At 69.5% G+C, this 55389-nt stretch carries 55 protein-coding genes and 2 pseudogenes (2 of these 57 only partly in view); 33 read left to right on the forward strand and 24 right to left on the reverse strand.

Annotation, left to right across the window (positions count from 1 at the left end):
- Positions 1-852, forward strand: partial view of a GNAT family N-acetyltransferase gene (locus CDO52_RS04365; protein WP_152471862.1) — the final stretch only. Its footprint begins 1029 nt before the window's first position; only the last 852 of its 1881 coding nucleotides appear in the window; the start codon falls outside the window, past its left edge; it ends in the stop codon at positions 850-852.
- Positions 853-963: 111 nt separating this feature from the next.
- Here CDO52_RS04365 and CDO52_RS04370 read toward each other — a convergent pair whose 3' ends face one another.
- Entirely contained in the window at positions 964-1212 is a 249-nt protein-coding gene (locus tag CDO52_RS04370) for a GntR family transcriptional regulator (protein WP_083920109.1), read from the reverse strand.
- A gap of 86 nt (positions 1213-1298) precedes the next feature.
- Positions 1299-1547, reverse strand: a complete 249-nt coding sequence (locus tag CDO52_RS04375) for a GntR family transcriptional regulator (RefSeq protein WP_017621320.1) — start codon at positions 1545-1547, stop codon at positions 1299-1301.
- A gap of 170 nt (positions 1548-1717) precedes the next feature.
- On the opposite strand from CDO52_RS04375, the gene CDO52_RS28025 reads away from it, so the two are divergent.
- The gene (locus CDO52_RS28025; RefSeq protein ID WP_017621319.1) at positions 1718-1861 is read left to right on the forward strand and encodes a hypothetical protein; all 144 of its coding nucleotides are present in this window, start codon (positions 1718-1720) and stop codon (positions 1859-1861) included.
- A complete protein-coding gene (locus tag CDO52_RS04380; protein ID WP_017621318.1) occupies positions 1861-2097 on the forward strand; it encodes a hypothetical protein in 237 nt (78 codons plus the stop codon). Before CDO52_RS28025 ends, CDO52_RS04380 begins: the two co-directional genes overlap by 1 nt.
- Before the next feature lie 155 nt (positions 2098-2252).
- Here the strand turns inward: CDO52_RS04380 and CDO52_RS04385 are convergent, their stop codons facing one another.
- Together CDO52_RS04385 and CDO52_RS04390 are read right to left on the reverse strand one after the other, a co-directional pair.
- A complete protein-coding gene (locus tag CDO52_RS04385) occupies positions 2253-2708 on the reverse strand; it encodes a MarR family winged helix-turn-helix transcriptional regulator (protein ID WP_017621317.1) in 456 nt (151 codons plus the stop codon).
- Positions 2709-2835: 127 nt separating this feature from the next.
- Complete coding sequence (locus CDO52_RS04390) at positions 2836-3435, reverse strand: short chain dehydrogenase (protein WP_026126324.1); 600 nt, start codon at positions 3433-3435, stop codon at positions 2836-2838.
- 70 nt (positions 3436-3505) lie between these two features.
- On the opposite strand from CDO52_RS04390, the gene CDO52_RS04395 reads away from it, so the two are divergent.
- Together CDO52_RS04395 and CDO52_RS04400 are read left to right on the forward strand one after the other, a co-directional pair.
- Positions 3506-4360 (forward strand): LysR family transcriptional regulator, encoded by an 855-nt coding sequence (locus CDO52_RS04395; RefSeq protein ID WP_017621315.1) that lies wholly within the window; start codon positions 3506-3508, stop codon positions 4358-4360.
- A 96-nt stretch (positions 4361-4456) separates the two neighbouring features.
- Positions 4457-4789: a putative quinol monooxygenase gene (locus tag CDO52_RS04400; RefSeq protein WP_017621314.1), complete on the forward strand. Its 333-nt coding sequence runs from the start codon at positions 4457-4459 to the stop codon at positions 4787-4789.
- Positions 4790-4932: 143 nt separating this feature from the next.
- Here CDO52_RS04400 and CDO52_RS04405 read toward each other — a convergent pair whose 3' ends face one another.
- Positions 4933-5400: a DoxX family protein gene (locus CDO52_RS04405; protein ID WP_017621313.1), complete on the reverse strand. Its 468-nt coding sequence runs from the start codon at positions 5398-5400 to the stop codon at positions 4933-4935.
- 156 nt (positions 5401-5556) lie between these two features.
- Positions 5557-5922, reverse strand: coding sequence for a DUF6463 family protein (locus tag CDO52_RS04410; protein WP_017621312.1), 366 nt, complete (start codon positions 5920-5922; stop codon positions 5557-5559).
- A gap of 209 nt (positions 5923-6131) precedes the next feature.
- On the opposite strand from CDO52_RS04410, the gene CDO52_RS04415 reads away from it, so the two are divergent.
- Entirely contained in the window at positions 6132-6485 is a 354-nt protein-coding gene (locus tag CDO52_RS04415) for a YciI family protein (protein WP_017621311.1), read from the forward strand.
- Entirely contained in the window at positions 6482-7765 is a 1284-nt protein-coding gene (locus CDO52_RS04420; protein WP_017621310.1) for an RNA polymerase sigma factor, read from the forward strand. The genes CDO52_RS04415 and CDO52_RS04420 overlap by 4 nt, the downstream gene beginning before the upstream one ends.
- On the opposite strand, the gene CDO52_RS04425 is transcribed toward CDO52_RS04420, so the two are convergent.
- Positions 7762-9054 (reverse strand): ROK family transcriptional regulator, encoded by a 1293-nt coding sequence (locus CDO52_RS04425; RefSeq protein WP_017621309.1) that lies wholly within the window; start codon positions 9052-9054, stop codon positions 7762-7764. The genes CDO52_RS04420 and CDO52_RS04425 overlap by 4 nt on opposite strands.
- Before the next feature lie 407 nt (positions 9055-9461).
- Positions 9462-10169, reverse strand: coding sequence for a TetR family transcriptional regulator (locus tag CDO52_RS04430; protein WP_152471861.1), 708 nt, complete (start codon positions 10167-10169; stop codon positions 9462-9464).
- 137 nt (positions 10170-10306) lie between these two features.
- On the opposite strand from CDO52_RS04430, the gene CDO52_RS04435 reads away from it, so the two are divergent.
- The 5 genes from CDO52_RS04435 to CDO52_RS04455 all read left to right on the forward strand — a co-directional run bounded on the left by CDO52_RS04435 (position 10307) and on the right by CDO52_RS04455 (position 17011).
- The gene (locus tag CDO52_RS04435) at positions 10307-12148 is read left to right on the forward strand and encodes an ABC transporter ATP-binding protein (protein WP_157745414.1); all 1842 of its coding nucleotides are present in this window, start codon (positions 10307-10309) and stop codon (positions 12146-12148) included.
- Positions 12139-13986 carry an ABC transporter ATP-binding protein gene (locus tag CDO52_RS04440; RefSeq protein WP_232524382.1) on the forward strand — a complete coding sequence of 616 codons (1848 nt, stop codon included), beginning with the start codon at positions 12139-12141 and terminating at the stop codon, positions 13984-13986. Before CDO52_RS04435 ends, CDO52_RS04440 begins: the two co-directional genes overlap by 10 nt.
- A 270-nt stretch (positions 13987-14256) precedes the next feature.
- The gene (locus CDO52_RS04445; RefSeq protein ID WP_232524383.1) at positions 14257-15264 is read left to right on the forward strand and encodes an ABC transporter permease; all 1008 of its coding nucleotides are present in this window, start codon (positions 14257-14259) and stop codon (positions 15262-15264) included.
- 68 nt (positions 15265-15332) lie between these two features.
- Complete coding sequence (locus CDO52_RS04450) at positions 15333-16178, forward strand: ATP-binding cassette domain-containing protein (RefSeq protein WP_017621304.1); 846 nt, start codon at positions 15333-15335, stop codon at positions 16176-16178.
- Positions 16175-17011, forward strand: coding sequence for an ABC transporter ATP-binding protein (locus CDO52_RS04455; RefSeq protein WP_017621303.1), 837 nt, complete (start codon positions 16175-16177; stop codon positions 17009-17011). The genes CDO52_RS04450 and CDO52_RS04455 overlap by 4 nt, the downstream gene beginning before the upstream one ends.
- Before the next feature lie 327 nt (positions 17012-17338).
- Here the strand turns inward: CDO52_RS04455 and bldC are convergent, their stop codons facing one another.
- Together bldC and CDO52_RS04465 are read right to left on the reverse strand one after the other, a co-directional pair.
- Entirely contained in the window at positions 17339-17542 is a 204-nt protein-coding gene (gene bldC, locus CDO52_RS04460) for a developmental transcriptional regulator BldC (protein WP_017621302.1), read from the reverse strand.
- A gap of 682 nt (positions 17543-18224) precedes the next feature.
- A complete protein-coding gene (locus tag CDO52_RS04465; RefSeq protein WP_026126321.1) occupies positions 18225-19151 on the reverse strand; it encodes a hypothetical protein in 927 nt (308 codons plus the stop codon).
- Between the two features lie 419 nt (positions 19152-19570).
- Between CDO52_RS04465 and CDO52_RS04470 the strand changes: the two genes are divergently transcribed.
- A complete protein-coding gene (locus CDO52_RS04470; protein ID WP_017621300.1) occupies positions 19571-19843 on the forward strand; it encodes a DUF3073 domain-containing protein in 273 nt (90 codons plus the stop codon).
- Between the two features lie 257 nt (positions 19844-20100).
- Here CDO52_RS04470 and purM read toward each other — a convergent pair whose 3' ends face one another.
- The 3 genes from purM to CDO52_RS04485 all read right to left on the reverse strand — a co-directional run bounded on the left by purM (position 20101) and on the right by CDO52_RS04485 (position 23384).
- Positions 20101-21156: a phosphoribosylformylglycinamidine cyclo-ligase gene (gene purM, locus CDO52_RS04475; RefSeq protein WP_017621299.1), complete on the reverse strand. Its 1056-nt coding sequence runs from the start codon at positions 21154-21156 to the stop codon at positions 20101-20103.
- A 93-nt stretch (positions 21157-21249) separates the two neighbouring features.
- Complete coding sequence (gene purF / locus CDO52_RS04480; RefSeq protein WP_026126320.1) at positions 21250-22725, reverse strand: amidophosphoribosyltransferase; 1476 nt, start codon at positions 22723-22725, stop codon at positions 21250-21252.
- A gap of 191 nt (positions 22726-22916) precedes the next feature.
- Positions 22917-23384, reverse strand: coding sequence for a sterol carrier family protein (locus tag CDO52_RS04485; RefSeq protein WP_094932214.1), 468 nt, complete (start codon positions 23382-23384; stop codon positions 22917-22919).
- A 641-nt stretch (positions 23385-24025) separates the two neighbouring features.
- On the opposite strand from CDO52_RS04485, the gene CDO52_RS04490 reads away from it, so the two are divergent.
- Together CDO52_RS04490 and CDO52_RS04495 are read left to right on the forward strand one after the other, a co-directional pair.
- Positions 24026-24643 (forward strand): DUF47 domain-containing protein, encoded by a 618-nt coding sequence (locus tag CDO52_RS04490; RefSeq protein WP_017621296.1) that lies wholly within the window; start codon positions 24026-24028, stop codon positions 24641-24643.
- Between the two features lie 115 nt (positions 24644-24758).
- Positions 24759-25760: an inorganic phosphate transporter gene (locus tag CDO52_RS04495; protein WP_017621295.1), complete on the forward strand. Its 1002-nt coding sequence runs from the start codon at positions 24759-24761 to the stop codon at positions 25758-25760.
- A gap of 246 nt (positions 25761-26006) precedes the next feature.
- On the opposite strand, the gene CDO52_RS04500 is transcribed toward CDO52_RS04495, so the two are convergent.
- Positions 26007-26342 (reverse strand): serine protease inhibitor, encoded by a 336-nt coding sequence (locus CDO52_RS04500; RefSeq protein WP_017621294.1) that lies wholly within the window; start codon positions 26340-26342, stop codon positions 26007-26009.
- A 777-nt stretch (positions 26343-27119) separates the two neighbouring features.
- Here CDO52_RS04500 and CDO52_RS29655 point away from each other — a divergent pair.
- The 3 genes and pseudogenes from CDO52_RS29655 to CDO52_RS04510 all read left to right on the forward strand — a co-directional run.
- Positions 27120-27314: pseudogene (locus CDO52_RS29655) on the forward strand (hypothetical protein); the annotation flags it as partial.
- A gap of 332 nt (positions 27315-27646) precedes the next feature.
- Positions 27647-29599, forward strand: a complete 1953-nt coding sequence (locus CDO52_RS04505) for an HNH endonuclease (RefSeq protein WP_157745418.1) — start codon at positions 27647-27649, stop codon at positions 29597-29599.
- A gap of 7 nt (positions 29600-29606) precedes the next feature.
- Entirely contained in the window at positions 29607-30056 is a 450-nt protein-coding gene (locus CDO52_RS04510) for an SMI1/KNR4 family protein (RefSeq protein WP_017621292.1), read from the forward strand.
- Between the two features lie 235 nt (positions 30057-30291).
- Here CDO52_RS04510 and pstB read toward each other — a convergent pair whose 3' ends face one another.
- From pstB to CDO52_RS29370, 6 genes are all read right to left on the reverse strand, one after another.
- Entirely contained in the window at positions 30292-31071 is a 780-nt protein-coding gene (pstB, locus tag CDO52_RS04515) for a phosphate ABC transporter ATP-binding protein PstB (protein WP_017621291.1), read from the reverse strand.
- Between the two features lie 81 nt (positions 31072-31152).
- Complete coding sequence (gene pstA, locus CDO52_RS04520; protein ID WP_017621290.1) at positions 31153-32247, reverse strand: phosphate ABC transporter permease PstA; 1095 nt, start codon at positions 32245-32247, stop codon at positions 31153-31155.
- On the reverse strand, positions 32248-33216 hold the full coding sequence (gene pstC / locus CDO52_RS04525) for a phosphate ABC transporter permease subunit PstC (protein WP_017621289.1): 969 nt from the start codon (positions 33214-33216) through the stop codon (positions 32248-32250).
- Positions 33217-33478: 262 nt separating this feature from the next.
- A complete protein-coding gene (gene pstS, locus CDO52_RS04530; RefSeq protein ID WP_017621288.1) occupies positions 33479-34624 on the reverse strand; it encodes a phosphate ABC transporter substrate-binding protein PstS in 1146 nt (381 codons plus the stop codon).
- A 258-nt stretch (positions 34625-34882) separates the two neighbouring features.
- Positions 34883-35854, reverse strand: coding sequence for a mycothiol synthase (gene mshD / locus CDO52_RS04535; protein ID WP_017621287.1), 972 nt, complete (start codon positions 35852-35854; stop codon positions 34883-34885).
- 587 nt (positions 35855-36441) lie between these two features.
- Positions 36442-37173: a hypothetical protein gene (locus CDO52_RS29370; protein ID WP_394296740.1), complete on the reverse strand. Its 732-nt coding sequence runs from the start codon at positions 37171-37173 to the stop codon at positions 36442-36444.
- A gap of 54 nt (positions 37174-37227) precedes the next feature.
- Between CDO52_RS29370 and CDO52_RS29375 the strand changes: the two genes are divergently transcribed.
- Positions 37228-37455 (forward strand): ArsR/SmtB family transcription factor, encoded by a 228-nt coding sequence (locus CDO52_RS29375; RefSeq protein ID WP_394340786.1) that lies wholly within the window; start codon positions 37228-37230, stop codon positions 37453-37455.
- Between the two features lie 39 nt (positions 37456-37494).
- Here the strand turns inward: CDO52_RS29375 and CDO52_RS04545 are convergent, their stop codons facing one another.
- On the reverse strand, positions 37495-38652 hold the full coding sequence (locus CDO52_RS04545) for a hypothetical protein (protein ID WP_026126318.1): 1158 nt from the start codon (positions 38650-38652) through the stop codon (positions 37495-37497).
- A gap of 221 nt (positions 38653-38873) precedes the next feature.
- Entirely contained in the window at positions 38874-39659 is a 786-nt protein-coding gene (locus CDO52_RS04550) for a winged helix-turn-helix transcriptional regulator (protein ID WP_017621285.1), read from the reverse strand.
- A 114-nt stretch (positions 39660-39773) separates the two neighbouring features.
- Here CDO52_RS04550 and CDO52_RS04555 point away from each other — a divergent pair, with 114 nt between their 5' ends.
- The 8 genes and pseudogenes from CDO52_RS04555 (at position 39774) to CDO52_RS04590 (ending at position 47664) form a co-directional block, all read left to right on the forward strand.
- Positions 39774-40034: a MoaD/ThiS family protein gene (locus CDO52_RS04555; protein ID WP_017621284.1), complete on the forward strand. Its 261-nt coding sequence runs from the start codon at positions 39774-39776 to the stop codon at positions 40032-40034.
- 95 nt (positions 40035-40129) lie between these two features.
- Positions 40130-40399 (forward strand): glutaredoxin family protein, encoded by a 270-nt coding sequence (locus CDO52_RS04560; protein WP_017621283.1) that lies wholly within the window; start codon positions 40130-40132, stop codon positions 40397-40399.
- A 289-nt stretch (positions 40400-40688) separates the two neighbouring features.
- Positions 40689-41382, forward strand: a pseudogene (locus CDO52_RS04565) (redox-sensing transcriptional repressor Rex).
- A gap of 73 nt (positions 41383-41455) precedes the next feature.
- Entirely contained in the window at positions 41456-42949 is a 1494-nt protein-coding gene (locus tag CDO52_RS04570) for a glutamyl-tRNA reductase (RefSeq protein WP_017621281.1), read from the forward strand.
- Between the two features lie 2 nt (positions 42950-42951).
- Complete coding sequence (gene hemC, locus CDO52_RS04575) at positions 42952-43956, forward strand: hydroxymethylbilane synthase (RefSeq protein ID WP_017621280.1); 1005 nt, start codon at positions 42952-42954, stop codon at positions 43954-43956.
- A gap of 245 nt (positions 43957-44201) precedes the next feature.
- Positions 44202-45857, forward strand: coding sequence for a bifunctional uroporphyrinogen-III C-methyltransferase/uroporphyrinogen-III synthase (locus CDO52_RS04580; RefSeq protein ID WP_017621279.1), 1656 nt, complete (start codon positions 44202-44204; stop codon positions 45855-45857).
- 79 nt (positions 45858-45936) lie between these two features.
- Complete coding sequence (gene hemB, locus CDO52_RS04585; RefSeq protein ID WP_017621278.1) at positions 45937-46920, forward strand: porphobilinogen synthase; 984 nt, start codon at positions 45937-45939, stop codon at positions 46918-46920.
- Between the two features lie 87 nt (positions 46921-47007).
- The gene (locus CDO52_RS04590) at positions 47008-47664 is read left to right on the forward strand and encodes a bifunctional DNA primase/polymerase (protein ID WP_017621277.1); all 657 of its coding nucleotides are present in this window, start codon (positions 47008-47010) and stop codon (positions 47662-47664) included.
- A 100-nt stretch (positions 47665-47764) separates the two neighbouring features.
- On the opposite strand, the gene rraA is transcribed toward CDO52_RS04590, so the two are convergent.
- Complete coding sequence (gene rraA, locus CDO52_RS04595; protein WP_017621276.1) at positions 47765-48256, reverse strand: ribonuclease E activity regulator RraA; 492 nt, start codon at positions 48254-48256, stop codon at positions 47765-47767.
- Between the two features lie 199 nt (positions 48257-48455).
- Here rraA and hemL point away from each other — a divergent pair, with 199 nt between their 5' ends.
- The 5 genes from hemL (at position 48456) to CDO52_RS04620 (ending at position 53081) form a co-directional block, all read left to right on the forward strand.
- The gene (hemL, locus tag CDO52_RS04600; RefSeq protein WP_051060928.1) at positions 48456-49751 is read left to right on the forward strand and encodes a glutamate-1-semialdehyde 2,1-aminomutase; all 1296 of its coding nucleotides are present in this window, start codon (positions 48456-48458) and stop codon (positions 49749-49751) included.
- Positions 49752-49838: 87 nt separating this feature from the next.
- Positions 49839-50738 (forward strand): LysR family transcriptional regulator, encoded by a 900-nt coding sequence (locus CDO52_RS04605; protein WP_094932217.1) that lies wholly within the window; start codon positions 49839-49841, stop codon positions 50736-50738.
- 129 nt (positions 50739-50867) lie between these two features.
- A complete protein-coding gene (locus CDO52_RS04610; RefSeq protein ID WP_094932218.1) occupies positions 50868-51503 on the forward strand; it encodes a histidine phosphatase family protein in 636 nt (211 codons plus the stop codon).
- A 336-nt stretch (positions 51504-51839) separates the two neighbouring features.
- Positions 51840-51938, forward strand: a complete 99-nt coding sequence (locus CDO52_RS04615; protein WP_017621272.1) for a 30S ribosomal protein bS22 — start codon at positions 51840-51842, stop codon at positions 51936-51938.
- Positions 51939-52040: 102 nt separating this feature from the next.
- Complete coding sequence (locus CDO52_RS04620; RefSeq protein WP_017621271.1) at positions 52041-53081, forward strand: NAD-dependent epimerase/dehydratase family protein; 1041 nt, start codon at positions 52041-52043, stop codon at positions 53079-53081.
- 93 nt (positions 53082-53174) lie between these two features.
- Here CDO52_RS04620 and CDO52_RS04625 read toward each other — a convergent pair whose 3' ends face one another.
- Positions 53175-53993, reverse strand: a complete 819-nt coding sequence (locus CDO52_RS04625) for an HAD family hydrolase (protein ID WP_017621270.1) — start codon at positions 53991-53993, stop codon at positions 53175-53177.
- Positions 53994-54178: 185 nt separating this feature from the next.
- On the opposite strand from CDO52_RS04625, the gene CDO52_RS04630 reads away from it, so the two are divergent.
- Positions 54179-55389: the 5' portion of an antibiotic biosynthesis monooxygenase gene (locus CDO52_RS04630; protein ID WP_017621269.1), read on the forward strand. It continues 34 nt past the right edge of the window; the window shows 1211 of its 1245 coding nt (coding positions 1-1211); the start codon lies at positions 54179-54181; its stop codon lies off the right edge, out of view.

Genomic DNA, 55389 nt, shown 5'->3' on the forward strand with positions numbered 1-55389 from the left:
CTCTGCAGCCCGACAACGGCGGCCAAGCCCGCGCGTTCACCTGCGGCGACTCCGAAGTGCCGTAAGCGAATGGCCGCGGCTGGCGATGAGACGGCGCGGTCTGACACGAGGATCACCACGTTCGCCGAGCGGCCCGAGCTGGTGCAGTCCGGCATCGAACGCACGCCTCCGGGGCCCGGGTTTCTCCAGCGCTCCCTCGCCGACCGATGGGAGGTGGCGAAACGCCTCTGTGGGCGTTTCCCGCAGTTCGGCGTGGCCGCGACGAGAGCGGTCGACGGCTCGGTTGTGGGACATGGCATCGGCGTGCCGCTCGCGCTTTCCGCTTCCGGTCGCGGTCACCTGCCCGGCGGGGGTGGCCAGGAGATGCTGGCCTGGGCACTGTGCGATGAGCGACGGGGCGTCCACCCCGACACTCTGGGGCTCCTTGGCATGACCATCCACCCCGAGCATCGTGGCACGGGCCTGAGCAGGTCCTTGCTGCAGGCCCTGAAGGAGGCGGCGCGGTCAGCCGGTCTGAGGGAGGTGGTCACGTCGGTGCGGCCAACCGCGAAGCATCGCCGCCCGGCGGAGCCGATGGCCCACTACGCCCGAAGGACCCACCGTGACGGCCTGCCCTGCGACCCCTGCCTGCGCGTCCATGCCCAGGCGGGTGGGCGAATCACGTCGGTGGCTCCGTCTGCGCTGGTGGTGTCCGGCCCCCTGGCCAAGTGGCGGCAATGGACGGGGTTGCCCTTCGACGCCCCTGGCCCAGTGCACGTGCCCCTTACGCTGGCTCCGGTGCGCTGCGACCCTGCCCAGGACCGTGCTGTCTACGTCGAACCGCACGTCTGGGTGCGACACGCGTTGGACTGAAGTGGCGCAGAGCAAGGCGGAAGATGTCGATGGCTACCTGATCGAGGTGCCAGAAGACCGGGGGAGGTCCCGTCCGAGCTGCAGCAGGTGTGCCGTTGACAGTGACTGGCCCTATCTGTTGCCGTCCGCCTTTGGAGCGACATAGGTCCCCTTGCCTGGAGCTGTGACCACAAGCCCTTGTTCGGCGAGAACCTGGTATGCCGACCGTGCGGTTCGGCGCGAGACCCCGAACTCTTCACACACGGCTGCTTCGGATGGGACAAGCCGGTTCGCCTCATGGGTCCCGTCGGAGATCCGACCTGCGATGACAGCAGCGATCTGCCGATACATCGGTTCGGGTCCGTCAAGGTCGGCATTCATGATTAACGACCCTAGGGATTCGCGATGATTCTGGTGCGCTTTTGGTTAACCGCCCTCTGCGACAAGCGCACCTGACAGGGGTAGGGCTACGCGTCGGTGCCGGGTTGCAGCGCGACGAAGGTTCCTCGCTGAGGCAGCGTGATCACCCATCCCTCTGAGCGCAGGAGGGCGACCGCCTGTCGCGCGGTGTCTCTCGCGATGCCGTACTCAGCGACCATCTGAGACTCGGATGGAATCCGATCTCTCGGCTTGAGCTCGCCGGACTTGATCCGCCCGCGGATAACTCGCGCCACCTGCTTGTAGATGGGCGTCGGGTCGAAGTGATCGATGTCCATGTCTAGGACGTTAGGTACGTAGGCCATGCTGCGCATATGGCCTACGTCGCCAACGTCCTAGACATGGTAGACAAGTTCCGGCTATGATCAAAGGTCCACAGCAACAAAAGACCCCGGCGAGGTGCGAACTCCCGGGGCGTGGCCACCAGCTACAAGGGAGCTGATGACAGATGCAGACTAACCGTCTGTCGGAGCGGTCCGCGAACCGAGTCCGTCCCTACATCACCGTGCTGGAACACCAGCGCGCCGTCCAGGACCGCCTCTTCCGGTGGTTCGCCGCGCAGGTCGCCCGCTCCTCCACGGAGGTGGGCTGATGAACAGCGACAACGACCCGTTGCTGCGGCTACTGCGGGAGCGCTACGGGGACCAGTGGGCGATCCGGCGCACCGAGCACCTGTGGATCGCGGTCACTCACGACACCGAGGCCGACCACGCGCCGACCATCGTGCAGCCCGACATGAACGTCTTCCTCTCCGACTTGGAGAACCCGCCGCCGCGCGCGTGCTGTCCCCGGTCACTGATGTCGGCCGAGTTCTTCTCTGCCCAGTAGGACCAGGTCGACGACGGCGTGTGGCGCAACAACAAACCGCCCGAGGGCTGACCCCCGGCCCTCCGCGGTCGATCAGCCAATAGAGCCCCACCCCGCCTGGTGGACGGGTGGGGCTCTCGCTGTTGAGGGCTGGGGCTCTGGGGTGCCGACCGGTGCTACTCGTGCCAGGCCCTGCCTCCGACGTTGTGGATCATCCGCTGCAGCACCTTGAGCGTGGTGATGTAGTCAGCGTCCGTCACGCCCGCGTTCCGCGCCTTCTTCATGGCCGCATGGCGCTCCGTGCACTGTCGGAAGACGGCTTCTCCCTCAGCGGTCCCCCACAGCTGCTCCTCATCGTCGACCCTGATCAGCCCCTTCTCGATGAGTCCGTCGAACTCCGCATCGAGCGTGGTCCCCACATCCAGGTAGCCCTCCAGGATCTCCGTGATCTCCTCGCGGGTCCGGCCGTTCCTTCCGCTGAGCACCTGGTCGAGGATCCAGTTTTGGGGCTGGGTGACACCGAGCTCCGCGAGATTGGCGCGGATGTGGTCGACGACCGCCTTGTGTGCCGCCCAGCTCCAGTAGCCGATCGGCTGATCGAGAAGCTCGGTGTCGTTGTGCGAGTACTCCATTGTCCTGTCCTCACCATCTGGCGATCCCGGCTGGTGAGGATGAACATAGAAGCTCAATTAAGGTTCAGGTCAAACGCCTGTTTCCGCGTCGTGGACGGGAAGATCATTGCCCACCTGGCGGGGGTGGCTAATCGAGTTCGTAAATCTGTCCGGTCTGAGCGCCCTCGATGGAGCGCACGTAGGCCTGGGCCACCTGGGTGAGATCCACCGGCGGGATACCGGGGAAGAAGTCGCCGTAGTCCGCGAGGGACTCGGTGAAGACGGTGGGGCTGATGGCGTTGACGCGCTGCGGTGCGATCTCGATCGCCGCTGACCGGACGAAGGCTTCCACGGCGCCATTGGCCATGGCCGCTGCGCTGCCGCTGACGATGGGATCGCGGGCCAGAGCCCCGGTGATCAGGGTGAACGAGCCCCGCTCGGCAATGCGTTTCGTGCCCTGGCGGACCAGTTCGATCTGGCTGAGCGCCTTACCGCGGAAGGCCGAGAGATAGTCGTCGGCGGTCAGCTTCGTGAGCGTGTTGTACGGCACGTCCCCAGCCGCGCTGGCCACCGCATCGATGTGTCCGGCGCGGTCGTACAGCTCGGTGGCCTGAACAGGGTCGGTGATGTCGAGACGAATGTCCCCGCTGGTGCGGCCCACTGTGACGACGTCGTGGCCGCGGTCGGCGAGAGTGGCGTGCACGTGGGCGCCAAGCTTGCCTGCCGCCCCGATCAGCAGAATTCTCATGCCAGCGACGGTAGGCACGGGGCAGGCGACGAGGGAAATACCGTCTGAGTTGCGGTTATGCTCATGGGTTATGAATGTGGAACTGCGGCATTTCCGCGCGCTGGCGGCCATCGGGGACGAGGGCACCATCACCGGTGCCGCGGCTGCCCTGCGCATCAGCCAGCCCGCGCTTTCGCGGACACTGTCGCAGCTGGAGCGCGGCCTGGGCACGCAGCTCGTCGAGCGCACCACCCGCAATCTCCACCTCACCGAGGCGGGTCGGCGGCTGTGGGAACACGCGCACCGCATCCTTGCCCACGTCGACGACGCCCTGGCCGAGGTGAGCGCCGGGCCGCGACCGCTCCGCATCGGCTTCGCCTGGGCGGCTCTGGGGCACCACACCGTTCCGCTGCTGCGCGAGTGGCGTCGGGACCACCCCGACATCCCCCTCCAGGCGCAGCGACTAGACGACCCCGAGGCCGCGCTGCGCTGCGGCGACATCGACCTCGCTTTTCTGCGCACACCGACCGATGACGACGAGTTCTACTCCTTGCCCCTCTACCAGGAGCGGCGCTTGGTGGCACTGAGCGAGGACGATCCTCTGGCGACCCGACCCTCCCTGGAACTGGCCGACATCGCCGATCGGACCATCGCCATGTGTGCCTCGGCCGGGACGACCAGCACCGAGCTGTGGTCCGCCGACCGGCGCCCCTCCACCACCATCGAGGTGGCCAATGTCGACGAGTGGCTCACCGTGATCGCCACTGGGGACGCCGTCGGCGTGACCGCGGAGGCCACCGGACACAGCCATCCCCACCCTGGGGTGCGCTACCTCCCGATCGCCGATGCTCCACCGATCACTGTCTGCCTGGTTTGGCCGCCCTATCCAGTGCACTCCGCGGCCGCGACCTTCCGGGAACATGCCCGTCGCACGGTGGAGACTTAGGTGACACGTCTCGCTCTATGAGATGGCCTGCTTGCACAGGGCACCCTTTTAGCATCGAGAGTGGTTCCGATCGGGGCCGTGTTGATGAGGAGTCCCATGATTTTCATTACCGCCAAGTTCCGCATCCTGCCCGAGTACGCGGACAGCTGGCCGGAAATCGCCCGCGAGTTCACCGAGGCGACGCGCAGCGAGCCGGGGTGCCTTTGGTACGACTGGTCGCGCAGCGTCGAAGACCCGAACGAGTATGTCCTGGTCGAGGCGTTCCGTGATGACGAGGCGGGTGCCGCCCACGTGCAGTCCGAGCACTTCAAGACCGCGCAGAAGACGCTGCCGCCGCACCTCGCCGAGACGCCGAAGATCGTCAACACGACGATCCCGCAGGACGACTGGTCCCTGCTCGGCGAGATGGCCGTGCCGCCGCGGGACTGAGCGACCGAGCACATCGTCCGCTGATCTCAGTCGGCGTCGAGCTCTGAGCCCCGCTTGCCGTAGCGGGGTTCAGAGCTCAGAGCAGGCCGCAGACGGAGTCCGAGGCTGAGGCCCGGTTCCGATGCGGTGGGACTGCCGCGGGGTTAGGACTCGCGGCGCGGAAAGAACCTGCGGTCCAGCGACCAGCGTCCCGCCCCCACGAGCAGCAGGAACACCAGGCTGAACAGCAGAAGCGAATCAGTGCGCGCCTCGTGGGCGGCCCTCCAGAAGCCCTCGTCCATCAGGATGGGCAGCTTGGTGAAGAGCAGCGCCCCACCCATGATGGTGAGTAGTGGCAGCGTGGCCAGTCGGGTGAGGAGCCCGACGACCAACAGCAGCCCGCAGCTGATCTCGAACACCGCGGCGCTGTAACCGAAGACCTCTGGTGCGGGGAGCGGGGTCTGCGCGGCGAAGCGGCCCGGGCCCAGGTCACCGGGGTAGAGGAACTTCTGGATGCCCTCGGAGCAGAACACCGCTCCGGCGATGAGGCGGATCAGGAGCACCGCTGGCGGCGCGTCGCGCACCACCAACGCATGACGCAGGGCGTTGACGAGGCCGCGCGCTTCGGCCATGGCTCTCCCGCCATTCGTGTCCACGTGACAGCAGTCGGTGACAGTCATCGTGGCGCGCTCTTGGCAACCGGGCCAGGGACCGCGACCGTATTCGGGCTCGGTCGCCGACCCCGGGCGTTCTCGCCGCGCAACCTGGAGACGGGGCGGATAGATGGATCAGTGGGACGCCCGACGCCCCTTGGCCCACGCCCAGGCCCCGAGTGCGGCGACTCCCCAGAAACCGCTGGCCGGCATCATGGCCGCGCCCGTTGCGCCCGTCGCGACGAGGGCGGCCCCGGCGGTGCGCTGGGCGCGGGTGTCGCCGTTCTCCTCCGCCGACCGCAGCAGACGACCGGTCGTCCACATCGCCGGTGCCAAGGCAAGAAACCAGAAGGCCGTCGCACGGTCGCCCCAGTCGGGGACCGTGCTGACCACCCCGTCGGCGGCCATGTCGCCAGCGGGCTTGCGGTACAGGATGATGCCGGTCGCGAAGTGCAGGCCCGCGAGGGCCTGGACCCACCGTCCCGGTGAGCGAGAGATCATGGCTTGACCCTAAGTGCGGCCCACCCGCCATGGTGAGGAGGGTCGAGGGTGGGTCGGTCCGCTGGCTAGCGCTGCGGGCCCGCGGCTGAAGAGCCCGTTGGGGAAATTTTTCGCTCGGTGGTGTCAGAGTGTCGATCCGGGCCGAAGCCGTTCGTATAGAGGGTGAGAAGCCGGAACACATCCGGCGGCGATACCGAGGAGGAACGGCAATGCAGCACTACATGCTCACCATCCACCAGCCCCAGGGCGAGACTCCGTCTCCAGAGGTCCTGGAGCCGATCATGCGGGATCTCGAAGCCGTCAACGAGGAGCTTAGGGCGGCCGGCGCCTGGGTGTTCGCCGGAGGCATGCACCAGCCGAGCACCTACACCGTGCTGCGGCCCAAGGATGACGAAGTGATCACGACCGACGGCCCGTATGCCGAGGGCAAGGAGTTCATCGGCGGCTTCACCGTCATCAAGGCGCCCGATCTCGATGCCGCCCTCGAATGGGGACGCAAGTTCGCCCGCGCGATCACCCTTCCGGTCGAAGTCAGGCCCATGCAGTACGGGAGCTGCGGGTGACCTCCGGCTCGCCGGAGGTATCGGCCGCGGAGATCGAACGCGTGTTCCGCGAGGAGCGGGGCCGCGCCGTGGCTGTCCTGGTCCGCCTCCTCGGCGACATCGACCTCGCCGAGGAGGCGGTCCAGGACGCCTTCGCCGAAGCGGTCCAGCGGTGGCCGTCGGCGGGGCTGCCGCCGAGTCCGGCCGGCTGGATCATCACCACCGCCCGCAACCGGTCCATCGACCGACTCCGACGGGAGGCGTCCCGCAAGGACCGCTATGCCCAGGCCGCACTCCTGCACGCCCATGATGACGCGCCATCCGAGGAGGGGCCTGTGTGCGACGACCGGCTGCGCCTGATCTTCACCTGCTGCCACCCCGCGCTCGCTCCGCACTCCCGAGTCGCCTTGACGCTCCGCCTGCTGGGCGGGCTCACCACGGCCGAGATCGCCCACGCCTTCCTGGTCCCCGAGAGCACCATGGCCCAGCGCCTGGTCCGGGCCAAGGGCAAAATCCGCGACGCGCGGATTCCCTACCGGGTGCCGGACGAGTCCGACCTCCCCGACCGCCTCCGGGGGGTCTTGTCCGTCGTCTACCTCATCTTCAACGAGGGCTACGCGGCGAGTTCGGGCGACCGGCTCGTCCGAGAGGACCTCTGTGCCGAGGCCATCCGCCTCGGCCGCCTCCTCGCCGAGCTCATGCCCGACGAACCGGAAGTCCTGGGACTGCTTGCGCTGATGCTGCTCACCGAGTCGCGCCGTGCCGCCCGCACCACACCCGACGGTGCCCTCGTGCGACTGGCCGACCAGGACCGCGAACGCTGGGATCGCGCTCTCATCGCCGAAGGCCAGGAGATCGTCCGCGCCTGCCTTCGGCGCGATCGGCCCGGTCCCTACCAGATCCAAGCGGCGATCAACGCCGTCCACAGCGACGCCGCGACCGCCGCGGCCACGGACTGGTCGCAGATTCTGCGGCTCTACGACCATCTCTACGCGCTCACGCCGACCCCGATCGTGGCGCTGAACCGAGCCGTCGCGGTGGCCGAGGTCGAGGGACCCGAGGCCGCGCTGTCCCGCGTCGACGCCCTCGCCTCCGACCTCGACCGTCACCACCTGTTCCACGCCGTCCGCGCCGACCTGCTCCGTCGCCTGGGCCGGAGCGCCGAGGCGGTCATGGCCTACGAGGCGGCCCTCGACCGCACCCAGAACGCGGCTGAGCGCGACTTTCTGCGGCGTCGACGCGCCGACCTCGATTCCGCGCGCGAGTCCGATCCCAGGAACGGCGACGCCCGAACGACCTAGGCGGGGGCGTTCGGTCCGGGGCCGGACGTCGCCGCCGGTGCGGCCGACCGGGCGGGCGGGAGCGGCAGTCGGCCGCTGTCGAGGGCGTCGATCATGGCCATGGCCCCGCCTCGGGCCGCCGCACTGAGGCCCAGGGTCGAAGGCTCCACCCGGCACCCGCCCGCGTCGGGGGCGATGGCGATCTCGCGGACCGCCGCGCGGCAGTTCGGGAGGAGCCACGGGGCCATCGGTACGAAGTACCCCCCGAGGACGACCGCCGCCGGGTTGACGATGTCGACCAGTGTGGCGATGCCGCGGCCCAGCCATGTGCCCGCCGTGTGCAGGGTGTCCAGCGCCGTGGCGTCGCCCGCCTCGGCACGCTCGACCGCGACGTCGACCAGGTGGGCGATGCCGTCCCCCGATAGCGGCCCTTCCGGCACGCGGTCGGGAACGGCGGCGCGGAGGATCGGTTCGATGCCCGCGATCGCCTCCAAGCAGCCGCGCCGCCCGCACCCGCACTCCGGGCCGTCCTCCATCAGCGGGATGTGGCCGATCTCCCCCGCGAAGCCGGTGGATCCGCGCAGCAGGTTCCCGTCCGTCAGCACGCCCGCCCCAATGCCGACCTCTCCGGTGATGTAGACGAGGTCGGGTGTGCGGGTGAGGTGCCCGCTGCGGAATTCGGCGACCGCTCCGAGGTTGGCGTCGTTGTCCACGAGGATCGGCGCCGTCGGCAGACGCGCCTCCGCCATCAGGTGCGTCAGACGATCGCGGAGCGGGGTGTCGCGCCAGCCCAGGTTCGGGGCTCGGGTGACGGTGCCGGAGGGCGCGTCGATCAGCGCGGGCACCGCGACACTCACCCCGATGACGCCGCGCCCGGCCAGCGCGGGATCCGCCATTGCCTCCGCCGTGGCCCGCGCGATCCGGTGCGCGCACGCCTCCGGGCCGGCCGCCCGGGCGTCGAAGGAGATGTGCCGGGTGAGGAGTTCCTGCTCAACGAGGTCGACCGCGACGACTGACAGGTAGTCGACGTTCACCTCCAGCCCGATGGCGGCGATCGTGCTGTCGTCGAGCGCGAGCAGCACCCCCGGGCGTCCCACGCGGCGCTGGGTGGACTCGCCGGTCTCGCGGACCAGCCCGCGGGAGATGAGGTCGGCGACCAGGCTGGAGACGGTGGTTTTGTTCAGCCCTGTGGCTGCGGCGATGGCGGCGCGCGAGCAGGGCGCGAGGGAGCGGACAGCACGCAGCACGACGCCCAGGTTGGCCTCGCGTACCGCCTGGAAACCGGTGGGTCCGGTATTCACGCTCGACACGTGGTCTCGACACTCCGTTCCTGTGGTCCCGCGGATGCCTGGCGCACGGACACCTCGGGCGTACCCGCTGCGCTGGGGTGCCGGGCCGGACACGGGAGTGGCGCGGGCCCAACGGGGGTACGCGTTCCGTGACTTCCAACGTACGGGGTGTCCGTGGAAGGCTCCGGGGCGCCCGCTGGTCGGGCATCTTCGGTCGAATGTGGGCCCCGTCTCATTGACCTCCAGTTTGGTTAAGGTCAGAGGCTGATGCCATGAGCCGATCGGTGACGGTTCCGCGCCGCGCGCGAAGCCAGCGGAGTCCACGACCCCACCACCGTGACCGCCAGCGCCGTCAACGACGCCGATCGCGACGAGGGTGTCGGCTCCGTGTCCTCGTCCTCCGCCGGTCGCGTGTCCTGCGTGGACCGCTACGGAGCCGGCGCGGACATTGCCACGGTTCCCGGGATCGCGTCGAAGGCCTCTTCCACCGATGCGATGAGCGCGGCCCGTCCGCCGCGGTCGCGGCGTCCGGTCCCGCGCTGGTCGGCGAGCCAGTTCTTGGTTCCGCAGCGCCAGGCGCTGATGGCGAACTCGCCGACCAGGCGCAGCCGGACATCCTCGTGGCGGTCGATCCCCAACTTGGCCTCCAGCTCCTGCACCAGGCGCCGCTGGACGCGCATGGATTCCACGACGGAATAGTCGATCAGGGCGGGCGTGTGGTAGATGAGCCGTCGTGTGCGGAGGAAGCGATCCTCCCAGTCGTCGTCCATGCGCCGGATCGCCAGCGTCAGCGCGTCCCGCAGGGCGGGGAAGACCGGGCCGTGCAGCTCCTCACGGGCGACGACGATCACGTAGGCGTCCAACAGTTCGTTCTGTGCCGCCAGCGCCACCTGCTCCTTGGAGGCGTAGTTGCGGAAGAACGTGCGCTTGGACACCTCGACCGCGTCGACGAGTTCGTCGAGTGTGACCGCGTCGAACCCCTTCTCGCTGAACAGCGTCAGCGCTGCCTCCGCCAGGGCCCGCCGCGTGCGCAGCTTCTTCCGCTCGCGCAGCGGCAGCGTGCGGTCCACGGAGGTCGGCCAGCTCGACGGCACGGCCCCTGGTGTGCTCGCTGACGTGGCGGAATGCGCTGTCATAGCCGATCAGCCTAGCAAGACACCCCTCAGATGCGAAAGCCACCAAGGGGATTTAGTCACTTGATGGCGAGTGCCACTCGGTGGCATATTGTGTCCCCGTCATCGACCCCCCACACCCCGACCAGAAAGCCTCCTCCATGACTCTGACTACCTCGGCCCGCTCCGCCGGCCCGGCCATAGCGCCGGAGAAGGAGCCGCCGGAGAAAGCAGTGCTGGAGAAATGGGCGCTGACGCGCCTCCTGCGGACGTACTTACGCCCCTCCCTCGGGGCTATCGGCATCGTCATGCTGCTGCAGCTCGTCCAGACCGGCGCGATGCTCTACCTGCCGACGCTGAACGCCGACATCATCGACAACGGCGTGGCCCGGGGCGACACCGGCTACATCGTGGGCTCCGGCACGGTCATGCTCGCCGTGGCCCTGCTGGAGCTGCTGTGCGCAGTCGGCGTCGTCTACTTCGGCTCGCTCGTCGCGATGACCCTCGGCCGTGACCTGCGCACCGCCTTCTTTCACCGGGTCCAGGACCTGTCGGCGCGCGAGGTCGGCCACTTCGGTGCGCCGTCGCTCATCACCCGCACGACCAACGACGTCGAGCAGGTGCAGATGCTGGCGCTGATGACGCTCACCATGGTGGCGTCCGCGCCCATCATCGGTGTCGGCGGCATCGTGATGGCCGTCCGGCAGGACGCCGAGTTGTCCCTGGTGCTGCTCGTCGCCCTCCCGACGTTGATCACGGCGGTGATCCTGCTCATCCGCCGGATGGGTCCCCTGTCGGCCTCCCTGCAGCAGCGCATCGACCGGGTTAACCGGGTGGTGCGCGAGCAGATCACCGGCATCCGTGTCATCCGAGCCTTCACCCGCGACGCGCACGAGCAGGCGCGGTTCGGCGCGGCCAACGACGACCTGCTCGATGTGGGCCTGCGCTTGGGCCGCATCCAGTCGTTCATGATGCCCACGGTCATGATCGTCATCGAGTTCGCCAACATCGCCGTCCTGTGGTTCGGCGGGCACCGGATCGACGACGGCGGCATGCAGGTCGGCTCGCTGATCGCGTTTCTGCTGTACCTGCTCCAGATCCTCAGCGCCGTCATGATGGCCACGATGGCGTTCTTCATGGCCCCGCGGGCCAAGGTCAGCGCCGGACGCATCCAGGAGGTGCTGGGCACCTCCTCCAGCGTCGCACCTCCCGCCGACCCGGTTCGGGCGCTGCCCGGGGCGGGGGAGGTGGAGATCCGCGACGTCGACTTCGGCTACCCCGGCGCCGAGGACCCCGTTCTGCACGGCGTCTCCTTGGTCGCGCGTTCTGGCGAGACCACCGCCATCATCGGCTCCACCGGCAGTGGGAAGACGACACTGCTGAACCTGGTGCCGCGGCTCGTCGACCCCACCGGCGGCACGCTGTTCGTCGACGGCGTCGACGTCCGCGAGCTGGACCCGCAGACCTTGTCCGCCGTCGTCGGCCTGGTGCCGCAGAAGCCGTACCTGTTCACCGGGACGGTCGCCTCCAACCTCCGCTACGGCAAGCCCGACGCGACCGACGAGGAGTTGTGGCGCGCCCTGGAGATCGCCCAGGCCCGCGACTTCGTCGAGGACATGCCCGAGAAGCTCGACGCGCCGATCGGGCAGGGCGGCACCAACGTCTCCGGTGGCCAGCGCCAGCGCCTGGCCATCGCGCGGGCCCTGGTGGCCCGGCCGCGGGTCTTCCTGTTCGACGACTCCTTCTCCGCTCTCGACTACGCCACGGACGCGGCCCTGCGCGCGCGGCTGGAACGCGAGACCGACGGGGCGACCGTCATCATCGTCGCCCAGCGCGTCTCGACCATCCGTCACGCCCACCGCATCGTCGTGCTCGATGCGGGCCGGGTCGTCGGCACCGGCACCCATGAGGAGCTGATGGGCGGCCCGGACGGCACGGGTGGCAACAGGATCTACCGGGAGATCGTGCTCTCCCAGCTCACCGAGGAAGAGGCGTGCCAGTGACCAAGGATGCCAAGGACAAGTCGATCGACTTTCGCGGATCCAGCCTGCGCCTGATCCGCACCATGCGCGAGGACAGCCTGCTCCTCGCGGTCGTGGTCGGAATGATCGCCGTGACCGTCGGGCTCACCGTGACCCTGCCGCGGCTGCTCGGCCACGCCACCGACCTGGTGGTCGAGGGCGCCGCCGGCGACGGCGTCGACTTCACGGCGGTCGGCCGGGTGCTGCTGATCGCACTCGCGGTCGCCGCATCCGCGGCCACCATGGGGTACCTGCGCGGGCGCCTGTCGGTGAAGGTCGCCCAGCGCACCGCCCACCGCCTGCGCACGCGGTCCGTGGCCAAGCTCGCGCGGCTGCCGCTGTCCTACTTCGACAAGCAGCCGCGCGGGGAGGTGTTGTCCCGGCTCACCAACGACGTCGACAACATCGTGATGGTCCTGCAGAACGTCCTCGGCCGGATCATCACCCACCTGCTCACCATTGTGTTCGTGCTGGTGATGATGGTGGTGCTGTCCCCGCTGCTGACGCTCGTGGCGCTGGTGGCCGTGCCCGTCTCGATCAGGTTCGCGACGCTCATCGGCAAGCGCGCGCAGCCCCGGTTCGTCGAGAAGTGGGCGACCACGGGCAAGCTCAACGGGCACATCGAGGAGATGTACAGCGGCCACAGCGAGATCCGGGTCTTCGGGCGGCGGAAGGAGGCCGAGCAGACCTTCGCCGAGCACAACGACGCCCTGTTCGAGGCCGCGCACAAGGCCCAGTTCGTCTCCGGCGTCATCGAGCCCACCCTCAGGTTCGTCGGCAACTTCAGCTACGTGCTCGTCGCCGTCTTCGGCGCCCTTCGGGTCGCCTCCGGCACGATGTCGATCGGTGAGGTGCAGGCGTTCATCCAGTACGCGATGCAGTTCAGCCAGCCCATCGCGCAGATGGCATCGACGGCCAACCTGGTGCAGTCCGGGGTGGCGTCGGCGGAGCGGATCTTCGCCCTGCTCGACGCCGAGGAGCAGGAGCCCGAGGCGCCGAACCCGGCCCGCCCCGAGCGGGTCGAGGGACGCGTGGTCTTCGAGGACGTCGCCTTCTCGTACGAGCCCGATGAGCCGCTGATCGAGAACCTGTCGCTGACCGTGGAGCCCGGCCGGACGGTCGCCATCGTCGGCCCCACGGGGGCGGGCAAGAGCACCCTGGTCAATCTGCTGATGCGGTTCTACGAGGTCAGCGGTGGCCGCATCACCCTGGACGGGGTGGACATCGCCGAGATGGCGCGCGAGGACCTGCGCGGCCACACCGGCATGGTGCTGCAGGACACGTGGCTGTTGAACGGGACGATCGCCGACAACATCGCCTACGGGGGCGGTGATGTGTCGCGTGAGGAGATCGTCGCGGCGGCGCGCGCCACGTACGTGGACCGGTTCGTGCGCACCCTTCCCGACGGCTACGACACCGTGCTCGACGACAGCGGGGCGAGTCTGAGCGCGGGCGAGCGGCAGTTGATCACGATCGCGCTTGCGTTCCTGAAAGAACCGGCGATTCTCGTCCTCGACGAGGCCACAAGCTCGGTCGACACCCGCACCGAGATGCTCATCCAGCAGGCGATGAGTTCGCTGCGCGAGGGACGCACGAGCTTCGTCATCGCCCACCGGTTGTCGACCATCCGCGACGCCGACGTGATCCTCGTGATGGAGCGGGGCTCCATCGTCGAGCAGGGCACGCACGACGAGCTGATCGCCGCTGACGGAGCCTACGCCCGGCTGTACACGGCCCAGTTCGAGGACGCAGCCCAGTTCGAGGACGCGGCGCAGTTGGATGGCGCAGCTCAGTTCGAGGACAGGGTGAGCCCCGTGTGAACCGACGGAGCCGACGAGGACCCGGCGTGCGGGGGGAGGCGGGAGCGGGCTCGGTGGGCCGCTGTTCGAGCTGGTCGGACCCGTCCAGACCTAACTTTGGGTTCGCGTCCTCCCGCTGCCGTTGGTGCCGATCACGCTGGTCGTCACCGCCGGACGCTGGGCCGTCGGCGGTCCCGTAGCCGCCGCCGGGATGAACCGCGCGTAGGATGCCGCTAGTTGCGAATACTTTGCAACAAGGGCCAAGCGCGAGGCAAGGGGGCGTCCACAGCGGTGGAGACGAGCGAGGAGACGCGTTCGGCCGACAGCGCGGCGCCGTCGGCCGATGTGCGTGGCGAAGAGGAGCACGCAGGGGAGCACGCGAAACCGGCGGCGCCCCCGGCGTCGGCACCATCCCCCGTCGCGACGCCCCTACCGGGGGCGCCGCGGGGCATTCTCGCGGTCCGGGTTCCGCTGGGTGGACGAGGCGAACGAACCGCGGTGCTGGTCGCTCTCGGGGTCCTCCTGCTCATGGCTCTCGCCGCGCTCCTCGCCCCCTGGCTGGCCGGGCACGATCCGATCGCCACCGACACCGATGCCATCTCCCTGCCGCCCGGCGCGCCCGAGCACCCGCTCGGCACGGACATGCTCGGCCGCGACCTCTACGCCCGCCTGCTCTACGGCGCCCGCCTGTCCCTGCTGGTCGGCCTGGTCGCCGGTGCCGTCACCGTCATCGCCGGTACCGCGCTCGGTACTCTGGCCGCCATCGGTCCCCGCTGGCTCGACGTCCTCGTCACCCGGTCCGCCGACGCGCTGCTCGCGCTCCCGATGATGCTGGTGGCGCTGGCCCTCGCCGCCGTCGCCGGATCGTCCGTGGTCACGGTGGTGGCGGCCATCGCCATCACCGCCTGGATGCCCGTCGCGCTCATCGCCCGCGCCGAGGTCGCGGCGCTGCGTGAGCGGCCGTTCGTTCGGGCCGCCTACTCGTTGGGCTTCTCGCGGCGCCGCGTCGTCCTGCGCCACCTGGTCCCCAACGCCGTGCCGCCGATCGCGTCGATCGCGGCCTTCGAGGTGGGGCACGCGATCCTCACCGAGTCCACGCTGAGCTTCCTCGGTGTCGGTATCCCGCTGAACACCCCGAGCTGGGGCAACCTGCTCACCGACGCGCGCTCCCACCTGCTCACCGGGCAGTGGTACACGGTGGCCCTGCCCGCGGCGGCCATCGTCGTCACGATCATCGCGGTGAACATCGTCGCCACCGGCCTGGACCGGCGCGGCGCCGTTGAGGGGAGGACCTGGTGAGCGGTGCGATGAGCAGCACAGGGTTAAGCAGCACAGTGTTGGGCAGCCCGGTGTCGAGTAGCCCAGCGTTGAGCAGCACCGTGCTGACGATCTCCGGGCTGAGGGTCGAGATCGCGGGCCGGCGCCTCATCGACGGGCTCGACCTCGCCCTGGCGTCGGGCGAGATCACCGCACTGGTCGGCCGCAGCGGCAGTGGCAAGAGCCTCACGGCTCGTGCGGTGGCGGGCCTGCTGCCCGAGGGGGCGGCGGCGAGGGGCCAGGCGCTGCTGGACCGGGGCCGGGGCCGCTCCGAGGACCTGCTCGGGCTGTCCCCCTACCGCCTGCGGCGGCTGCGCGGCGCGGCGATCGGCTATGTCTTCCAGGAGTCCCAGGCCGCCCTGAACCCCACGGTCACCGTGGGCGGGCACCTCCGGGAGACCCTCAAAGCCCACGACGTTCCCCGCTCCCACCGCAGGAACCGGGGGCTGGCCGCGCTGCGCCAGGCCGGGCTGCCCGCCCCCGAGCAGCTGTGGTCGGCCTACCCCTTCGAGCTGTCGGGTGGCCAGGCGCAGCGCGTCGCGCTGGCGCTCGCCACCGCGCTCGACCCGCGACTCCTCATCGCCGACGAGGTCACCTCCGCGCTGGACCCGGTGACCCAGGCCGGGGTGCTGGACATCCTGCGCACCGGAGCGCGGGCCGGGCAGCGCGCGGTGCTGCTCATCACCCACGACCTCGCCGTCGCGGGCCGCTGGGCCGATCGGCTGGCCGTGCTCGACGGGGGCCGGATCGTGGAGAGCGGGCCGTCGTGCCAGGTCCTACGGGACCCCGCCCACCCGTTCACCGCTGAGCTGGTGCGGGCCAGCGGGGTCGCGACCGACGGCGGGGACCGGGCGCGGGCGGACGTGCCGCCGGGTATGGCGGGGGAGCGGGCATGACGCCATCGGACCAGGTGTCCCACGACCGGGGAGACGACCAGACCGCCAGGGCGGGCGGGCGCGGCGCCCCGCTGATCTCGTGCCGAGGGGTGGGCCGCACGCTCGGCGGTCGGCGTCGGCGCGTGGCGGCGCTGCGCGGCGTGGACCTGGAGATCGCCGCGGGCGAGTCCGTCGCGGTCGTCGGACGCAGCGGGTCGGGCAAGTCGACGCTCGTCGGGGTGCTCACCGGCCTCGACCGGCCGCAGAGCGGCACGTTGGGCATCGGTGGCGTGGCCGACGTGTGGAGCGTGCCGGAGCGCGAGCGCAGGGTGGTGCGGCGGCGTTTCGGGTGGATCCCGCAGGACGCGCTGACCTCGTTCGATCCGCGCTATGCCGCCGGAGACGTGGTCGCGGAGGCGCTGCCGGGTGCCGCGGACGTGGATACCGCGTCGGCCGTCGCGGCGCTGTTCGAGCGCGTCGGCCTCGCACCGGAGCTGATGACGCGGCGGCCGGCCACGCTGTCGGGCGGCGAACGCCAGCGGGTCGCGGTGGCGCGGGCGCTGGCGGTGGATCCCGACGTGCTCGTCGCCGACGAACCCACCAGCGGCCTGGATGTGGTGACCCAGGAGCGGGTGCTGGACGTGATCGCCGCTCAGCGGCGCATCGGTGCGGGTGCGGACCGCAGGGACCGGACGCTCATCCTGGTCACGCACGATCTGCGGATCGCGCGCCGGATGGCGGACCGGGTGGTCGTGCTGGACGGAGGAGGTGTCGCAGCCGATGTCCCCGTCGCGGCCCTGGACACCGGCGGCTCCGCGCTGCGGCGGCTGGTGGAGGCCACTCCGGCCCTCTGAACCGGGCGGGGGTCCGCCGTAGGTGCGTATCGGCGGGTGGCTGCTGGAGGGCGGCTGCTGGTGGGTTGATGTTGACGGGTAGATGGTGCGGGCGTGCTCGTGTTACGAGTGGTTGTAGCGCCGGACCCCGCGGTGATCGATAGCGGGCGGGCCGAAAATCGCCGATTGCTGCGGCGTCTCAGCTCACCTTCACCGCGGGGTCCGACAGGCGTTGCCCTGTAGGACAGGGCCCGAGGGCGGAACGCTGGCCGTTCCGCCCTCGCCGACCGGGGAATATCTGTCCTCCCCCGATTGATCCCCCCTTGGTTCGGCACATGCCGGGGGAGATCACTCCGAGCGCTGGTTGGGGATGCCAGCCAGCAGAGCCCGAACCTCGGTCTCGCGGTAGCGACGGTGCCCCCCCAGGGTCCGAATCGAGGTCAGCTTGCCCGCCTTCGCCCAGCGCGTGACGGTCTTGGGGTCCACGCGGAACATGGTGGCAACCTCAGCAGGGGTCAACAGGGGCTCCGCCTCGGGCGTGCGAGTTGACATGTGTACGGCCTCTCCTCCTGGATCTGTGTGCCGATCCTGAGCCTTATCCTGGCACTTGGCCCGGATGTCCAATATTTCCCTCAAGGGTCCATATTGGCATCACCCGAGGTGATTGTGCGACCACTTAACGCGACTTTGTTGGATGGGAGTCGCAAAGTCGTCATGCGGTGCGTCACGCTGAGTGATTCTAGCGCCACGTTTAGTGGCATGTGGCCTATTCGGTCAAAACTTCGTTCTCCGGCCCTGTTTTTCTCGATCCGGAGGGCCGAAAGTGCTAGAGGCGGCCCGTCTGAAAAGGGGTTCGCCGCGACGGGCAGCTCGGACTCAGCGTTTCTGACGAGGACTTTCGCGGGCGCGTGCGGTGCGACCGGTGCCTATGTCTTCTCTCATCGACTGCTCTCCTGTGTCACGCACATCCACGGCGTGGCACGGGGTTCCGATTACTCAGAGTGCGCTCTGTAGCGTGTCGAACACAGTCTATGTCGATCTCTATCGACTGGTATGCCCAGTTTCGGCAAAGTTGATGCTAACTGTGAAGGTTCTCCCCAGTCTGACCGTCATGAGATGCGAAAACTTGCGTCAGGCGTCAAAAGAAACCTGGTACACCAGGTTGAGCCTCGGTGTGGCGTGTGACCAGGTAACGTGACGCGTATTCATGTTCTCCGTGACGGAAACATGACGCTCAGTTGGCGTGCTCCAGGGCCTGTATCGACTTCCAACGCTGTGTGACGCGCTGGTACATGGCCACGGTGAGCTCCTCGTGACCGGTCTCCAGACCCGTGATGGCCGCCGCGACCTCGGCGACCGACTCGTCGTCGCGCAGCTCGTCGTCGTCCAGCAGGTGCACCAAGCCGCCGTAATCAAGTTCAAGGAGCGACCCCGGGTGGGCGACGCCGGCCAGCCAGTCCTCCAGCCGCTTCCCCGCGCCCAGCGCCGCGCTGTCGCCCAGGCTGGTCTCCAGCACCTGGATCGCGTGCTCCAGACGGCGGCGCGCCGTCGCCATCTCGGTCACATAGACCAGGGCCCGGCTCGGCTGCGTGCCGGGCAGCGCTTCAGTGCGGTCGGACCCCGTGGCGGAGGAGTGCGCGTGCACCCCCGCGTCGCCGCGCGCGGTGGCCGGATCCGGCCCCGCCTCCAGCACCAGGCGGCGCTCCCCGGCCGCGAACGGCGCGAACCAGGGCAGGGGAATCCCCCAGGTACTGGTCAGGATGTGGGTCCGCAGCGGCTCACCCCTGTCACGCCAGCGCTGAAAGGCCTCTTCTGTGGCCTGGGCGACGGGCTCCGGCACGAACGCCGCGCTGAGGCGGGCCGGGGTCGCGGAACGGAACTCGCGCACGGCCAACCACGAACGCAGCCGGGTCTGCCAGGGGCAGATATAGGTGTCGTCGCCCCAGACGCGCACGTAGGCGTCCCGGCTCTCCTGTTCCGGGGCGAGGACCGGCGGTGCGGCCACCAGCCGGCGCAGGGCGTCGGCGTGCTCGGCCGCCATGGCCTCCACGCGTCCGATGCCGCCGGAGGACTCGGCATAGGCCCTCCAGTACGCCTGCTCCCGGCGCGGAAGCGCGGTAACGGGCTGGTAGACACGGAGATAGGCGGTGTAAGGGAGCACGATCGAATGGTGGCATACCTCGGCGGCCTCCACGGCTCGGCGTGACACTACGCGGCGGTCGTCGGCCGCTGATCGCGGTGATGTCGGGTCCGGGTGATGTTGGGTACTTTGGTCCGGGGCCGCCAGCGGTCCGGCTGTTCTCCGTGCGCCCGCTCGCCATAGGAGGCGTCCCCGGTGGACAATGGTTCTACAGGGGCTGGATGACACGCCCGGTGCGGCGCCGCGTGGCGGCCGGGTGGTGTGCCGCGCGGCCTGTTAACGAAGGGCGGCGTAGGCAGGTTGGTCCCAGACCGGGTACGGTTGTATCCGTACGTAAGCTGGCGCCTGTCGTCAGTGCGATGACGGCCGTCAGCCCGGCAGTGCGGTTTTGCTAGTGATCTGGGGTTTCGTCAAACCCAATCGTTGAGGGGGTCGAGCCAATGGGGCGCGGCCGAGCCAAGGCCAAGCAGCAGAAGGTCGCTCGGAGGCTGAAGTACAGCTCCGGCGGGACCGACCTTGAACGGCTGCGGTCGGAGCTGGGTGTCGCTGAGGGCAATACGGGGAGTTCGGACCGGTATTCGGAGCCGTCGGATTCCACCTATGGGGACCCATACGACGACCTGGTCGACCGTTATGCGGACTACGCGGACAACTACCCGGGCGGCGACACGTCCTCGGAAGACGAGTCCGAGCGATCGGACAGCTACCGCTGAGCCTCCGCTTCGCGCAGAGTCGGCGGGCACGCGCAGCATCCGCATAACCGGGTTCCGCTGATACGCAGGCAGATATAGCCGGTCCGAGCCACCTTTGGTGGGTCGGACCGGCTATATCTGTATGTGCTGAACCCGTCTGGGCTGAATGGGTCTGTGCCCAGTGCCCAGCCGCACCCGGAGTCGGGCGCGTGGCCGCGCGCGGCGGGCACGGTTCCTCGGGCCGCCGCCGGTGCGGGACGGCCCCGTCGCGCACCGCGTCAGGCGTGGTCGCCGACAAGGCGCACCTGGCCGGATCCCGGGGTCACCGACCCCATGTTCCACGCGTGCAGGCCGCGCTCCGCCAGCACGGCGAGCGCCCGGTCGGCGGAGTCGGCGGCGACGATCGCGACCATGCCCACGCCCATGTTGAACGTGGACTCCATGTCCTCTCGGGAGATCTTGCCCCGCTCGGCGATGTAGGAGAACACCGGGTCGGGCGTCCATCCCGAGCGGTCGATGGTGATGTCGACGGTGTCGGGCAGCGAACGGGCCAGGTTCGACGCCAGGCCCCCGCCGGTGATGTGGGAGAAGGCGTGCACCTCGGCCCCGGCGGTCAGCGCCAGGCAGTCCTTGGCGTAGATCCGGGTGGGGGTCAGCAGCACCTCGCCCAGCACGCCGCCCAGCTCCGGGACGTGCCCGTACAGGTCCAGGTCGGCGTCGTCGACCACGTGCCGGATCAGCGAGTACCCGTTGGAGTGCGGGCCCGAGGAGGCCATCGCGATGACCGCGTCGCCCGCCCGCACGCGGTCGGGGCCCAGGACGGCGTCGGCCTCGACGACGCCGGTGCCCGCGCCCGCCAGGTCGTACTCGTCGGGCTCCATGGCGCCGGGGTGTTCGGCGGTCTCGCCCCCGATGAGCGCGCAGCCCGCCTGGTGGCAGCCCTCGGCGATCCCGCTGACGATCTCGGCGATGCGCTCGGGGACCACCGAACCGCAGGCGATGTAGTCGGTCATGAACAGCGGCTCGGCGCCACTGACCACGAGGTCGTCGACGACCATGCCGACCAGGTCGACGCCGATGGTGTCGTGCTTGTCCATCTGCTGGGCCAGCAGCACCTTGGTGCCCACCCCGTCGGTGGAGGTGGACAGCACGGGGGCGCGGTACTTCGCGACGTCCAGGCGGAACAGCCCGGCGAAGCCGCTGGCGTCGGTGACCTGCTCGGGTCGGCGGGTGCGCGCCACGTGCTGCTTCATCAGGTCGACGGCGCGCTCCCCGGCGGCGATGTCGACACCGGCGGCGGCGTAGGCCGGTGTGGTGTTGGCACCCTCTGCCACGCGAAACCTCTCAACTGTGCTCGGCTTGGGCCCCGGCGCCGCGGCGGCGGGACGGCCGCCCCGCGGGAGGGACACCTCCCCCGGGCGGAGGGTCTACTTCGTGCTCGCGCCCGACGTCAGCGGCTCGCGCGTGCCGCAGGACTTCTCCAGCAGGTACTTGCCGCGGGAGTCCTCGTCGACCTCGATGGGGTACACGCCGTCGAAGCAGGCGCGGCAGAGGCGGTTCTTGGGCACGTGCGTGGCGGCGATGAGCTCGTCCAACGCGATGTAGGCCAGCGAGTCGGCGTTGATGGACTCGCGGATCTCCTCGTTGCTGAGGTTCCCGGCGATCAGCTCGGCCTTGGTGGCGAAGTCGACGCCGTAGTAGCAGGGCCACAGCACCGGCGGGCTGGAGATGCGCACGTGCACCTCGGCGGCGCCGGCCTCGCGCAGCATGCGGACCAGGGCGCGCTGGGTGTTGCCGCGCACGATGGAGTCGTCGACGACGACCAGCCGCTTGCCCTCGATGACCTCTCGCAGCGGGTTGAGCTTGAGCCGGATGCCGAGCTCCCGGAGGGTCTGGCTGGGCTGGATGAAGGTGCGGCCCACGTAGGAGTTCTTCACCAGCCCCTGGGCGAAGGGGATGCCGCTGCCCTCGGCGTACCCGACGGCTGCGGGAGTTCCCGATTCCGGAACCGGGATCACCAGGTCGGCGTCGGCCGGGTGCTCCTTGGCGAGGCGGCGGCCCACCTCGACGCGGGTGGAGTTGACGTTGCGGCCGGCGATGGTGGTGTCGGGGCGGGCGAGGTAGACGTACTCGAACAGGCAGCCCTTGGGGGCGGCCGCGGCGAAGCGTATCGAGCGGATGCCGCGCTCGTCGGCCGTGATCATCTCGCCGGGCTCGATCTCGCGGACCACGGTGGCGCCCACGATGTCGAGGGCGGCGGTCTCGCTGGCGACGGCCCAGCCGCCGCCCTCCAGGCGGCCGAGGACGAACGGGCGGATGCCCTGCGGGTCCCGCGCCGCGTACAGCGTCGTCTCGTCCATGAAGACGAGGGAGAACGCCCCCTTTACCTGCGGGAGCAGGTCGAGCGCCGCCTCCTCGATGGTGCGCCCGCTCTCCGCGAGGAGGTTGGTCAGGACCTCGGTGTCGGTGGTGGCGCCGAGCCGGTCGCTCGGCAGCATCGCCGCGAGCTCGGGCGTGTTGATCAGGTTGCCGTTGTGGGCGAGGGCGAGCCCTCCGTCGCGCGCCGTGTAGAACGTCGGCTGCGCGTTCTCCCAGACCGGGGAGCCGGTCGTGGAATAGCGGCAGTGGCCGATGGCCAGATCGCCGCGGAGCGAGTCGAGCGTCGCCTCGTTGAAGACCTGGGACACCAGCCCCATGTCCTTGTAGACGAGGATGCGCTCGCCGTCGCTCAGGGCGATCCCTGCGGACTCCTGGCCGCGATGCTGCAGCGCGTAGAGACCGAAATAGGTGAGCTTGCTGACTTCTTCGCCGGGCGCCCAGACCCCGAAAACACCACAGGCGTCCTGCGGTCCTCGTTCGAGGGGATCGATGTCCATGGAGAGCCGGCCGTCGGATTGCGCCACGTTCCTCAGCTTAGTGCCTGATCACCGAGGGCGGGTCGCGCAGGGTCGGGTCAGCTCTGAAAACGCTGCTGACGCGGGATTCGCGGATTTCCGCAAGGTCTTCAAGGGAGCACAGGGTCTTCGCGGGAGCACAGCGCCGACGCCGGCACGATCCGGCCGGTCGCGGCGCTGTCGGAGCGGTGGCGTGGCGGTCAGGCCTCCCGCCACAGCGGCAGCAGCGCCGCGAGGTCGGCCCGGCTTCCGCTCGCCGACACCGTGTGCGCGGCCACGGCCTCCTCCCAGGTCGTCCGGCCCAGGGCCAGGTCGAGCCAGGTGAGGGAGTCGGTCTCCACAACGCCGGGCGGGGTGCCGCGTGTGTGGCGCGGCCCCTCGATCACCTGCACCGCGCCGAACGGCGGCACGCGCACCTCCAGGCTGTGCCCAGGGGCGCGCTCGGCGAGTTCGGCCAGCGTCCCCCGGACAGCGGCGCGCACCGCGAACCGCTCCGGGGTCAGCCCGGCGTCGCGGGCGCGCAGCACGGCCTCGGAGCACGCCGCCAGGACGAGGGCGGGCCGGTCGGGGCCGTCGTAGGCGTCCTCGCCGAGCGCTGCGAGCTGGGCGTCGAGTGCGGCGCGCAGGGCGGCGTGGCGCCGCTGCGCGGCACTGGGCTTCGCGGGCATGGACACGAGCCTAGGGCGTGCGCGGGGGTGGAGCCGGGGGACCGGGCCGCCCCGCTCCGCTTGCCACGCGCGTCCGCCGAACCCCGGGAGCGTGGAGGCCGCCGGAACAACTCACGGGGACGTGTCCACCGCGGGTGGCCAGGCTCGTCGGGACGCCGGGGATCCGTACGCGCAGATCGCCGGTACTTGTGGGCTTTTCTGCGGATGAAGTGCGGTCCTACCGGGCATGGGCGGTTGCCCTGAGAGTGTCTGGCGCCGAAACTGTCGGTTGTGGGAACTCGATACGACGCGGTGGTGAATGCCAGGTGCCGCGCAGGTGGGAGGGAGGCCATGGGCCATGTCGGCACAGGTGTTCCCCTGTGATTTGCGTCCCGTTCGCGAAGTTCACCTCGACCGTCCACCCGGCGTGGTGGGGGACCGTGGTCCACGGGTGCCCAGGCCGGGATGGTTAGGATGAATAGCTCCACTACATGGGTTTTCAGTGGTCAATGCCTGACTTCAGGCGAACAAGGAGTGAAACGCCCCCGGGAGGCCGCAATGGGGCGTCGGTCGGTCGTGCCCGCACCGAACCGCCGACCCATTTGCCCGATTGGTGCCCATAACATCCCACACGGACGAGTACCGCACTTCGGGAGATAGATGTGCGTCTGCGCCTGACACCGCGCGATGACAGCTACTACGAGATGTTCGCCGACTCGGCGAACAACCTGGTGATCGCGGCGCGTCTGCTGGTTGAACTGATCAGTGACGGCGCCGACCGCGATGCCATCAGCGAGAAGATGCGTGCCTGCGAACACGCCGGGGATGAGCGTACCCACGCGATCATGCGGCGGCTGAACGAGAGCTTCGTGACGCCGTTCGACCGCGAGGACATCTACCGGCTGGCCTCGTCCCTGGACGATGTCATGGACTCCATGGACGCGGCGGTCGACCTCATCGGCCTCTACGGACTGGACCGCCTTCCCAAGGGCATCATCGACCAGGTCGAAGTGCTGGAACGGGCGGCGGAGCTGACCGCCGAGGCGATGCCCCGGCTGCGCTCGATGAAGGACCTCACGCGGTACTGGATCGAGATCAACCAGCTGGAGAACCAGGCGGACCAGATCTACCGGAGGCTGCTGGCGCGCCTGTTCAGCGGCGAGTACGACGCCCTCACTGTCCTCAAGCTCAAGGACGTCATCGAGGAGTTGGAGACCGCGGCCGACGCGTTCGAACACGTCGCCAACACGGTCGAGAGCATCGCGGTGAAGGAGTCCTGACCCTCGTCCCCATCCGCGCCGGAGGTAGGCCCCCCTCATCCCCGCCCCCGTACCGTCCTGACCCTGACCCGTTCGGCCCCCCGCCACCGTCCCCGAGTGCGAAGTCCTGACGCCTGTGTCCCCTGAAACCCCCGCGCTCCTCGCCGTCATCCTTGTGGCGCTGGTGTTCGCTTACACGAACGGCTTCCAGGACGCCGCCAACTCGCTGGCGACGTCGATCTCGACGCGGGCACTGGGCCCGCGCGCCGCCGTCATCATGGCCGCGAGCATGAACATGATCGGTGCGTTCCTGGGCGAGGGCGTGGCGCGGACGATCGGGCAGAACATCATCGCGCCACCCGAGGGCGCCGACGGCCTCAACGTCCTGTTCGCCGCCTTGGTCGGCGCCATCGTGTGGAACATCGCGACCTGGTACAAGGGCATGCCGTCGTCCGCCTCACACGCCCTGGTCGGCGGGATGATCGGGGCGGCGCTGGCGTCGTCCTCGACCGTGGAGTGGTCCGGCGTGGGGGTCAGGTTCGCGCTGCCGATGCTGCTGTCGCCGCTGATCGGCGGGGCGGGCGGTTTCCTGGTGATGCTGGCGATCATGTGGCTGTTCCGCCGCGCCAGCCCGCGCCGGGTCGGGCGCCGGTTCAAGCTGGCGCAGAGCGTCTCGGCGGCCGCGATGTCGCTGGGGAACGGGCTGCAGGACGCGCAGAAGACGATGGGCGTCGTGGTCCTCGCCCTGGTCACCACCGGGTACCAGGTTTCCTACGACGTTCCGGTGTGGGTGGTCGCGGCGGCAGCGGTGGCGATGTCGCTGGGGACGCTCACCGGGGGCTGGCGGATCATGCGGACGCTGGGCCGCCGGGTGATGCATCTCGATCCGCCCACGGGTTTCGCGGCGGAGAGCACGGTCGCGGTGGTGTCCTATGCGACCTCGTTCATCTGGCAGGTGCCGATCTCCAGCACCCACACCATCACGTCGGCCATCATCGGGGTCGGTGCGACCCGGCGGCTGTCGGCGATCCGCTGGGGTGTGGCCGGGAACATCGTCGCGGTCTGGCTGCTGACGCTCCCGGGCGCCGCCGCGATCGCCGCCCTCACCTACGGCCTGGTGAAGGCCATAGCGCTCTAGGGCACGAGGGTACGGCGATCGCGGCGGTTCTTGCTTGTCCCCGGGGCTGAACCAGGTGGCTCATCTGGCTCGCCCGTCGATCCGTTCGCTTGGGCCACTTCTCCGTCGGCCGGGGTCTTCCGAGGGACGAAAGCCCGTTGTTCGGAGAACCGCGTCCCGTGGGCGCACCACTTCCCACGGAGTCCCCACTACGCGCGGGACCCGCACACATCCGGACCGGTCGGGCCGCGGGAAACGCTCGGGGTGTCAGCCCACGCGGGGGACGTTCACGAGGAGCAGCTGCGGGCTGTCGACCTCGTGGAACAGCCACACCCGGTCACACCGGAAGTCCAGGGTCACGGGGCTTCCCTCGGGCAGGATCTTGGCCGTGACGTAGGGGTTCTCCCGCTCGATGATCTCCTTGGCCATCTTCGCGGGGGCACCGGCCAGCTCGGGCCACTCCTGCTTGCCCTTGCAGAACGATGCGGACTTCTGCGCGGGAGCGCCCTGGTCGGTGACGGCGGCATTGGCAGCCGCCGGGATGCCCACCCCCAGGCTTGTGGCCGAGGCGAGAACGAAGGCGGCAACGGTGACGCGCTTCATGGCAACCATTCCTTCAACTTGTGATTGGAAAGGACGTCACAAAATGTAGCACTGAATGTTGACGGTTGATTACGCGTCCATTGCGGGGGGCGTGCCCGTGGCCGAATGTTTGCGCCGGCGGGCCTATAAGTGCTGGTCGCGTCGGGTGAAAGCAACGCCAGGTTTCCTGGTGATGTCAAAAGTCGTTGAAAATGAGTGAATATGCGGTGGCCGGTTTGCGAGGTGGTGAACTCGCAGCTCTCCGGCCCTTTTTGGGGTGCCGGCAAACCCCGTTTCGGGGTGCCGAGCGCAGGTTCGGGGTCAGGTTCGGAAAATGGACCGATAGTTGACCATGAAGCTCGATTTGCACGTGCAATGCACGTTCGCATGCGCTGTGACCTGCTGATGTGCCGACCCAATGAGGAAAAATAACGACTAGATAACGATCGATGGGTCGTAAGTCATATGCTTCCGGGTCGTTGTTCCGGGCTTGGTGACATCCGTTCGTGGTGTGCCGTTCAGCCAGCCGTGAAATGGTTTACACGAACCCGAGTGAGCTTCTTCACATCCGCTGGCGCAGTATATTACGAACAGGATGGCGAAAAAAGGTATGGGGGCACGAAGCGTGTAATCTACAGTTTCGCCGATGCGCTGCGAAGACGAATAGGGTTGATCGCGAGAAAGCCGCAGGATTAATACTCGTGTTGTAGATCGGGTGCGCCCTGATCAGTCACCATGCACGGAACACCCCGTCCCCTGCCGGATGCAGCACCTGCTCAACCGCGCCCGCCTGGACCCGGTGAGCTGGCGTTCTACAGGTGCTACGCCGCTGAGCCGGTGTCCCTGGGCCGCCTGGTGGCGGCGAGGCGCCGGTGGCGGGTCGAGAAGTCCTTCCAGTAGGGCGCGGGCCTGGCCTGGTCGGTGTTCAGACGCTCCCACCAAGCACAGGCTCTGCGCTGCCCTCACCGCAGACAGGCAGCTCGTGAATCATGACAAAACGGACCCACAGTCGGAGTGCTAACCAGTCCGGGGGTTCACAACGGATCGCGTCGGCGTCCTTGCCAGGCAGAGGCGAATAGCTTCGTATAAGGGCATTTTCTGGGAGGTGGCGGACTATCGTGAGGGTGTTTGACGCAGTCTGGCGAATGTAGTCCGAGGATGCACCTACGCCCCTGCGGCGCCCCATACGTCGGTGTTTGTGGCATAGTGCGAACTCGCCATTCCCCGATCACGTGTTGTCAGGACGTGTATGGTCCACCCCCCATGGAACCCTCCCGGACCGTCAACCCCCCACGCCCCCAGCGGGGCACCTCCGTGGCCGGGCGGTGGTCATCCGCCGCCCCCACCACCTCCTGGCTGGCAGCCACCACAGCCGCCACACGGCGGTGGAGGTGGTGCGGAGCCGCCGTTGGACACGGCCGAATGGCTGGCGGCGCTGCGCGACCGGCTCGTCCGACGCTTCCCCGAACCGCGCGGTGGTTGCGGCGCGCCTACAACATCACTGCCTGGGCCGCGTTCCCGCTGCTGCTGATCAACCTGCTCCTCATCCCGATACCCGACAGGCGCTGCCGGTCTATCTGGGGATCTTCACGCTGGCCATCCAGTTGGGCCTGCTGCTGCGTTCCCGCGGGGTGGCGCTGGCTTCCTACCTGTCCATGGTCGTGGCCGCAGCACTGTGGTCACCGCTAATCTTCGCCGTGCAGCTGGCTGTCATGACCGCCTTCGGCTGGACCAGCCACGACGACGAATCGTCAGTATGGGTGGCAGGCCCGACAGAGGAGGTACTCAAGCTCGCCCCCCTGGCCGCGGTGCTGATATTCGCCCGCAACCGCGCCGCCCGCTTCGGCATTGCCGACCACATCCTGCTGGGTGCGGCCTGCGGGGCGGGTTTCGGACTGGCCGAGAACGTCTCCCGCGGCCTGGGCGGGTCGGGCGGCCCCAGCCTGTTGAGCGTCCTCACCACCATGGAGGACGGTGTCGGCCACACCTACTCCCTGTTCACCCTCTTCCCCGGTTGGACCTCCGACACCAGCATCGAAAGTTCCGGGCACGCAGTGTGGACCGCGCTGTTAGCCGGCGGTATCGGGATTGCCCGACGCTACGGACGCGTGCTGTGGTCCCCACTGGTGCTGGCACTGTTGGGCTGGGTGTGCCTGGACCACATGGCGTGGAACGAGCAGGCCGGCCTGCTCAGCGCCGGGCTCCTGCCCGAGCCAGCACAGACGCTGCACGCGTGGCTGGGGTCGGGGTTCGCTGCCCGCCCCGCACTGCTCGCCATGATTCTGCTGGCGGTCTGGCTCGACTATCGCACCCTGGCCAAGGTCCATCAGGGGCTGCCCCCGATCCCGGGAAAGATCGGTACGGGAAGCGGCCCGCCTCCGGCGTTCGTCCTGGCGATCCTCACTGAGCTCGGCCTGCAGTGGCGAATGCTGCGGCGGGCGCCGTTGATGTATCCCCAGGCGACGGCCTTTGTCCGCGCACGCCGCGAGCTGGGGTACGGACTTCACCGCGCCGCAGGACATCCCCGGCGCGACGCCCCGCCGCTCCGGCTGATGTGGCAGACCGGCGCCCGTCTGCACAACGCAGTCGCCATCGGGGTGGCGCTGATTATCACGGGCGCGGCTGTGCTGGCGGTCATGCAGGGCGATCCCGTGGCAGCGCACGCCTTCCTGGCCCCGCAACTGGAAAGCCTGGCCGACTGGTGGAACGGGCTCAGCCCTGGAGGGCAGTTCCTGGTCACCGCCGGTGGTGTCGCCGGGTTGATGCTCATCCCCGGCGTGGGCTTCATGGCCGCGGTCGGAGCCGCCACGACTGCTACCGGTGTTGCGGCCAGTGGGCGTGACATCGCCCGTGCCATTCGTGACAAGGCCCCTGGAGCCCTTGCTGCGCACCTGGCGATCGCCGTCTTCGTGGGGCGGCTCCGGCCCGCCACAGTAGTCAAAGTCAACGGCCGGTGGCCGATCAACTCCCAATGGGCCGGAAAGGAGTATCGTGACTTCCGGCGATACCCCCAGGAGCTCTATGAAAAGTACGGCCCCGTACGGTTTACAGATAGAGGATATCCTGACTTCAGTCCGAACGCGCGGTTCACAGTTGATGTGCCGACAACCGGAAAGCGGTCCACAGATTTCAGGCTTGCCAATCAGGCGGCGGGACTTCCGGCAACTCCGAAGGGGTGGACATGGCATCACGTCGAGGACGGCCGAACCATGCACTTGATTCCCTACGAACTGCATGACGCGGTTAAGCATAGCGGTGGTATAGCGAACAGCAGATGAGTTGCAAATGAGCATCGGATTCATAGAGGTATTTCCACCAGCAACTGCCGACCAGATCATCGGCCTAGAACAGCATGTCGGTAGTCCAATCCCGCCGGCATTCCGTGCGTTCCTCGGGGCGAACAACGGTGGGCAACCGTATCCCAATTACCTGAGAACCAACCACGATGTCAGTGTCCACCTGTTCCTTGGGATCGGCCACAAGTGGGAGCCCTACTTCGATATCTACCGCTACCTGCGCGTCTACTCGGACCGCGTGATTCCCAGGTTTCTTCCCGTTGCCACGGACGAGGGTGGCAACCTCCTCTACCTGTCCTGTAATGACAGCGACTATGGTCACGTCTACTTCTGGGACCACGAGCTCGAAGCCGAAGACGACGCGCCGCCTACGACGGAGAACATTACCTTCGTTGCCCCCGATTTCCGGGTCTTCTTCGATAACCTCCAACCGCGGTGACCCCTGGTGCTCCGCTTGTACGTCCGTTTTTTCGTGATTCACGAACTGCTTGTCTGCGGTGATGGCACCGCAGAGCCTGTGCTTGGCGGGGCGGGCGCGTCCCGTGTCGGTCGTTCCGATGTTCCCGGGGGAGCACAGCACTGGGGCCGCAGCACTGGGGAGCACAGCACTGAGGGCGGAGGGGCCGTGCCCCTCCGCCCTCAGTGCCGTCCTCGACGCCTCGTCGAACCGCCGGTTACCCGAAGCGGCCGGTGATGTAGTTCTCGGTCTCCTTCTTCTCCGGCTTGGTGAAGATCTTGTTGGTCTCGTCCATCTCGATCAGCTTGCCGGGCTTGCCGGTGCCGGCAAGGTTGAAGAAGGCCGTCTGGTCGCTGACGCGGGCCGCCTGCTGCATGTTGTGGGTGACGATGACGATCGTGAAGTTCTCCTTGAGCTTGGAGATCAGGTCCTCGATCGCCAGGGTCGAGATCGGGTCGAGCGCGGAACACGGCTCGTCCATGAGCAGCACCGCCGGTTCGACGGCGATGGCGCGGGCGATGCAGAGGCGCTGCTGCTGGCCGCCCGACAGGCCCGCTCCAGGGCGGTTCAGCCGGTCCTTGACCTCGTCCCACAGGTTGGCGCCGCGCAGGGAGCTCTCGACGAGGTCGTCGGCGACGCTCTTGCTCAGCCGGTTGTTGTTCAGCTTCGCGCCCGCGATGACGTTGTCGTAGATCGACATGGTGGGGAACGGGTTGGGTCGCTGGAAGACCATGCCGATCTCCCGGCGGACCGCCACCGGGTCCACATCGGGGCCGTAGATGTCCAGGTCGTCGAGCATGACCTTGCCCTCGGCCCGGGCGCCCGGGGTCACCTCGTGCATGCGGTTGAGGGTGCGCAGGAAGGTCGACTTGCCGCAGCCGGAGGAGCCGATGAAGGCGGTCACCGAGCGGGGCTCGATGGTCATCGACACGTCCTCGACGGCGAGGAAGTCGCCGTAGTAGACGTGCAGTCCGGAGACGTCAATTCTCTTGGCCACTGGAAGTCCTCAGGTCAGTCAGTGTGAAGCTTTGGGTCGATGGGTCGACTGCGGTCAATGGGTCGAATCGTCGGTCGGCGGTCATCGCCCGAGCTTCGGGGCGAAGAAGCGCGAGATCAACCGGGCGCCGAGGAAGAGCAGCATCACGATCAGGATCAGCGTGAGCGCCGCCGCCCACGCTCTGGCGTAGGCCGCGTCGGTCCCCATGCGGACCTGCTGGTAGATGAAGACCGGAAGACTCATCATCTGCCCGTTGAAGAGGTTCCAGCTGATCTTGTCGGCGGCGATCCCCGCGGTGAGCACCAGCGGAGCCGTCTCCCCGATAACGCGCGCGAGCGCCAGCATGATTCCCGTGGTCAGCCCGGCGATGGCGGTCGGCAGCACGACCTTGACGATGGTCAGCCACTTGGGCACGCCCAGGGCGTAGGACGCCTCCCGCAGCTCGTTGGGCACCAGCTTCAGCATCTCCTCGCTGGACCGCACCACCACCGGGATCATCAGCACCGACAGCGCGATCGCACCGGCCGCGCCGTTGGTCTTGCCGGGGCCGAAGAGCATCATCCACAGCGCCACCACGAACAGGCCCGCGACGATCGACGGGATGCCCGTCATCACGTCCACGAAGAACGTGATGGCCTGCTTGAGGCGGCCGCGTCCGTACTCCACGAGGTAGATCGCCGTCATCAGGCCGACCGGGATCGAGATCAGCGCCGCGAAGCCGGTGATCGCGATGGTGCCGACGATCGCGTGGTAGACACCGCCCGCCTCCATGCTCGGCAGCACGCCGTTCATCGAGACGGTGAGGAAGTAGCCGTCGAACCGGTCCATGCCGTTGACCAGCACGGTGAACAGCAGCGAGAGCAGCGGGACGATCGCCACCGCGAAGCAGCAGTAGACGACCCCGGTGACCAGCCGGTCCTTGGCCTTGCGCCAGTTCTCGACGATGGTCGACGCGGTTCCGATGAGCACGAGGTAGCCGACGGCGAGGAGCACCGCGAAGGAGGCCGGGTGGAACGCGTTCAGCGCGAACTGCGAACCGCCGACCACGATCGCCACACCGGCGAGCAGCGCCGGAGGAAAGTAGCGCGGCAGCGTCCCGGTCGTCAGCGCGGGCCGCTTCAGCTGCGGGCCCTTGCCAGCGGCGCCGGGGGAGGGGGCGTTGCTCGTGGTGGTCATTTAGGAGAACTCCTTGCGCCGCGCGACGATGAAGCGTGCACCCATGTTGACGGCCAGCGTGATCGCGAAGAGCACCAGACCGGCCGCGATCAGCGCGGACACACCGTAGCCGGTGGCCTCCGGGTACTGCAGCGCGATGTGCGCCGCGATGGTCTGGTTGCCGCTCTGCAGCAGGAACGGCGAGATGACCAGGGCGGGCGAGAGGATCATCGCCACGGCCATGGTCTCGCCGAGCGCGCGGCCCAGGCCGAGCATGGCACCACCGATGATGCCGGGGCGGCCGTAGGGCAGCACCGCCATGCGGATCATCTCCCAGCGGGTGCCGCCCAGCGCCAGCGCCGCCTCCCGGTGGGCCTGCGGCACCTGGTGGAAGACGTCCCGGGACATCGCGGTGATGATCGGCAGGATCATCACCGCCAGCACGATCCCGGCGCTGAGCATCGTCCGCCCGGTGGTCGAGACCGGCCCCTCGAACAGCGGGATCCAGCCCAGGTACTGCTCCATCAGCTTGTAGACGGGCTGCAGCTGGAAGACCAGGTAGCCGACGCCCCACAGGCCGTAGACGACGCTGGGGATGGCCGCCAGCAGGTCCACGACGTAGCCGAGGACCGCGGCGATGCGGCGCGGCGCGTAGTAGACGATGAACAGCGCGATGCCGATGGCGAGCGGCGTCGCGATTACCAGCGCGATCGCAGCGGCGAGCACGGTGCCGAAGGCCAGGGCCGCCACACCGAAGGCGGGGTCGGTGCGGGTGCTCGCGTCCCACTCGGTGGTGGTGAAGAAGTTGGCGGTGTTGGCCAGTAGCGAGTCCCAAGACTGGAAGAGCAGGAAGGCCGCGACCCCCGCGAGGATCAGCAGGATCAGGAGCCCTGACCCGCGTGCGGTGTTGGCGAATACGACATCGCCGACACGCCGTTTGCCCTTGGGCGGCGGGGCCGCCGCGGACGTGTCCGCGTCCGTGGTGGTCATGTGAGACTCCGGTCGAGATTCGTCACGGTCGTGGTCGCGGTCGCCCCTCCGGAGACCGATCCCGTTCCGTGTTGTCCTGACGTGGGCTGACAGGGCCCGTTATATTGTGCGGCTTTCGCGTAGGCGTTTCGACCACGCCGTGCCGCCGCCGGCACGGAAGGCGCGTTGCGGCCAGGAGCGGCCGGCCGCAAAACGCCGTGAAGGGCAGGGCCCGCACCCGTTGGTGTGGACCCCGCCCTCGCGGAGGTTAGCGGCGAGCAGCTCAGGCGCTCGCGCCGATCTTGTCGATGGTGGCCTGGAGCTTGTCCCGCGTCTCGGAGGAGATCGGAGCGGAACCGGTCTCATCGGAGGAGGCCTGCTGGCCCGCCTCGCTGACGACGTAGGACAGGAAGGACTTCACCAGCTCGGCGTTCTTCTTGTCCTCGTACTCCATGCAGGCGATCTCGTAGCTGACCAGCACGATCGGGTAGGCCGAGGACTCCTTGGTGAGGTAGTCGAGCTCGATGGCGTGGTCGTTCTCGGTGTTGCCCTCGCGCTCGGGGGAGGCGTCCACGATCGCGGCCGCGGCCTCGGGGCTGTAGGCGACGAATCCGTCGCCGACGCCCACCGAGGCGGTGCCCAGACCGCCGACGTGGGAGGCGTCCACGTAGCCGATGGTGCCCTGGCCGCCCTGGATGGCGGAGACCACACCGGAGGAGCCCTGGGCGGCTTCGGCCGGCTTGATGGGCCAGTTGCCGTCAGCCTCGTGCGGCCAGGCGTCCCCGGCGGCCTCGGCCAGGTAGGCGGTGAAGTTCTCGGTGGTGCCGGACTCGTCGGAGCGGTTCACCGGAACGATCTTGGTGTCCGGGAGCTCGACGTCGGGGTTGTCCGCGGCGATCTTCTCGTCGTTCCACTTGGTGATCTTCTGGTTGAAGATGTCACCGATCACCTCGGGCTTGAGGTTGAGGGAGTCGATGCCGTCGAGGTTGAACGCGACGGCGATGGGGGAGATGTAGGCGGGGAGGTTGACGACCTCGGAGCCCTTGCAGCGCTCGGTGGCCTGCTCGGTCTCCTTCTTGTCGAGGGCGGCGTCGGAGCCGGCGAAGGTCACGGCCCCGTCGATGAACTGCGAGCGGCCCGCGCCTGAGCCCACGGCGTCGTAGTTGATGGTGGTGTCACCGCACGCGCCCTCGTAGGCGGCCGTCCACGCGGCCACGGCGTTCTCCTGGGCGCTGGACCCGGCGCCACTGAGCGTGCCGCCGCCGTCGACGCAGTCGACGTTGCGGGCGTCGGCCGCGTGCTTGGGGTCGACGGCCTGGTCACTGCCACAAGCCGAAAGTGCGAGGGAACCGGCGAGGGCGAGCCCCGCGAACTGACCGTACTTGGAGAGCTTCACAGCTCCGGTGTCCTTCCTGTGGACCTTCGTCATGGCTGGACAGGCCCCATCCGAAGGGTCCCGCCGACTGTGAAGGTAGGCAGGCCAGGTGACCAGCCATTCCAGGGAGGGTGAACGGAGAGTGAACGCGGGCGTCACCTCGGCAGAAGAAGAGGCAATAAAGCGATGGATGTACGGTTAATCACCCTGATTTTACCTAGGTGAACCCGTATTGACCTGCGAAGATAACGGGCGATCCCGGGGTGGTGACGAAGCGTTTCGCGTGGTATCGGTTCGGCAACGCGGGCGTGATCAGGGGGCCGCGTACATCACGTCGGCGTCCCACAGCGTGAACCCGAGCGACTCGTACAGCCGCACCGCCGCCCGGTTCTCCTCGTCCACATACAGCAGCACCCACGGCAGGCCCCGGTCGCGCAGATAGCGCAGTCCGACGAGGGTGAGTGCGCGGCCGAGGCCGGTGCCCTGCCAGGCCGGGTCGATCCCCACCACGTAGACCTCGCCCACCGGCTCGCCATCGGTCAGCCCGGCGCCGTCGGCGTGGGTCTTGGTCCAGTGGAACCCGGCGATGGCGCCGGTGGCGGTCTCCTCGGCGACGAAGAAGCCCTCCGGGTCGAACCACTCCTCGGCCTCCCGCTGCCGGAGGTCGTCGAGGGTGACACCGCCCTGCTCGGGGTGGTCGGCGAACGCGGCGGCGTTGGCCTTCAGCCACGCCGGTTCATCGGTGCCGGCCTGGAACGTGCGGATGACCACCCGCTCGGCCACCTCATCGGACAGCACCGGCTCCGGCAGGACCTGCTCGGACGGTTCGGGGGTCTCGCCGCCGCGCAGCCGCAGCCGCATCTTCAGCAGCCCTCGCACCTGCTCCCAGCCGAACGAGCGTGCCAGCGCCACCGCGCCCTCCAGCCGTCCATGAGCCCAGACGCGCAGGCCGTCCGGCCCGGCGTCCTCGACCAGGGAGCGCAGCAGGGTTGATCCGTGCCCGCGGCGGCGCCACTTGGGCAGGACGACGACCTCGGCGGAGTCCGGCTCGCCGGGCGTCCGCTCCGCGAAGGCGAAACCGGCCAGCGACGCCGGGCGGCTCCCGGTCTCCTCGAAGATCAGGTGGAAGCGCGTGGTGCCCGCCTCCGCGCCGTGGCGCACACGCAGCAGCGTCTGCTCGGCCAGCGGAGCGACCCCGTCGTGTTCCTGGGCCGCCTCGGCCAGGGCGATCACCGCCTCGGCCTCGTCGGTCTCCAGCTGCCCGGTGATGTCCACAAAGCTCATGGGAAGAGCCTAGGGCCTGTCCGGCGGATCAATCCGAGTGCGCGACCACCGGATCGGTGTCAGCCCCGCCATCTCGAGCGGCGGGAATAGCCGCTACAGCTACACCAACACTGTCCCGCACTGGAGTCCCCTGCTCAGGCAGATCGCGGGGGCGGTGACGACCACCGATGGTCCGGAAAGTCATCGCCGGACAGGCCCGGCTTTTTTCGGATCACCCTGAGGATGGAGGGGGAGGGTGACCCGATTCAGAAGGGTCGGATCGGTTGCACGCGTCGTTCTCTTCTGTCGCGGACACCTTCCCTCATGCCCGCGTCGGTGACGATAGACCACCCTCCGACCGGGCGAAAAGGCCTTCTCATAGTGTTTCGGGGAGCGCCGAAAGAGGCGGCCGGAGGTGTGGCGGAGCGCACATCCGGCGGTCCTGTGCACCCTTCCGGTCGGCGCTGCGGAGGCGGGCGGTTCTCCGTGACCGCGGTGACGTTCCCGACTCCGCACGGTGTTCCCTGGGTCACCCCCGCCCGCATATCCTGACTGCCGCGCACCTCGATTCAGTGGAGATCCGCCGATCACCAGGCCGCACGCGGAACTCAGTCAGCGGAACGGAATTCCAGATGCTGCGTGTCCACTTCTCCTCCCGAGACTGGGAGCGACTCCGTATCGTCTCCCGGCCCGAGCCCATGTGGGAGCTCGTTCTCAGCCTGTACATGCTCGCCGAGGCGTCCGACGAACTCGTCTTCGGACAGTGGCGGCACCGGGTGCTCTCGCGGTTGTCCCCCGACAGCAGGATGCTGCTCGACCTCGTCCCCGCCCAGGGGTACTCGCCGGACTTCCTCAGCCCCGTCGTCGGGGGAAGCGAACCGTCGGACGGCATCGAGGCGGTACTGGACACTCCCCGCCGGCGCATCGGGGAAGAACTCGATCTGCGCTACGGCCCGGGGGACCGCCCCGCGTGGACCCAGGGCCTGGTGAGCAAGGAGAGCACCGCGGTGCGCGCGCTGGGGCGGGCGCTGTCCGGCTACTTCGACGTCGCGCTGCGACCGTACTGGAGCTACATCACGCGGGTCGCCCAGCGCAGCGCGAAGGCCGTCGGCGAGGGCGGGCTGGGGGCGCTGGGCCCGATCGCGCCGATAGCGGCGCCGACGTCGGTCCGTCGCCGTCCCGTCACCACGGTGGAACTCGACTACGGAGTGGAGCAGGACCAGGATCTGCACCTGCGCGGGCGCGGCCTGCTGCTGATCCCCGCCTTCTTCTGCGCGACGCACCCGGTGACCTTCTACGACTCCTCGCTGCCGCCCGTGCTGCTGTACCCGGTGGGCCATCCACCGGTGTCGTTCCTGGCCAAGGCGTACGAGGGCAACGCGCCAGGCGGCGACGTGCTGGGGCGCCTGCTCGGCCGCACCCGCGCGTCGGTGCTGCGGACGCTCAGCACCGACCACACGACCGGTGAGCTCGCGCGCCGCCTCGACATTTCGATGGCCTCGGCGAGCGAGCACGCCTCGCTCCTGCGCGCCGCCGGGCTCGTCGCGAGCGAACGCCAGGGCAACACCGTGCGGCACTCCCTCACCCCGCTCGGGATGGAGCTGCTGTACCCCGCCCAGTGACGTTTCGCCACCGAAGCCCCAGTCCCTCCGTGGATCTCGTCAGCCCTTGCGGCGGCGGCCCATGTAGCCGGTTCCCGTGCGCACCCGGCGGAAGGGGCTCAGCGGGACGGAGAGGAAGAGCAGGAGCAGCAGGAACGCGAACATCACCAGCGGCGTGATGGACGACGACACGTCGGTGTCGCCCGCGGCGACGGTGGTGCTGTCCTTTTCGTCCTCGCCCGGCTCCACCGTGGGCAGGTCCGCCAGGTCCTCAGAGGAGCTGGGCGTGTCCAGCTCGGGAATGTCGGCGGGCCCGGTGGGCAGCGACGGGCGGCCGTCCGCCGCGTCGGACCCGGAGTCGGGGGAGCGCGTGGTCACCGGGCTGTGCGGCGGTGCCGGCCGCGGAGCGGACGTGTTCTGCCGCGGGGAGCGGGTGGCGGGCTCCTTCGTCGACGGCTTCTCGGTGGAGGGCGACGACGGCTTCTTCTTCGGCGGCGTCTTCTCCGGGGGCGTCGTTTTCGGCGGCGTCGCCTCGGGCGAGCCGCTCTTGTCCGGTGGGTCCGAAGGGTCGCCGGTTTCCGGTGGGTCGGAGGGGTCCTCGGTCGCGGGCGGCTCCGAGGGGTCTTCGGTCTCCGGCGGCGCCGTCGGGTCCTCGGTCTCCGGTGGGTCACTCTCGTCCGGCGGGTCGGTCTCGTCCGGGGGCGACGGCTCTTCGGTTTCCGGCGGGTCGGGCTCCTCCTCGGCGACGACCTCCACCTCCACCGGAGCGGACGCGGCGGTGTCGCGCGGCACCTCGTCGACCAGAGCGCAGTCGATGCCCTTGTTGGTGGCGACGTAGTCGACCATGGCCGTGACCGTCACCGACTCCGTTGGCGTGCCGGTGACCTTGGCGGTGGCGGGAGCGGTCCGCGCCTCGTGGTCACCGATGCCGAAGTCGTTGTCGACACGCTGGTCGTAGAGGCAGAACTGGATGTTGGGGCGGTCGGGGGAGGGTTCGACCTTCAGGTCCAGCGTCGCGGTGTCGCCGGTCTCGATGGTCAGGCGTTCGGGAGCCAGCGAGATCATCGGGCGGAGCTCGGTGTGGAGCGCCAGGGTGTCGGCCGAGGCGGACGGAACGAGCGCGACCAGCGTCGAGCCGATGAACACCGTGCCGAGCGGGAGTGCTGCGACGACGCGCAGTGACGCCCGGCGGGTTCTGCCGTCCTTACCGCTCAGCATGGGCCGCTCTCCTCCGCCATGACTCATCGGGCTGCTGCGGGCACACCGCAATTGCGGTCACCGCGGACGCACACTGCCGTCTTTTCCGGCCGTCCCAGCATCCTAGGGGGTCCTCCGCTTTATCACGAGACCCCGAAGTCGGAGTGCACAAGAAGTAACCCGGCGGATGCTGGGGATTCAGATCGATCCGGTTGATCCCGTCAGTCCGGCGGGTCTACGGGTCACTGGCGCGCCGAAGCCGACCGCTGATCGGACCCGCCGCCCGCGGCCTCCTCACCCTCCGACGCCGAAGACGGTTCCTTGGCCCCCGACTTCGCCGTGGTGTCGGGAACGAACCGGTACCCGACGTTGCGCACGGTGCCGATGAGTGATTCGTACTCGCTGCCCAGTTTCGCCCGAAGTCGTCGCACATGCACGTCAATCGTGCGCGTGCCGCCGAAATAGTCGTATCCCCACACTTCCTGCAGCAGCTGGGCGCGGCTGAACACCCGCCCCGGGTGCTGGGCGAGGAACTTCAGCAGCTCGAACTCCTTGAACGTGAGATCGAGAATGCGTCCGCGCAGCCGCGCGATGTAGGTGGCCTCGTCGATGACCAGGTCGCCGCGGCGGATCTCGTCGGGGTCATCGGTTCCGGCGTCGGCCTGGCCGACCGCCAGCCGCAGCCGCGCCTCGACCTCGGCCGGACCCGCCGTCGTGAGGAGGAAGTCGTCGACCTGCCAGTCGGAGGTGAGCGCGGCGACGCCGCCCTCGGTGAGAATGGTGATCAGAGGACAGTCCAGGCCGGTGGTGTCGAGCAGCCGGCAGAAATTGCGGGCCGCCACGAGATCGGTGCGAGCATCCACCAGAATGGCGTCTACCGGGGGACTCGCGGCGCGATCGCCGCCCGACACCAGGAGGGCACCCGCCTCGGCCGGTGCGACGCGCACCGAGTGCAGGAGCAGGCCCAGGGCCGGCAGCACGTGATCCGACGGTTCATTGGAGTTCGTCAGTAGCAGCAGGTGGCTCATGCGTCCCATCCCGTGGCCCCGCGCGAGGCGGGTGATCGAAGGCGCCGTTGCCCCCGGTGAAGAATAGATCTCGACTGATGAATCGCCTCCGAGACCTTCAAGGATAATCAATCGATGGTGAGCGGAATCATCCGGTACTGGGCGGCGGCCAAAGAGGCCGCCGGAACCGGCGAAGAGAGATACCACGCCGACACGCTGGCGGAGGCGCTGGAGGCGGTGCGTGCCGGACACTCCGGCGACGACCGGCTGCTCCGGGTCCTGGAGCGCTCGTCCTTCCTGGTGGACGAGAGGCCCGTGGGCACGCGGGAGCACTCCTCGGTGAAGCTGACCGAGGGCGGGGTGATCGAGGTGCTCCCGCCCTTCGCGGGAGGATGAGGGGCCGGGGCCGCACGCAATATCGGCACCATCGGCAACACACGAGCGCACGGGGACCCCACGCGACAGCGCTCGACGCAAACGTGAGGACGCGGATGAACAGCGGGACGGACGGGGCACACGGTGCCGCCCACACGATCACGATGCTCGGCAAGGCGGGCTGCCACCTGTGCGACGAGGCGCTGGAGGTGATCCAGCGGGTCGCCGCCGACCTCGGCGCGGCCTACGAGGTACGCGACCTCACCACCGCGCCGCAGGAGGAGAAGGACGAGTACTGGGACAAGATCCCGGTCACGTTCGTCGACGGCGCCCAGCACGACTTCTGGCGGGTGAGCGAGAAGCGCCTGCGCGCCGCTCTGTCATGAGCCGTCCCGGCGGGCTCCCCGACCCCGGCCGCACCACCCTGCCGCCGCTCCGCGTCGCGCGGCCCGGAAGCGCCACAGGTACGGGGTTTCCGCGTTCGCGCATGTGGCCCGGGAGGTCCGCGCGTTACGCCGACCCTACTTTGTGCCTACTTTCACAAGGGCGTAATCTTAGGTTCAAAATCCATTCCGGCCGGGATCTTGACGAGTGCGTCGCGCTCGTAAGGAGCAACGGACCTGTGTCGGCCCGCACCTTGCCACTTCGTCGATCGAAGCCCTGGAGCACACGCCCGTGACCCCTCCTACGCCACGTCCCGGAGAGGGGAATCCCGGAGGCGACAGTCGCTCGACTGCCGGTGTATCTGCGCGCCCTGCAGGCGCTGAACGCCAGTGGGACGCCGACGGTCTCCTCCGAGGGCCTTGCTACCGCGGCGGGGGTGAACTCGGCGAAGCTCCGTAAGGACCTGTCGTATCTGGGGTCCTATGGAACGCGCGGGGTCGGGTATGACGTCGACTACCTCATCTACCAGATCTCGCGTGAGCTTGGTCTCACAAAAGACTGGACGGTGGCGATCGTCGGAATAGGCAACCTCGGGCGCGCGCTGGCCAATTATGGGGGGTTCGGCACCCGCGGGTTCCGAATCGCGGCACTGCTCGACGCCGATACAGCGGTCGTCGGCCGGGAAGTGGCCGGTCTCTCGGTGCGTCACATCGACACGCTGGAAGAGACCGTCAAGATGGAAAAGGTGTCCATAGGAGTCATCGCGACTCCGGCGGCGGCCGCACAGGGCGTGTGCGACCGTTTCGTCGAGGCCGGTGTCACCAGTGTGCTCAATTTCGCACCGGTGGTGCTCAATGTGCCTCCCGGCGTCGATGTGCGTAAGGTCGATATGTCCATCGAACTGCAGATCCTCGCCTTCCACGAGCAGCGGAAGAACGGCGGCCACGGGCGACCGGAGTGGATCGAAGCCGCGGAAAGCCTGTGACGACGGGCGCGGCAGCGGCAGCGGAATGGACCGAGGTACGGAGCGTGGCGGTAATCCCCGCATTGGAGTGCAGATGAGTGTCCTCGCCGTTGGGCTGAGTCACCGGGGCTCACCGGTGGCGCTGCTGGAGCGCGCCGCTCTGGACGGCCAGACCCGGCTCAAGGTCATGGCGGAGATGGCCAATGCCGCGGCCGTCAACGAGGTGATGATGGTCTCCACGTGCAACCGCACGGAGATCTACGCCGATGTCGAGAAGTTCCACCCCGGCGTCGCCGCCATCACCGAGTTCCTCTCCTGGCACACCGGTATCTCGCTGGCCGAACTCACCCAGCACTGCTACGTGCACTACGAGGAACGCGCCGTCCAGCACCTGTTCTCCGTGACCTGCGGGCTCGACTCCATGGTCGTCGGCGAGGGACAGATCCTCGGCCAGGTCCGCAACGCCATCAAGGACGCCCAGCACACCGGCACCATCGGCCGCGTGCTCAACGACCTCGGCCAGCGGGCGCTGCGCGTGGGCAAGCGCGCCCACACCGAGACCCACCTCGACCACGCCGGTGCCGACATGGTCGGCCTCGGCCTCATGGTCGCCGGACGCCACTTCGGCCCCTTCGGCTCCGCCCGGATCGACACGATCGCCTCCTGCGGCGCCGACGCCCCCGCCCGCTGCCCCATGGGCGGCGACGAGGCGCTGGCCGAGCCGACCGCCGACGTCGCTGCCGCCGTCCCGCAGCCGCAGGTCCTCACCGGGGCGCGAGTCCTGGTGCTGGGCGCCGGGTCGATGAGCGCGCTGTCCGCCAACACCGTCGCCCGCCAGGGTGCGAGCACGGTCATCGTCGCCAACCGCACCCACGAGCGTGCCGCCCGGCTGGCCGAGTGCCTCACCGAGGCCTACGAGCCCATCCAGAGCCGCGCCGTCCCGTTCGAGGACGCCGCCGACATCCTTCCCGAGGTCGACCTGGTGATCTCCTGTACCGGCGCCCAGGGCCTGGTGCTGACGCGCGCGGACGTCGCGTCGGCCATGGAGAAGAAGTCCTGCAGACGGCCGCTGGTCTTCCTGGACCTCGCCCTTCCCCGTGACATCGACGACTCGGTGCGCGAGATCCCCGGCGTCCACCTGGTCGACATCGAAGACCTCCGCCGGGCCGCCGCCGAAGGCGCCGACGACGTCTCCGGCCGTTCCGGCGCCATCTCCGTGGTCCGCGACATCGTCGAGGAGGAGGTCGCCGAATACCAGGCGGTGCGCCGCGCCGAGCAGGTCGCTCCGACCGTCGTCGCGCTGCGCAGCAAGGCCCGCCAGGTCGTCGACACCGAGCTCTCCCGCCTGGAGGGCCGCCTGCCCGACCTGGACGACAAGACCCGCGGCGAGGTCGGCCACGCCCTGCGCCGCGTCGTGGACAAGCTCCTGCACCAGCCCACTGTCCGGGTCAAGGAACTCGCGGCGGGACCCGACGGCGACTCCTACGAGGCGGCCCTGCGCGAGCTGTTCGACCTTGACCCGACGGCACCCGACGCGGTGAGTGCCGACCGCGGTTCCGCACAGAGCACCGCAGGGGAGACGAAGTAGCCATGACCTCCGTGCCCGCCCGGCTCGGCACCCGTCGCAGCACCATGGCCACCACGCAGTCCCAGCAGGTGGCCGACGCCATCACCGAGCGCACCGGTATCCCCGTCGAACTGGTCCTGATCACCAGCTTCGGCGATGTCACCAAGGCCCAGCTGACCCAGCTCGGCGGTACCGGTGTCTTCGTCAACGCGCTGCGCGACGAGCTGCTCGCGGGAAATATCGACTTCGCGGTGCACTCCCTGAAGGACCTGCCCACCACCCCGGCGGACGGGCTGACGCTCGTCGCCATCACCGGGCGGGACGACCCGCGCGACGCGCTGTGCGCCCGCGACGGCCTGAAGTTCGCCGACCTGCCGCGCGGCGCCACCATCGGCACCGGCTCGCCGCGGCGCGTCGCCCAGCTCGCGGCGCTCCGCCCCGACCTGAACTTCGTGCCGATCCGCGGCAACGCCGAGACGCGGCTGGGCAAGGTCGCCTCCGGCGACCTCGACGCCGTCGTGCTGGCCTACGCCGGCCTCGAACGGATCGGTCGCGCCGACGACGTCACCGACATCTTCGAGCCCTCGCAGATGCTGCCCGCCCCCGGCCAGGGCGCTCTGGCCGTCGAGTGCGACATCTCCCGCGCCGACCGCGACCTGGGCTACCTCACCGCTGTCGACCACACGCCGACCCGGATGGCGGTGGCCGCCGAGCGCACGATTCTGGCCGAGCTGGAGGCGGGCTGCGCCGCCCCCGTCGGGGCGTACGCCGAGTATCACGACGGCCTGCTGCGGCTGCGCGCCGCCGTCGTGGCCACCGACGGTCGGCAGGCGGTGCATCGCGAGCGCGCCGTCGCGCTGGACGGCCCCGACATCACGGTCGCGGCGGCCGAACGCCTCGGCCGCAAGCTCGCCCGCGAGATGATCGCGGAGGGGGCCGACCGCATCGTGGCCGCCGCCGCGGGGGAGTCCTCCGGCACGGAGGCCGAGCCAGAGCAGGGGGAGCACGAGCAGGGGGAGCAAGGGTAGGCCGCCGCCCTGACGGGGCGCCCCGGCCAGCGCGCCATCGGGGCATCGGGGCATCGCGACCCGGGATACCGGGCGGGATCGCGGTGGCGCCGGGACGCCGAGCCGCGGGGAAACGCGGTGGCGGAGAAACCAAGGAGCGAGCGCACATTGACTACGCCCCACAGACAACCGCGGGAATTCCTGTGCTCGCGGGCAGGGGTCCGATTCCTCCTCGGGCGTGATGTCCGGGGCATCCTCGGAGGTTCATGGTGAATCAGCACACTGAGCCGAGCGCTGGCCACGTCGCGATCGTCGGGGCCGGGCCGGGCGGCGCGGAGCTGCTGACGCTGCGGGGTGCCGCGCTGCTCGCGGAGGCCGACGTCGTCATCACCGTCCGCGAGCCCGGGCCCGAGCTGGCCAAGTACCGGGCCGCCCTGCTCAAGCACTGCCGTGACGACGTCACGGTGCTGGAGCCGGCCGAGTGCGGCGGCGAGATCAACGCCCTGGCCGTCAACCACGCCCGCGAGGGCAGCCGCGTGGTCCGCCTGTACACCGGCGACCCGCTGGTGGGCTGCCGGGGCGCCGAGCTGGCCGCGGCCTGCCAGCGGGCCGGTATCGAGTGCGAGGTCGTGCCGGGGCTGTCCTCGATCACCGCGGTCCCGTCCTTCGCGGGTATCCCACTGATGCCCGAGGGCGTCAGCGGGATGCACGTCGTCAACGCCCGCAACAGCGGGTTCGACCTGGAGCGGCTGCCCGAGGACGACGGCGCGACCCTGGTCGTGCTGGGGCCGGAGATCCCCGAGGACGACCCGGACCACGCCGGTCCCGGCTACGACCGGCTGTGCAAGGCTCTGATCGCGGGCGGACGCGCCGCTGACACCCCCGTCGCCGTCACCCGCATGGGCAGCACCACCGAGCAGAGCACGGTCGTGTCCACGCTCGGTCGGCTCACCGCCGACATCAAGGCCGCCGACGCCAAGGGCAACAACGTCACCTCGCCCGCGACGCTCGTCGTCGGCCCGGGGGTCGCCCAGCAGCAGGAGCTGTCCTGGTTCGAGACGCGTCCGCTGTTCGGCTGGCGGGTGCTGGTCCCGCGCACCAGGGAGCAGGCGGCCGGGCTCGCCGACCAGCTGCGCGGGTACGGCGCTGTGCCCGAGTCGGTGCCCACGATCTCCGTCGAGCCGCCGCGCACCCCGCAGCAGATGGAGCGAGCCGTGCGCGGCCTGGTGACCGGCCGCTACCAGTGGGTCGCGTTCACCTCGGTCAACGCGGTCAAGGCCATCCGGGAGAAGTTCGAGTCCTACGGCCTGGACGCCCGCGCGTTCGCCGGGGTCAAGGTCGCGGCCGTCGGCGAGCAGACCGCCGCGGCGCTGCGCGAGTTCGGCATCCAGCCCGACCTCACCCCGCCTTCGCACCAGCAGTCCGGTGCCGGACTGGTCGAGGTGTGGCCGCCCTACGACGCTGAGATCGACCCCATCGAGCGGGTGCTGCTGCCGCGCGCCGACATCGCGACCGAGACGCTCGCCGCCGGTCTGGCCGACCTGGGCTGGGAGGTCGACGACGTCACGGCCTACCGGACCGTCCGCGCCGCGCCGCCGCCCGCTCCGATCCGCGAGGCGATCAAGGGCGGCGGGTTCGACGCCGTGCTCTTCACGTCCTCCTCCACCGTCCGCAACCTGGTGGGCATCGCCGGAAAGCCGCACAACACCACCGTCATCGCGGTGATCGGCCCGGAGACCGCCAAGACCGCGGAGGAGTTCGGCCTGCGCGTCGACGTCGTCGCACCGAAAACCTCGGTTTCCGCCCTTGCCGCCGCGCTGTCGGAGTACGGTGCGGCACAACGGGCCGAGGCGCTGGCAGCGGGGAAGCCGGTCCTCAAGCCCAGTCAGAAGCGGCGCGGCCGACGGCGCAAGACGCTGTAGGTCCTCCGAGGTCCTCGACCCCGGTCCGCCCGCTCCGAGAACCAATCCGCACCCTGCCCCACATAGGGAGTGTCGCCACATGTCCGCTCGTTATCCCGCCGCCCGCCCGCGTCGGCTGCGCCGCACACCCGCGCTGCGCCGCCTGGTGGCGGAGACGCGGTTGCGACCGGAAGAGCTGATCCTGCCGATGTTCGTCAAGGAGGGCATCGACGCGCCGAACCCGGTCGAGTCGATGCCCGGCCAGGTTCAGCACACGCGCGACAGTCTGCGCAAGGCGGCGCAGGAGGCCGCTGAGGCCGGTGTGGGCGGGCTGATGCTGTTCGGCATCCCGGAGTTCAAGGACGACCGCGGCGCGGCCGCCGACGACCCGGGCGGCATCGTGCAGCGGGCGCTGCGCGACCTCTCCGCCGATCTCGGCGACGACATGGTGATCATGGCCGACCTGTGCCTGTGCGAGTACACCGCGCACGGGCACTGCGGCGTGCTCACCCCCACGCACCAGGTCGACAACGACGCCACCCTGGAGCGCTACGCTTCCATCGCCATCGCGCAGGCGGCGGCCGGTGCGCAGGTGGTGGGGCCGAGCGGGATGCAGGACGGACAGGTCGGCGCGATCCGTGCGGCGCTGGACAAGGCGGGGTATACCGACGTCGTGATCCTGGCCTACGCCGCGAAGTACGCCTCGGCGTTCTACGGCCCGTTCCGCGACGCCGCCGAGGGCGCGCCGCAGTTCGGCGACCGCACCGGCTACCAGCAGGACCCGGCCAACGTGCGCGAGGCGCTGCGCGAGGTCGAGCTCGACCTCGGCGAGGGGGCCGACATGGTCATGGTCAAACCGGGGCTGGCCTATCTCGACATCATCGCCAAGATCGCGGATCGGGTCGACGTACCAGTCTCCGCCTACCAGGTCAGCGGTGAGTACGCGATGATCGAGGCCGCCGCGCGTAACGGCTGGATCGACCGCGAGCGCGCGATCATGGAGGCGCTCCTCGGGTTCCGCAGGGCCGGAGCAGCTCAGATCCTCACCTATTGGGCCACGGAGGCCGCACGCCTCCTGCGCTGACGGGAACAGACGCTTCCCGGTCGCCCAGGTCGAGGTCGGGAAGGCGAGAACCGACCGACACGACCGGGACGAACAGGGAGGGAACCCATGGCCGATGTGATCCAGCGGCGGAAACGCCGCCACGCGCTGGGCGACATGTTGGGCGCGGCCTTGAAGTACGCGTCTCTGGGCTGGCCGGTCTGCCGTGGTGCCGCACCCTCCGCGATGGGCGGCCGCGCCTGCGGCTGCGACCGCATCGGCTGTCCCGACCCCGCCGCCCACCCGATGTCGGCCGCCTGGGGCATGGAGGCCACCGTCAACCCCGACACCATCCGCCGATGGTGGACGACCACGCCCACCGCCAACGTGGTCCTGCCCACCGGCCGCGTCTTCGACGTCCTCGACGTCCCCGCGGGTGCCGGAGTCATGGCCCTGACCCGCATGGACCGCGCGGGCGTCCCGGCGGGCCCGGTGGGGGCCGTGGACGGCCGCCACCTGTTCTTCGTCGCCACGCGCTCGCCGGTCGACGAGGACGAATGGTGGTCCTGCCACCTCGACTGCGTCCCCGAGACCAGCTCCGACACCCCCGGTCTGCGCTGGCACTGCCGCGACAGCTACGTCCTCGCCCCGCCCTCGCAGCTCCCCTCGGGCGCCGCCGCCACCTGGATCCGCGGCCCGCGTGAAGGCGCGGCCCCCACGGGCCTGCCCGACCCCATCACGGTCCTGGACATCATCTCCGACGCCTGCGAGGAGTTCACCTCCTAAAGCCGCTGGGGTCCGCAGGGGCACGGACGTCCCTGGGCGAGCAGGGGGTCGGCCGACCCCGGCGGTCCGGCGGCCGCGCGGGGCGGACCGGGGCAGAGGGCTACGGAAGGTCCAGTTTCTCGTCGCTGACGACGATGCCGTCCTCGTCGCTGTAGAGCCAGCTCTCCGGCGTGAAGACGACGTTCCCGAAGGACACGGCCCCGTCCAGGTGGCCGGCGCCGGTCTTGGTGGACTTGCGCGGGGTGCTGCCCAGCGCCTTGATGCCCAGGTCGAGCTTGGCCAAGGTCGCGGTGTCGCGGACCGCGCCGTTGATGACAACGCCGGCCCAGCCGTTGTCGAAGGCCGCCTGGGCGATCAGGTCGCCCATCAGGGCCGTGCGCAGGGAACCGCCGCCGTCCACGACCAGGACCCAGCCTTCGCCGGGCTGGTTGAGCTGTTCCTTGACCATGGCGTTGTCCTCGTGGCACTTGATCGTGGCGATCGGGCCGTAGAACGCCGTGCGTCCGCCGAACTGGCGGAACTGGGTCTCGCAGGTGACGATCGCCTCCCCGTGGGCGTCGATCAGGTCGGCGGTGGCGAACACCTCAGACATACAGTCCCCCTGGATTGGGTGCGGTGGTGGTGGGTCTGGCAGTGCTGGATAGGGAAGTACTGGACAGCGCGGTGATGGATGTGCCGGTGGTGCGGGTGTGCCTGCGGAAGCTGTGCCCTCGAACCTAACAACTCGGGTCGCGGCACGTGCGGCGGGTCTCGGGAATTCACCCGTCCGGCCAGGTGCGACACTGGGAGGCGTGGCTACACATACGACTTCCGATGAGTTGTTCCAACGAGCCGGTGCGGTGGTTCCGGGGGCGGTGAACTCCCCCGTCCGCGCGTTCGGCGCGGTGGGCGGTACCCCGCCCTTCATGGCGTCGGGGAACGGCCCCTACCTGACGGACGTGGACGGCAACACCTACGTCGACCTCATCTGCTCCTGGGGTCCGCTGATCCTCGGCCACGCGCACACCGCCGTGGTGGAAGCGCTGACCGAGGCCGCGAGCAAGGGCACCTCCTATGGCGCGCCGACACCGGGCGAGGTGGAGCTGGCCGAGGAGATCGCCGCGCGTACCCCCGTGGAGCGGGTGCGGCTGGTCAATTCCGGGACCGAGGCCACCATGTCGGCGATCCGGCTGGCGCGCGGCGCCACCGGCCGCAGCAAGGTGGTCAAGTTCGCCGGGAACTACCACGGGCACGTCGACGCCCTGCTGGCCGCGGCCGGGTCCGGGGTGGCGACGTTCGCGCTGCCCGACTCCCCGGGCGTCACGGGCGCGAGCGCCGCCGACACGCTGGTCCTGCCCTACAACGACATCGAGGCCGTGGAGCGGGCCTTCGCCGAGTCCGGGGACGAGATCGCCTGCGTGATCGCCGAAGCGTGCCCGGCCAACATGGGCATCGTGCCGCCGAAGGACGGCTTCAACGCGCGGCTCAAGGAGATCACCGCGAAGCACGGCGCGCTGCTGGTGCTCGACGAGGTCCTTACCGGCTTCCGCGTCAGCCGCTCGGGCTGGTTCGGCCTGGAGGGCGTCACCCCCGACCTGATGACGTTCGGCAAGGTCATGGGCGGCGGGCTGCCCGCGGCGGCGTTCGGTGGCCGTGCCGACCTCATGGAGCAGCTGGCCCCGGCCGGCCCCGTCTACCAGGCCGGGACGCTCTCGGGGAACCCGCTGGCCACGGCGGCCGGACTGGCGACCCTGCGCAACGCGACCCCCGAGGTCTACGCGCACATCGACCGCGTGTCGGCGCAGGTCGCCGAGGCGGCGGGCAAGGAGCTCAGCGCGGCCGGGGTGCCGCACCGCATCCAGCACGGCGGCAACCTGTTCACGGTGTTCTTCACCGAGGACGAGGTGACCGATTTCGACGGTGCGCGGGCGCAGAACACCGCCGCCTTCGCCGCCTTCTTCCACGCGATGCTGGACCAGGGCGTGTACCTCCCGCCCGCGGCGTTCGAGGCGTGGTTCTTCTCCGCCGCCCATGACGACACGGCCATCGACCGGGTCGTCTCGGCCCTGCCCAAGGCCGCGCGCGCCGCCGCGGAGGCCAGCGCCTAGGCCTTTTTGGAAAGCAGGGCGACGGGCGGCAAAGGAGCGCTACGCCGTTTGCTGACCGATCGTTAACCGGCGCTTTATGATGTGGAGATGTTGGATCTCGACCGGTTGCGCGCGCTCACCACGATCGCCCAGTACGGCTCGGTGAGCGCGGCGGCCGACGTCCTGGGTATCACCACATCGGCCGTCTCCCAGCAGATCACCAAGCTGGAGCGGGAGACCTCCGCAACGCTGTTGGAACGCAATGGGCGCGGCGTCCAGCTCACGGACGCCGCGCACGTGCTCGTCCAGCACGCCGACCGGATCCTCGGACTGATCACCGAGGCCGAGGCCGACCTGGAGGCGCAGCAGGGCGGCGTCGTCGGGCCGCTGCGGGTCGCCGCGTTCCCCACCGCGGCCCGCGGGCTCATGCCGCAGGTCCTCGTCGACGCGGCGGAGCGGCACCCGCGGCTCAGCGTCACGCTCACCGAGTGCGACCCCATGGCCTCCCAGACGCTGGTGCTGCGCGGCGAGAGCGACCTCGCCGTCGTCCAGGACTGGGAGGGCTCGCCGCTCCCGATCCTCGAGGGCATCGAGCGCGTGCACCTCTTCGACGACACCGCCGAGGTAGCCGTGCCGGTGTCGCACCCGCTCGCCGAGCGGGAGGACGTGGAGATGTCCGAGCTCGCCGACGAGAAGTGGATCTCCTCCCCACGGGGCACCATCTGTTTCGACTGGCTCGCCGACACCCTGCGCCGCCGAGGTGTGGAGCCGCGGATCGCGCACTACAGCGGGGAGTACCCCACCCAGCTGGCCCTGGTCGCGGCCGGACTGGGCCTCGCGCTGCTGCCCCGACTGGGCCGGGGGCGGCTGTGGCCCGATGTGGTGACGGTGCCGGTTCGCCCGCTGCTCTTCCGCAGCGTCTACGCGCTGTGGCGGCGGGAGGCGGGCCGACGGCCCGCCGTGCGGGCCATGGTGACGGCCCTGCGCAGCGCGGCCGATACCGTTTAAGGGCGCGCCGCCTCGCGCGTGACGTCGTCACCACCCGTAACGACCCGGTCGGTGGCGCCACCGGCGGCGCCGACGCCGCGGCGCGGCGTGCCCGGCTGAGAAGAACCACGAAGGGAAGCGGTCGCACACATGCCCACGACCACCGTCGTCCACCTGCTTCGGCACGGTGAAGTGCACAACCCTGACGGAATCCTCTACGGGCGGCTTCCGGACTTCCACCTCAGCGAGACCGGACGCCGGATGGCCGATCTCGCCGCGGCCTGGTTCTCGGACCGGGACATCGCCGCGCTGTACTCCTCTCCGCTGGAGCGCACCCAGGAGACCGCCCAGCCGCTGGCGGACCGCTTCGGGCTGCCCGTCCGACTCGACGAGCGGCTGATCGAGGCGGCCAACTCGCTGCAGGGCCGGCACGTCAGCCGCGGATCGTTCACCGACCCGCAGGTCGTCCGGCGGCTGTACAACCCCTTCCGGCCGTCGTGGGGCGAGCCCTACACCGAGATCGCGGCCCGCATGGTCGACATCGTGAAGGTCGTTCGCAAGGAGGCGTGGGGACGCGAGGCCGTGTGCGTCAGCCACCAGCTGCCGATCTGGACGGTGCGCCGCGCGGCCGAGCACAAGCGGCTGTGGCACCGGCCGGACCGCCGCCAGTGCGAGCTCGCCAGCGTCACGTCGCTGACCTTCGAGGACCAGCGGCTGGTCAGTGTGGGGTACTGCGAGCCCGCGGCCGAGCTCTACGGCTCGGGTCCGGGCGTCCCCGGCGCGTAACCGCCCAGCCGCAGGGGTCGGAGGGGCGCGGGAAGGAACGGCCGGTGTTCGGCGTTGTGCGCAGGTGGAGCCCCCCGCATCCGGTCACTAGATCAGCGGTCGTGCGTTCGGTGGTTGGCGCGAGCGGGTAGGCTGGCTCGTTGGGTGCGGCGTATGCGTCGCTCTCCGTTCGCACGGAGGGACGGCACGCGTTTCCGCGTTCCGAGCCCGCGTTCATGAGCCCGTGGGGCGGCGCGTCGTATCCCCCTCGATGGCACCCGATGGTCCGCCCGCGTTCGCGGGAGTGGGCTGGGTGGGCTGTCGTGTCTTCAGCAACCGTTGGCGAGAGGTGATCCTATGGGTTCCGTCATTAAGAAGCGCCGCAAGCGCATGGCGAAGAAGAAGCACCGCAAGCTTCTCAAGAGGACTCGCATCGCGCGCCGCAACAAGAAGTAGGTCGTGTCTCTCCGCTGACGCCGCACCTGTCGGTCACGGCCGTGGCGGACGCGGAGACACCCCCTCATTCACGCGTACCCAACTCTTCGAGGCGTGCTAGTCATGGGCCGAGTCGTACTTGTCACCGGGGTCTCCCGCCATCTGGGCGCCCGGGCCGCGGAGAAACTGCTCGACGACCCCGGTGTCGACCGGGTCATCGGCGTCGATCCCGCGCCGCCGGGATACGCGCCGGGGCGGGTCGAGTACGTCGCCGCGGATCTCCATGACGACAGTGTGAGCAGGGTCGTCCGCGACTCCGGCGCGGACACGGTCCTGCACCTCGGCCTCGCCACGGCGCCCGAGAGCGCCGAAGGCCGGACGGAGTCACAGGCCAACCACGTCCTCGGCACCATGCAGCTGCTGGCCGCGTGCCAGCGGTCCACGACCGTGCGGCGGCTCGTGGTGCGCTCCAGCGCGGCCGTCTACGGCGCCGCCGCGCACTCCGCGGAGCTGTACACGGAGGACCTGCGGGCGCGTGACATCCCGCGCTCCGCCTACGCCCAGGACGCCGCCGAGGTGGAGCGGCACACGCGCGGCCTGGCCCGCCGACGCCCGGACATGTCCGTGGCCGTCCTGCGCCTCGCCAACCTCATCGGCCCGTCGATGGAGACCCCGCTCGCCCGCTACTTCGGGCTCCGGGTCGTTCCCACGGTCCGCGGTTACGACCCGCGCATGCAGTTCATCCACGAGGACGACGCCGTCGAGGCCCTGAGCCTGATGGCCGTCGGCGACGGCGCGGGCGTCTTCAACGTCGCGGCCCCCGGGGCCATCCCGCTGTCCCAGTGCCTGCGCCGGGCCGGGCGGCCCGGTGTGGCGATGCCCGAGCGCGGCCTGCGCATGCTGCGCGGCCTGGCTCGGCGCGGACGGATCGACTACTCGCCGGAGCAGCTGCGCCTGCTCTGCTCCGACCGCGTCATGGACGTCAGCAAGCTCCAGCGGACGGTGGGCTGGTCGCCGGCCTACACGTCGCAGGAGACCTTCGAGGCGTTCCTCGCGGAGCGCGGGGTCGACGGCGACGGCCCGAAGAACGGCCGCGAGCGCGGCCGAGACCGCGATCGCAGTCCCGTGATCCACCGGGTGCGGGCCGCGGTGGGGCGCTCGTAGCCCTCACTCTCTCGTTGATCTCGGGGATATCGACCGAATACCCGCCAGAATTCGGTCGATATCCCCGAGATCAACGGAGGATCAGCGCTGGTACTACTGCGTCCCCCGGCGGCGACGCATCACGCCCACCGCCACCGCCCCGCCGATCGCGCCCGCGACGGCGGCGGACATCCCGACCCGCAGCTTCGCCCGGTGCCGGCGGAACTCGTGCACCGGCCACCCCTGCGCCTCGGCGTGCTCGCGCAACGCGTCGTCGGGGTTGACCGCGTTGGGGTGGCCCACGAGTGACAGCATCGGCAGGTCGTTGCACGAGTCGCTGTAGGCGGCGCAGGCCGACAGGTCCAACCCCTCGCGCCGCGCCAGGGTGCGCACGGCCTCGGCCTTGGCCGGGCCGTGCAGCAGGTCGCCCACCAGCCGTCCGGTGTAGACGCCGTCGACCGTCTCGGCGACGGTCCCCAGAGCGCCGGTCAGGCCCAGCTTCCGCTTGATGATCTCGGCGAGTTCCACCGGGGTCGCGGTAACCAGCCAGACGCTCTGCCCGGCGTCGAGGTGGCGGCGGACGAGGTGGCGCGCGCCCTCCCAGATCCGGTCCGACATCGTCTCGTCGTAGATCTCCTCGCACAGCGAAACGAGGTCGTCCACGGCGTGCCCGGCGACGAACGCCAGCGCGGCCTCGCGCGCGGCGTGGATGTGCTCGGGCCGTTCGCTGCCGCTGAGCCGGAACACCGCCTGCCCCCACGCGAACCGCAGCAGGTCGCGCGTGGTGAACAGGTCGCGGGCGGCGAGTCCGCGCGCGAAGTAGTAGATCGACGCACCGCGCATCAGGGTGTTGTCGACATCGAAGAAGGCCCCGCCGCGCCGGACGATGGCGGCATCGCCGCCATTCTCATCAGGTCGGATATGCGCCCACATGTCTTGAGCCTACGGTCACCGGCGTGCGTGGCGTCCGGAACGCGAATACGAGGTCACTCCGGGTGAGCTAACTCACAGCACAATTGGGGCATCTGCGCCTGGTCCCGGGAAATCGGGGCAAGTCGGCGATGGGAAAGCCGCGTCGTGTGCACGAGCGGGGTTGAGAGTGCAGCATTATTAGCGGGATGGTCGAGGTAGGACTGGCATTCGTCTGCGCACTGGTGGCATGGAGCGCCACCGCTGCGCTGATCGCACGTACTCAACGGGAACCGCAGGTCTACACGGGTGCGTGGGTCGCGTCGTCAGTGGGCGTCGCGATCGCGCTGAGCGCTGCCTTCCCCGGGGCGCTGCTGGATTTCTCGGACGTGACCTTCCGGATCTTCCAGATCGGGGTGGCCCTCATCGGGCCGCTGATGGCGGCGTGGGGCGCGGTCGAGTACGCGGTCGATTCGCCCCGGGCGCGCTTCGGAACCCGGCTGGTGGTGACGGCGCTGACCATCGTCCCGCTGGTGGTGCTCGCCATAGACCGGCTGCGCGGCCGCTACGACGGCAGCTATCCGGCCATGGCCGACCACTACGACCTCATCCCCAAGACCGTGCTGGGCCTGGTGCACACGTTCGCGGTGCTGGCCCTGATCGCGTGTGCGATCGTGGCGGTGCGGCGGATGCGCGAGCGCCCGCGGTTCGCGCAGCACCAGCTGACGGTGATCGGTCTGGCCGCCCTCGCGGTCGTGCTGGAGATCCTGGTGGCCCGCGTCGGGCTGGCCGTGCTCGGCCAGCTCATGATGCTGGGGGCGGTGGGCGCGCTGTGGGCGGCCCTGGTCCGCGCCCAGAAGCCGCCGAGGGAGCGGCGCGGGCGGGGACGCGGCGGTCGGCGCCGGTCCACGGCTCCGCCGCCGGACGCATCCGATGTCGATGAGGACGAGCAGGACTTCCAGGACGTCCGCGATCAGGAGGAGGACGGCGTGTGGGGTAGGCGGCGCCGTAAGGAGCCCGAGTACGACGAGTACGACGACGGCTTCGACCGCGGGTTCGACGACGCGGACGACTACGACGAGTACGACGACGAGCCGGCGGCGTCCGCGCGCCAGCCCTCGCGGCTGCGCGGCATCATCACCATCTACACGCTGGCCGAGGGCCATGCGGACGCGTTCGACGACTGCGCCGACGAGGTCGTCGACGAGGTCGCCCGCCGGGAGCCGGACACCCTGCTGTTCGCCGCCCACACCGTGCCCAGCGCGCCGCAGCAGCGCATCGTCTACGCCATCTACCGCGACCAGCTCGCGATCGAGGAGCACGACCAGCAGCCGCACGTCATGGAGTTCCAGCGCCGCAGCTCCTCGCACGTGGTGGCCACCAATGTGATCGAGCTCGCGCTGTCGGGGGCGTCGGCCAC

The sequence above is a fragment of the Nocardiopsis gilva YIM 90087 genome (assembly GCF_002263495.1).
In the GTDB taxonomy this organism is placed as follows: domain Bacteria; phylum Actinomycetota; class Actinomycetes; order Streptosporangiales; family Streptosporangiaceae; genus Nocardiopsis_C; species Nocardiopsis_C gilva.

Excerpts from the sequence above, each read along its gene's own strand:
- CDO52_RS04370 (WP_083920109.1), bottom strand. The coding sequence starts at position 1,212 with ATGAATGCCGACCTTGACGGACCCGAACCGATGTATCGGCAGATCGCT.
- CDO52_RS04375 (WP_017621320.1), bottom strand. The coding sequence starts at position 1,547 with ATGGACATCGATCACTTCGACCCGACGCCCATCTACAAGCAGGTGGCG.
- CDO52_RS28025 (WP_017621319.1), top strand. The coding sequence starts at position 1,718 with ATGCAGACTAACCGTCTGTCGGAGCGGTCCGCGAACCGAGTCCGTCCC.
- CDO52_RS04380 (WP_017621318.1), top strand. The coding sequence starts at position 1,861 with ATGAACAGCGACAACGACCCGTTGCTGCGGCTACTGCGGGAGCGCTAC.
- CDO52_RS04385 (WP_017621317.1), bottom strand. The coding sequence starts at position 2,708 with ATGGAGTACTCGCACAACGACACCGAGCTTCTCGATCAGCCGATCGGC.
- CDO52_RS04390 (WP_026126324.1), bottom strand. The coding sequence starts at position 3,435 with ATGAGAATTCTGCTGATCGGGGCGGCAGGCAAGCTTGGCGCCCACGTG.
- CDO52_RS04395 (WP_017621315.1), top strand. The coding sequence starts at position 3,506 with ATGAATGTGGAACTGCGGCATTTCCGCGCGCTGGCGGCCATCGGGGAC.
- CDO52_RS04400 (WP_017621314.1), top strand. The coding sequence starts at position 4,457 with ATGATTTTCATTACCGCCAAGTTCCGCATCCTGCCCGAGTACGCGGAC.
- CDO52_RS04405 (WP_017621313.1), bottom strand. The coding sequence starts at position 5,400 with ATGGCCGAAGCGCGCGGCCTCGTCAACGCCCTGCGTCATGCGTTGGTG.
- CDO52_RS04410 (WP_017621312.1), bottom strand. The coding sequence starts at position 5,922 with ATGATCTCTCGCTCACCGGGACGGTGGGTCCAGGCCCTCGCGGGCCTG.
- CDO52_RS04415 (WP_017621311.1), top strand. The coding sequence starts at position 6,132 with ATGCAGCACTACATGCTCACCATCCACCAGCCCCAGGGCGAGACTCCG.
- CDO52_RS04430 (WP_152471861.1), bottom strand. The coding sequence starts at position 10,169 with ATGACAGCGCATTCCGCCACGTCAGCGAGCACACCAGGGGCCGTGCCG.
- CDO52_RS04435 (WP_157745414.1), top strand. The coding sequence starts at position 10,307 with ATGACTCTGACTACCTCGGCCCGCTCCGCCGGCCCGGCCATAGCGCCG.
- CDO52_RS04455 (WP_017621303.1), top strand. The coding sequence starts at position 16,175 with ATGACGCCATCGGACCAGGTGTCCCACGACCGGGGAGACGACCAGACC.
- bldC (WP_017621302.1), bottom strand. The coding sequence starts at position 17,542 with ATGTCAACTCGCACGCCCGAGGCGGAGCCCCTGTTGACCCCTGCTGAG.
- CDO52_RS04470 (WP_017621300.1), top strand. The coding sequence starts at position 19,571 with ATGGGGCGCGGCCGAGCCAAGGCCAAGCAGCAGAAGGTCGCTCGGAGG.
- CDO52_RS04485 (WP_094932214.1), bottom strand. The coding sequence starts at position 23,384 with ATGCCCGCGAAGCCCAGTGCCGCGCAGCGGCGCCACGCCGCCCTGCGC.
- CDO52_RS04500 (WP_017621294.1), bottom strand. The coding sequence starts at position 26,342 with ATGAAGCGCGTCACCGTTGCCGCCTTCGTTCTCGCCTCGGCCACAAGC.
- CDO52_RS04510 (WP_017621292.1), top strand. The coding sequence starts at position 29,607 with ATGAGCATCGGATTCATAGAGGTATTTCCACCAGCAACTGCCGACCAG.
- pstA (WP_017621290.1), bottom strand. The coding sequence starts at position 32,247 with ATGACCACCACGAGCAACGCCCCCTCCCCCGGCGCCGCTGGCAAGGGC.
- pstC (WP_017621289.1), bottom strand. The coding sequence starts at position 33,216 with ATGACCACCACGGACGCGGACACGTCCGCGGCGGCCCCGCCGCCCAAG.
- pstS (WP_017621288.1), bottom strand. The coding sequence starts at position 34,624 with ATGACGAAGGTCCACAGGAAGGACACCGGAGCTGTGAAGCTCTCCAAG.
- mshD (WP_017621287.1), bottom strand. The coding sequence starts at position 35,854 with ATGAGCTTTGTGGACATCACCGGGCAGCTGGAGACCGACGAGGCCGAG.
- CDO52_RS29370 (WP_394296740.1), bottom strand. The coding sequence starts at position 37,173 with ATGGCCCACCGGGTACAGCAGCACGGGCGGCAGCGAGGAGTCGTAGAA.
- CDO52_RS04545 (WP_026126318.1), bottom strand. The coding sequence starts at position 38,652 with ATGCTGAGCGGTAAGGACGGCAGAACCCGCCGGGCGTCACTGCGCGTC.
- CDO52_RS04550 (WP_017621285.1), bottom strand. The coding sequence starts at position 39,659 with ATGAGCCACCTGCTGCTACTGACGAACTCCAATGAACCGTCGGATCAC.
- CDO52_RS04555 (WP_017621284.1), top strand. The coding sequence starts at position 39,774 with ATGGTGAGCGGAATCATCCGGTACTGGGCGGCGGCCAAAGAGGCCGCC.
- CDO52_RS04560 (WP_017621283.1), top strand. The coding sequence starts at position 40,130 with ATGAACAGCGGGACGGACGGGGCACACGGTGCCGCCCACACGATCACG.
- CDO52_RS04570 (WP_017621281.1), top strand. The coding sequence starts at position 41,456 with ATGAGTGTCCTCGCCGTTGGGCTGAGTCACCGGGGCTCACCGGTGGCG.
- hemC (WP_017621280.1), top strand. The coding sequence starts at position 42,952 with ATGACCTCCGTGCCCGCCCGGCTCGGCACCCGTCGCAGCACCATGGCC.
- CDO52_RS04580 (WP_017621279.1), top strand. The coding sequence starts at position 44,202 with ATGGTGAATCAGCACACTGAGCCGAGCGCTGGCCACGTCGCGATCGTC.
- hemB (WP_017621278.1), top strand. The coding sequence starts at position 45,937 with ATGTCCGCTCGTTATCCCGCCGCCCGCCCGCGTCGGCTGCGCCGCACA.
- CDO52_RS04590 (WP_017621277.1), top strand. The coding sequence starts at position 47,008 with ATGGCCGATGTGATCCAGCGGCGGAAACGCCGCCACGCGCTGGGCGAC.
- rraA (WP_017621276.1), bottom strand. The coding sequence starts at position 48,256 with ATGTCTGAGGTGTTCGCCACCGCCGACCTGATCGACGCCCACGGGGAG.
- CDO52_RS04605 (WP_094932217.1), top strand. The coding sequence starts at position 49,839 with ATGTTGGATCTCGACCGGTTGCGCGCGCTCACCACGATCGCCCAGTAC.
- CDO52_RS04610 (WP_094932218.1), top strand. The coding sequence starts at position 50,868 with ATGCCCACGACCACCGTCGTCCACCTGCTTCGGCACGGTGAAGTGCAC.
- CDO52_RS04615 (WP_017621272.1), top strand. The coding sequence starts at position 51,840 with ATGGGTTCCGTCATTAAGAAGCGCCGCAAGCGCATGGCGAAGAAGAAG.
- CDO52_RS04620 (WP_017621271.1), top strand. The coding sequence starts at position 52,041 with ATGGGCCGAGTCGTACTTGTCACCGGGGTCTCCCGCCATCTGGGCGCC.
- CDO52_RS04625 (WP_017621270.1), bottom strand. The coding sequence starts at position 53,993 with ATGTGGGCGCATATCCGACCTGATGAGAATGGCGGCGATGCCGCCATC.